The organism is Pediococcus inopinatus (assembly GCF_002982135.1).
GTDB lineage: Bacteria > Bacillota > Bacilli > Lactobacillales > Lactobacillaceae > Pediococcus > Pediococcus inopinatus.
Genome location: NZ_CP019981.1, coordinates 574703 through 632373 on the forward strand (window position 1 = coordinate 574703; position 57671 = coordinate 632373).

General features: G+C 39.6%; 43 protein-coding genes, 21 tRNA genes, 3 rRNA genes, 1 riboswitch and 1 other annotated feature (1 of these 69 cut by a window edge). Of the genes, 57 read left to right on the forward strand and 10 right to left on the reverse strand.

Features of this window, described 5'->3' with window-relative positions; genetic code table 11:
* The 3 genes from PI20285_RS02940 to PI20285_RS02950 all read left to right on the forward strand — a co-directional run.
* Window positions 1–906: the 3' portion of a nucleobase:cation symporter-2 family protein gene (locus PI20285_RS02940; protein ID WP_057774191.1), read on the forward strand. 417 nt of this gene lie to the left of the window's left edge; 906 of the gene's 1323 nt are visible here — the last part of the coding sequence; its start codon lies beyond the left edge, outside the window; the stop codon is at window positions 904–906.
* 173 nt (window positions 907–1079) lie between these two features.
* Window positions 1080–2204 (forward strand): non-hydrolyzing UDP-N-acetylglucosamine 2-epimerase, encoded by a 1125-nt coding sequence (gene wecB, locus PI20285_RS02945; protein ID WP_057774182.1) that lies wholly within the window; start codon window positions 1080–1082, stop codon window positions 2202–2204.
* Window positions 2205–2210: 6 nt separating this feature from the next.
* Window positions 2211–2630: a GtrA family protein gene (locus PI20285_RS02950; protein ID WP_057774180.1), complete on the forward strand. Its 420-nt coding sequence runs from the start codon at window positions 2211–2213 to the stop codon at window positions 2628–2630.
* A 29-nt stretch (window positions 2631–2659) separates the two neighbouring features.
* On the opposite strand, the gene PI20285_RS02955 is transcribed toward PI20285_RS02950, so the two are convergent.
* The gene (locus tag PI20285_RS02955) at window positions 2660–3121 is read right to left on the reverse strand and encodes a flavodoxin (protein WP_057774177.1); all 462 of its coding nucleotides are present in this window, start codon (window positions 3119–3121) and stop codon (window positions 2660–2662) included.
* A gap of 148 nt (window positions 3122–3269) precedes the next feature.
* Here PI20285_RS02955 and recX point away from each other — a divergent pair, with 148 nt between their 5' ends.
* From recX to PI20285_RS02990, 7 genes are all read left to right on the forward strand, one after another.
* Window positions 3270–4091 carry a recombination regulator RecX gene (gene recX, locus PI20285_RS02960; protein WP_057774175.1) on the forward strand — a complete coding sequence of 274 codons (822 nt, stop codon included), beginning with the start codon at window positions 3270–3272 and terminating at the stop codon, window positions 4089–4091.
* Window positions 4092–4111: 20 nt separating this feature from the next.
* On the forward strand, window positions 4112–5311 hold the full coding sequence (locus tag PI20285_RS02965; RefSeq protein ID WP_057774173.1) for a serine hydrolase domain-containing protein: 1200 nt from the start codon (window positions 4112–4114) through the stop codon (window positions 5309–5311).
* Between the two features lie 142 nt (window positions 5312–5453).
* On the forward strand, window positions 5454–6011 hold the full coding sequence (locus tag PI20285_RS02970) for a DUF402 domain-containing protein (protein ID WP_057774189.1): 558 nt from the start codon (window positions 5454–5456) through the stop codon (window positions 6009–6011).
* Window positions 6012–6252: 241 nt separating this feature from the next.
* Entirely contained in the window at window positions 6253–7359 is a 1107-nt protein-coding gene (locus PI20285_RS02975) for an AI-2E family transporter (protein ID WP_057774171.1), read from the forward strand.
* Between the two features lie 124 nt (window positions 7360–7483).
* Entirely contained in the window at window positions 7484–7894 is a 411-nt protein-coding gene (gene tagD, locus PI20285_RS02980) for a glycerol-3-phosphate cytidylyltransferase (RefSeq protein ID WP_057774169.1), read from the forward strand.
* Window positions 7895–8081: 187 nt separating this feature from the next.
* Window positions 8082–9659, forward strand: a complete 1578-nt coding sequence (locus PI20285_RS02985) for a peptide chain release factor 3 (RefSeq protein WP_057774167.1) — start codon at window positions 8082–8084, stop codon at window positions 9657–9659.
* 210 nt (window positions 9660–9869) lie between these two features.
* The gene (locus tag PI20285_RS02990) at window positions 9870–12029 is read left to right on the forward strand and encodes an LTA synthase family protein (protein WP_057774165.1); all 2160 of its coding nucleotides are present in this window, start codon (window positions 9870–9872) and stop codon (window positions 12027–12029) included.
* A 101-nt stretch (window positions 12030–12130) separates the two neighbouring features.
* Here the strand turns inward: PI20285_RS02990 and PI20285_RS02995 are convergent, their stop codons facing one another.
* Complete coding sequence (locus tag PI20285_RS02995) at window positions 12131–14368, reverse strand: ATP-dependent Clp protease ATP-binding subunit (RefSeq protein WP_057774163.1); 2238 nt, start codon at window positions 14366–14368, stop codon at window positions 12131–12133.
* A 249-nt stretch (window positions 14369–14617) separates the two neighbouring features.
* On the opposite strand from PI20285_RS02995, the gene PI20285_RS03000 reads away from it, so the two are divergent.
* The 28 genes from PI20285_RS03000 (at window position 14618) to PI20285_RS03135 (ending at window position 27550) form a co-directional block, all read left to right on the forward strand.
* A complete protein-coding gene (locus PI20285_RS03000; RefSeq protein ID WP_057774161.1) occupies window positions 14618–14815 on the forward strand; it encodes a hypothetical protein in 198 nt (65 codons plus the stop codon).
* Between the two features lie 163 nt (window positions 14816–14978).
* Window positions 14979–15245 (forward strand): phosphocarrier protein HPr, encoded by a 267-nt coding sequence (locus PI20285_RS03005; protein WP_057774159.1) that lies wholly within the window; start codon window positions 14979–14981, stop codon window positions 15243–15245.
* The gene (gene ptsP / locus PI20285_RS03010; protein WP_057774157.1) at window positions 15245–16966 is read left to right on the forward strand and encodes a phosphoenolpyruvate--protein phosphotransferase; all 1722 of its coding nucleotides are present in this window, start codon (window positions 15245–15247) and stop codon (window positions 16964–16966) included. The genes PI20285_RS03005 and ptsP overlap by 1 nt, the downstream gene beginning before the upstream one ends.
* A gap of 218 nt (window positions 16967–17184) precedes the next feature.
* Window positions 17185–18360, forward strand: coding sequence for a glycosyltransferase family 4 protein (locus tag PI20285_RS03015; protein WP_057774155.1), 1176 nt, complete (start codon window positions 17185–17187; stop codon window positions 18358–18360).
* Window positions 18361–18384: 24 nt separating this feature from the next.
* A complete protein-coding gene (locus tag PI20285_RS03020) occupies window positions 18385–19392 on the forward strand; it encodes a glycosyltransferase family 4 protein (protein WP_105782252.1) in 1008 nt (335 codons plus the stop codon).
* Window positions 19393–19395: 3 nt separating this feature from the next.
* Window positions 19396–20442: a lysylphosphatidylglycerol synthase transmembrane domain-containing protein gene (locus PI20285_RS03025; RefSeq protein WP_057774152.1), complete on the forward strand. Its 1047-nt coding sequence runs from the start codon at window positions 19396–19398 to the stop codon at window positions 20440–20442.
* Between the two features lie 428 nt (window positions 20443–20870).
* A 16S ribosomal RNA gene (locus PI20285_RS03030) occupies window positions 20871–22448 on the forward strand.
* Window positions 22449–22676: 228 nt separating this feature from the next.
* Window positions 22677–25599: ribosomal RNA gene (locus PI20285_RS03035) — 23S ribosomal RNA — on the forward strand.
* A gap of 92 nt (window positions 25600–25691) precedes the next feature.
* Window positions 25692–25808 (forward strand): 5S ribosomal RNA (gene rrf, locus PI20285_RS03040).
* Together the 16S, 23S and 5S rRNA genes with 19 tRNA genes alongside form the textbook arrangement of a ribosomal RNA operon.
* Window positions 25809–25817: 9 nt before the next feature.
* Window positions 25818–25890 (forward strand) — tRNA-Val (locus tag PI20285_RS03045).
* A 2-nt stretch (window positions 25891–25892) separates the two neighbouring features.
* Window positions 25893–25965 (forward strand) — tRNA-Lys (locus tag PI20285_RS03050).
* Window positions 25966–26012: 47 nt separating this feature from the next.
* A tRNA-Thr gene (locus tag PI20285_RS03055) sits at window positions 26013–26085 on the forward strand.
* A gap of 12 nt (window positions 26086–26097) precedes the next feature.
* Window positions 26098–26169: transfer RNA gene (locus PI20285_RS03060), tRNA-Gly, on the forward strand.
* A 29-nt stretch (window positions 26170–26198) separates the two neighbouring features.
* A tRNA-Leu gene (locus PI20285_RS03065) sits at window positions 26199–26284 on the forward strand.
* Window positions 26285–26294: 10 nt separating this feature from the next.
* Window positions 26295–26368: transfer RNA gene (locus PI20285_RS03070), tRNA-Arg, on the forward strand.
* A 4-nt stretch (window positions 26369–26372) separates the two neighbouring features.
* A tRNA-Pro gene (locus PI20285_RS03075) sits at window positions 26373–26446 on the forward strand.
* 33 nt (window positions 26447–26479) lie between these two features.
* Window positions 26480–26553 (forward strand) — tRNA-Met (locus tag PI20285_RS03080).
* Window positions 26554–26574: 21 nt separating this feature from the next.
* A tRNA-Ile gene (locus tag PI20285_RS03085) sits at window positions 26575–26648 on the forward strand.
* A gap of 50 nt (window positions 26649–26698) precedes the next feature.
* Window positions 26699–26788, forward strand: a tRNA-Ser gene (locus PI20285_RS03090).
* A 10-nt stretch (window positions 26789–26798) separates the two neighbouring features.
* Window positions 26799–26872, forward strand: a tRNA-Met gene (locus PI20285_RS03095).
* 4 nt (window positions 26873–26876) lie between these two features.
* Window positions 26877–26951: transfer RNA gene (locus PI20285_RS03100), tRNA-Asp, on the forward strand.
* Window positions 26952–26955: 4 nt separating this feature from the next.
* Window positions 26956–27028 (forward strand) — tRNA-Phe (locus PI20285_RS03105).
* Between the two features lie 16 nt (window positions 27029–27044).
* A tRNA-Gly gene (locus PI20285_RS03110) sits at window positions 27045–27115 on the forward strand.
* Between the two features lie 12 nt (window positions 27116–27127).
* Window positions 27128–27202, forward strand: a tRNA-Ile gene (locus tag PI20285_RS03115).
* Window positions 27203–27204: 2 nt separating this feature from the next.
* Window positions 27205–27292, forward strand: a tRNA-Ser gene (locus PI20285_RS03120).
* 8 nt (window positions 27293–27300) lie between these two features.
* Window positions 27301–27373 (forward strand) — tRNA-Glu (locus PI20285_RS03125).
* A 24-nt stretch (window positions 27374–27397) separates the two neighbouring features.
* Window positions 27398–27471, forward strand: a tRNA-Met gene (locus PI20285_RS03130).
* Window positions 27472–27475: 4 nt separating this feature from the next.
* Window positions 27476–27550: transfer RNA gene (locus PI20285_RS03135), tRNA-Asp, on the forward strand.
* Window positions 27551–27723: 173 nt separating this feature from the next.
* On the opposite strand, the gene PI20285_RS03140 is transcribed toward PI20285_RS03135, so the two are convergent.
* Window positions 27724–28449, reverse strand: a complete 726-nt coding sequence (locus tag PI20285_RS03140; protein ID WP_057774877.1) for a hypothetical protein — start codon at window positions 28447–28449, stop codon at window positions 27724–27726.
* 214 nt (window positions 28450–28663) lie between these two features.
* Window positions 28664–28747, forward strand: a riboswitch (SMK box riboswitch).
* Here PI20285_RS03140 and metK point away from each other — a divergent pair.
* Window positions 28745–29932, forward strand: coding sequence for a methionine adenosyltransferase (gene metK, locus PI20285_RS03145; protein WP_057774874.1), 1188 nt, complete (start codon window positions 28745–28747; stop codon window positions 29930–29932). (Overlaps the previous riboswitch by 3 nt.)
* A 62-nt stretch (window positions 29933–29994) precedes the next feature.
* On the forward strand, window positions 29995–31464 hold the full coding sequence (locus PI20285_RS03150; protein WP_057774871.1) for an MDR family MFS transporter: 1470 nt from the start codon (window positions 29995–29997) through the stop codon (window positions 31462–31464).
* A gap of 39 nt (window positions 31465–31503) precedes the next feature.
* Here PI20285_RS03150 and mnmM read toward each other — a convergent pair whose 3' ends face one another.
* Together mnmM and PI20285_RS03160 are read right to left on the reverse strand one after the other, a co-directional pair.
* Window positions 31504–32070: a tRNA 5-(aminomethyl)-2-thiouridylate-methyltransferase MnmM gene (gene mnmM / locus PI20285_RS03155; protein ID WP_057774869.1), complete on the reverse strand. Its 567-nt coding sequence runs from the start codon at window positions 32068–32070 to the stop codon at window positions 31504–31506.
* A complete protein-coding gene (locus PI20285_RS03160) occupies window positions 32067–32711 on the reverse strand; it encodes a phosphatase PAP2 family protein (protein WP_057774866.1) in 645 nt (214 codons plus the stop codon). Before PI20285_RS03160 ends, mnmM begins: the two co-directional genes overlap by 4 nt.
* Window positions 32712–32808: 97 nt before the next feature.
* Window positions 32809–33026: a binding site (T-box leader), on the forward strand.
* A 54-nt stretch (window positions 33027–33080) separates the two neighbouring features.
* Here PI20285_RS03160 and leuS point away from each other — a divergent pair.
* The 4 genes from leuS to PI20285_RS03180 all read left to right on the forward strand — a co-directional run bounded on the left by leuS (window position 33081) and on the right by PI20285_RS03180 (window position 38613).
* Window positions 33081–35495, forward strand: a complete 2415-nt coding sequence (leuS, locus tag PI20285_RS03165; protein ID WP_057774863.1) for a leucine--tRNA ligase — start codon at window positions 33081–33083, stop codon at window positions 35493–35495.
* Window positions 35496–35638: 143 nt separating this feature from the next.
* Window positions 35639–35965: a hypothetical protein gene (locus tag PI20285_RS03170; RefSeq protein WP_057774860.1), complete on the forward strand. Its 327-nt coding sequence runs from the start codon at window positions 35639–35641 to the stop codon at window positions 35963–35965.
* A 232-nt stretch (window positions 35966–36197) separates the two neighbouring features.
* A complete protein-coding gene (locus PI20285_RS03175) occupies window positions 36198–37877 on the forward strand; it encodes a putative polysaccharide biosynthesis protein (RefSeq protein ID WP_057774858.1) in 1680 nt (559 codons plus the stop codon).
* Window positions 37878–37887: 10 nt separating this feature from the next.
* Window positions 37888–38613, forward strand: a complete 726-nt coding sequence (locus tag PI20285_RS03180) for a pseudouridine synthase (protein WP_057774855.1) — start codon at window positions 37888–37890, stop codon at window positions 38611–38613.
* Window positions 38614–38673: 60 nt separating this feature from the next.
* Here PI20285_RS03180 and PI20285_RS03185 read toward each other — a convergent pair whose 3' ends face one another.
* Window positions 38674–39510, reverse strand: coding sequence for an NAD(P)H-hydrate dehydratase (locus PI20285_RS03185; RefSeq protein ID WP_057774852.1), 837 nt, complete (start codon window positions 39508–39510; stop codon window positions 38674–38676).
* A gap of 131 nt (window positions 39511–39641) precedes the next feature.
* On the opposite strand from PI20285_RS03185, the gene PI20285_RS03190 reads away from it, so the two are divergent.
* The 5 genes from PI20285_RS03190 to PI20285_RS03210 all read left to right on the forward strand — a co-directional run bounded on the left by PI20285_RS03190 (window position 39642) and on the right by PI20285_RS03210 (window position 42800).
* Window positions 39642–40100, forward strand: coding sequence for a universal stress protein (locus tag PI20285_RS03190; protein ID WP_057774849.1), 459 nt, complete (start codon window positions 39642–39644; stop codon window positions 40098–40100).
* A gap of 154 nt (window positions 40101–40254) precedes the next feature.
* Window positions 40255–41337, forward strand: coding sequence for a glycosyltransferase (locus tag PI20285_RS03195; RefSeq protein ID WP_057774846.1), 1083 nt, complete (start codon window positions 40255–40257; stop codon window positions 41335–41337).
* Between the two features lie 108 nt (window positions 41338–41445).
* Window positions 41446–42264 (forward strand): Cof-type HAD-IIB family hydrolase, encoded by an 819-nt coding sequence (locus PI20285_RS03200; protein WP_057774843.1) that lies wholly within the window; start codon window positions 41446–41448, stop codon window positions 42262–42264.
* Window positions 42265–42287: 23 nt separating this feature from the next.
* On the forward strand, window positions 42288–42503 hold the full coding sequence (locus tag PI20285_RS03205) for a hypothetical protein (protein ID WP_057774840.1): 216 nt from the start codon (window positions 42288–42290) through the stop codon (window positions 42501–42503).
* An 18-nt stretch (window positions 42504–42521) separates the two neighbouring features.
* Complete coding sequence (locus PI20285_RS03210; RefSeq protein ID WP_057774837.1) at window positions 42522–42800, forward strand: hypothetical protein; 279 nt, start codon at window positions 42522–42524, stop codon at window positions 42798–42800.
* A gap of 104 nt (window positions 42801–42904) precedes the next feature.
* Here the strand turns inward: PI20285_RS03210 and PI20285_RS03215 are convergent, their stop codons facing one another.
* Both PI20285_RS03215 and PI20285_RS03220 read right to left on the reverse strand, forming a co-directional pair.
* On the reverse strand, window positions 42905–44188 hold the full coding sequence (locus PI20285_RS03215) for an ISL3 family transposase (protein ID WP_010620868.1): 1284 nt from the start codon (window positions 44186–44188) through the stop codon (window positions 42905–42907).
* A gap of 173 nt (window positions 44189–44361) precedes the next feature.
* Window positions 44362–44445, reverse strand: a tRNA-Leu gene (locus PI20285_RS03220).
* Window positions 44446–44778: 333 nt separating this feature from the next.
* Between PI20285_RS03220 and PI20285_RS03225 the strand changes: the two genes are divergently transcribed.
* The gene (locus tag PI20285_RS03225; protein WP_057775055.1) at window positions 44779–45438 is read left to right on the forward strand and encodes a deoxynucleoside kinase; all 660 of its coding nucleotides are present in this window, start codon (window positions 44779–44781) and stop codon (window positions 45436–45438) included.
* A gap of 62 nt (window positions 45439–45500) precedes the next feature.
* Here PI20285_RS03225 and PI20285_RS03230 read toward each other — a convergent pair whose 3' ends face one another.
* On the reverse strand, window positions 45501–47327 hold the full coding sequence (locus tag PI20285_RS03230; protein WP_057775058.1) for a heavy metal translocating P-type ATPase: 1827 nt from the start codon (window positions 47325–47327) through the stop codon (window positions 45501–45503).
* A gap of 78 nt (window positions 47328–47405) precedes the next feature.
* Window positions 47406–48593 (reverse strand): MFS transporter, encoded by a 1188-nt coding sequence (locus tag PI20285_RS03235; protein ID WP_082623316.1) that lies wholly within the window; start codon window positions 48591–48593, stop codon window positions 47406–47408.
* 328 nt (window positions 48594–48921) lie between these two features.
* Here PI20285_RS03235 and asnB point away from each other — a divergent pair, with 328 nt between their 5' ends.
* The 7 genes from asnB to PI20285_RS03270 all read left to right on the forward strand — a co-directional run bounded on the left by asnB (window position 48922) and on the right by PI20285_RS03270 (window position 57602).
* Window positions 48922–50802 (forward strand): asparagine synthase (glutamine-hydrolyzing), encoded by a 1881-nt coding sequence (gene asnB, locus PI20285_RS03240; protein ID WP_057775060.1) that lies wholly within the window; start codon window positions 48922–48924, stop codon window positions 50800–50802.
* 18 nt (window positions 50803–50820) lie between these two features.
* Window positions 50821–52365 carry a UDP-N-acetylmuramoyl-L-alanyl-D-glutamate--2,6-diaminopimelate ligase gene (locus PI20285_RS03245; protein WP_057775062.1) on the forward strand — a complete coding sequence of 515 codons (1545 nt, stop codon included), beginning with the start codon at window positions 50821–50823 and terminating at the stop codon, window positions 52363–52365.
* Window positions 52365–53621: a carboxylate--amine ligase gene (locus tag PI20285_RS03250; protein WP_057775065.1), complete on the forward strand. Its 1257-nt coding sequence runs from the start codon at window positions 52365–52367 to the stop codon at window positions 53619–53621. The genes PI20285_RS03245 and PI20285_RS03250 overlap by 1 nt, the downstream gene beginning before the upstream one ends.
* A gap of 5 nt (window positions 53622–53626) precedes the next feature.
* Window positions 53627–54334: an aspartate/glutamate racemase family protein gene (locus PI20285_RS03255; RefSeq protein ID WP_057775068.1), complete on the forward strand. Its 708-nt coding sequence runs from the start codon at window positions 53627–53629 to the stop codon at window positions 54332–54334.
* 99 nt (window positions 54335–54433) lie between these two features.
* Window positions 54434–54504 (forward strand) — tRNA-Gly (locus tag PI20285_RS03260).
* Between the two features lie 291 nt (window positions 54505–54795).
* Window positions 54796–56484 (forward strand): arginine--tRNA ligase, encoded by a 1689-nt coding sequence (gene argS / locus PI20285_RS03265; protein WP_057775071.1) that lies wholly within the window; start codon window positions 54796–54798, stop codon window positions 56482–56484.
* A gap of 455 nt (window positions 56485–56939) precedes the next feature.
* Window positions 56940–57602 (forward strand): EAL domain-containing protein, encoded by a 663-nt coding sequence (locus PI20285_RS03270; protein WP_105782182.1) that lies wholly within the window; start codon window positions 56940–56942, stop codon window positions 57600–57602.
* Window positions 57603–57671: the final 69 nt, after the last annotated feature.

The window sequence follows — 57671 nt, forward strand, 5'->3', positions numbered from 1 at the left end:
TCGCTGATCATTGTCATCGGCTTTACTTTGATGCCCGTTGCGATCACCGATTTGGGTGGCGGTACGGTTGGTGCTCATGATTTTGGGTCGTTCAACAATTTATTAGTGGGTGGTTTCACACTGGCAGTCATTATTGCGATGAACGTGTGGGGCCGTGGTTTCATTAAGTCGATTGCCGTTTTGATTGGTTTGGTGGCCGGAACCGCACTAGCCGGTGCCCTGGGGATGATTCAAATGAGCAGCGTCTCGCAAAGTAGCTGGTTCCGGTTTCCACAACCCTTTATGTTCGGCGTGCCTCATTTTGAATGGTCCTCTTCACTTACTATGATCCTGATCGCATTAACGACCATGATCGAATCAACGGGAGTATTCTTCGCTTTAGGAGATATGACCAATCGACATTTGTCGGGGGATGATTTAAAACGTGGTTACCGTGCAGAAGGAATTGCGCAAATGTTAGGTGGAATCTTCAACACCTTCCCATATTCTACCTTCTCAGAAAACGTGGGAATTGTGCAGTTCTCAGGCGTTAAAACGCGTAAACCAATTTACTTTGCCGGTCTATTTCTCTTAATCTTAGGATTATTACCAAAGGTTGGGGCCTTGGCAACGGTTGTGCCAACCCCAGTTTTGGGCGGAGCCATGTTGGTTATGTTTGGAACAGTCGGATTACAAGGTGTGCGTATTTTAAAAAATGTCAACTTTGATGACAGTCGTAATTTGATTGTTGCGGCGGTTTCCATTGGGGCCGGGCTGGGAGTTTCCAGTGTGCCTAGCATTTTTCAAGCGATGCCTTCTGAATTGAACTTAATTCTAGGTAATGGGGTCGTAGTCACAAGTATTGTGGCAGTTGTATTAAATCTATTATTTAAATTACAACCAAAAGGAAAAGTAGAAGCTAAATAAAAAAGTTCGCAAATTTTGAATTCTGAAAAAGAGAATTTAAAGATTTGCGAATTTTTGTTTAGAGGGTGATTAATTCTATGCTAAAAATAAGTTTAGGGCTTAAATATTAAGAGTGGGCGCGTTATACTGATTTATAAAGAACAAAAATAGATGGTTAAATACGGAGGCTTACCTTGAAAAAATTACGCGTCATGTCCATTTTTGGCACCCGGCCAGAAGCGATCAAAATGGCTCCAATTATTTTGGAAATGAATAAGAGAAGTAGCGAGTTTGATCCCATTACAGTGGTGACCGCGCAACATCGAGAAATGTTGGATCAAGTTCTCGATATTTTTAAGATTAAGCCGGATTATGATTTAAACATCATGAAGCCTAACCAAACGCTAAGTGAGATTACCGGGCGCGTTTTGAATAAATTAGATACGATTATTCAAGAAGTTAAACCAAATGTTATTTTGGTTCATGGCGATACAACGACCACGTTTGCCGCCAGTATCAGTGCCTTTTATAATCAGGTGCCCCTGGGACATGTCGAAGCCGGCTTGCGAACTTGGGACAAGTATTCACCATTTCCAGAAGAAATGAATCGCCAGTTAACTGACGTTTTGGCAGATTTTTATTTTGCGCCCACAACGTTAAGTGAGCAGAATCTGTTGAAAGAAAATCATGCTGTCGATCACATTGTGGTAACTGGTAATACGGCAATTGATGCCTTAAAAGAGACTGTTCAAGATGATTATCATCATGCGGTGCTTGATTTGGTTGCCCCCGGACATCGGTTAATTTTGTTGACGATGCATCGTCGGGAGAACCAGGGCGAACCCATGAAACGCGTTTTTAAAGCCATCAAGCAAGTCGTTGATACGCATGCTGATGTAGAAGTTATTTATCCCGTTCATTTGAGCCCGGCCGTGCAAAAGGTTGCCAATGAGATTTTGGGCAATGACAGTCGCATTCACTTGATTGACCCGTTAGATGTAGTGGACTTTCACAATTTATCTGCGCATAGTTACTTTATTATGACGGATTCTGGGGGCGTACAAGAAGAGGCCCCGTCGCTCGGCAAACCAGTTTTGGTGTTACGGGACGAAACAGAGCGCCCAGAAGGAGTAACAGCGGGTACCTTAAAGTTAGTCGGGACCGATCCTGTAACTGTAAAAGAAGCTATGGAAACCTTGTTGGATGATTCGCAAGCCTATCAAAAAATGGCGACTGCCAAGAATCCTTATGGTGACGGTCACGCTGCAAAACACATTTTGGATTTTTTGGCCAAAAAATTAAATGATAATCGGAGTTAATGACTAGTGAAAGCATTTATAACAAAAAATAAAGCCATCATTTTGTACTTGGTATTTGGCGCCTTAACAACGGTCGTCAATATTGGGGTATTCACATTATTTGATCTGTATACAAATTGGAACTATCAGGTTGGGACGGCCATTGCGTGGATTGCGTCTGTGTTGGTCGCGTTTTTCACCAACAAAGTTTGGGTATTTAGTTCAAACTACTCTACGTGGGGCGCTTTTTGGCGAGAGCTTGGATCCTTTTTCTTCTTTCGCTTATTAACTTATTTTATGGAAGTTGTGATTATGTGGATCGGGGTTTCCCTGTTGCGTGAGAATGCGATTCTAATGAAGTTAGTTGATAATGTCGTGGTTGTGATCGTAAATTATGTCTTTAGTAAATGGATTATTTTTCGCAAACAGGACACAAAAAAAGATTGAAACAGGGGTAAACAAGTTTCAATCTTTTTCTACTTTTGACTTGCTGTGTAGCTATCGACTAGATTTTTGGCGAAAGCATCTAGTTGATCTAAATCTTCTTCAGATTCGGGAGCTAAATTGATTTTTACTGGTTCGGCACCTTGAGTGGCTTTGGCCTTTTTGAAAGCTTCAGCAAACTGATCAATGGCAACACAATAAAATTCTTCATAGAATACGTCGCCAGATCCAGCCACGCCGAAGATTTTACCAGTTAGGTCTAATTCGGGAAGTTCTTCATAGAAGTCCATCCCTTCTTCTGGTAAGGCTCCTTCATCATAGGTATAGGGCACGACAACACAAATATCAAAGTTCTTAAATTCGTCAGCATCCGTTTGAGAGATTTCTGATTCGTCCACTTCGACGCCCAAATCCTCTAAGGCTTCGGTAATAATGTCGGCACAATCTTCATTGTTACCGGTGATGGTTGCAAAAACAACTTTTGCAGTTGGCATGTGGTGGTTCCTCACTTTCTTTAAAACATGGTGGTAGTCATCATACGAAAATTCTGAATTAGGTTTAAGATTCACCCTAATAAGTCCTAAAGAATTATAGCAGAGAAACACAATTTAGTGAATGTTTTGCTGAGACAAGGAGGCTGAAATGGCAGAAAAAGAGTCACTTCCTAAAATTACTAAAATTACCACGCAAAAACGAAAAGGGCGCTATAACGTTTTTATCGACGAACATTATGCGTTTCCCATCAGTGAAGATGTAATGATTAAATTCCGGATTTTTAAAGGGATGGAAATCGACAAAAAGCTCCGTGCTGAGATTTTAGCCGCTGATGATGTGTCAAAAGCGTACTCCAAAGCTCTTGCTTTTTTATCCGGTCATTTACGAACGGAACATGAAATTGAACAAAAATTAAAAGAAAAAGAAATTCCGGAACCCACCATTCAAGCGACGTTAGTTAGATTACGGGACTTGAACTTAGTGGATGATGAGCAATATGCAGAAAGCTATGTCCGCACCATGGCACGAACTTCTGACAAGGGGCCAATTGTGATTCGAAGAAATCTCCGTCAAAAAGGGGTTTTGGAAAATGACATTGATCAAGGACTAGCCGAATATCCGGATGAAGATCAGGTTCAAAATGGGATAGAAATTGCGAAAAAGCTTGCGCACCATTACCAGCGAGAACCGTTAACGAAAATGAAACAAAAAGTTCGCCAAGGTTTGATGACAAAAGGTTTCTCGGGGGATGTGATCTCCCAGATTTTGGAACAGACTCATTTTGAAGCTGATCCTGAGTTAGAAAATGAAAAGCTCAATGCGGAGTTTGCCAAGGTTTGGCGACGTAATCGGCGCTATGTCTTTTCACAACGCAAAATGCGGACCAAGCGAACCTTATATGGGAAAGGATTCAGCATTGATGCGATTAACGTTTTATTAGAGCAGCAAACAGATTCAGAAGAGATTTAAGCAGGGGGGAGTTACACAATATGAAAAAGAATTTATGGCGGTTTATTTTGCTTGTGGTTTTATTAGGCTTGGGATTTTGGGGTTTGAAAATTGGGTATCAGAGTTATCGGATGCAGCAGGCTGGATACCCTGTAAACTTCTTTCGGGCTAAGAATAAAGTGCCGGTCCATAAGCCACGAGGGAAAACTTTTCGACCACAAAAAATTGTGGTGCAACCACCCCGACTAACCCAACAAACCCGTCAATTTAAACGGTTATTGAGTCCGATTGTGGGCAAAAATCGGTTTGTAGGCACGCTGTTAATCGTTAAAAATGGCAAGCCAGTTTATAACCAAGGATATGGATATGCAAATTATCAGCAAAAAGCTTTAAATACTGCTAACTCAGAGTATCAAATTCTGTCGATGCAAAAATCAATGACGGCAATGTTGATTATGCAACAAGTTCAGGCCGGAAATTTGCGTTTGACCGATCACCTCGCTGAATTTTATCCAGCAATTACCGGGGCTTCACAAATTACAATTCGATCTATGCTGAATATGCAGACGGGGTTACGAATTAAGCAATTATCCAAGCAAGTTCTTTCTAGTCAAGGAGTCGCAGATTATGCGGCGCGCCATGTGCAGTTTGTCGCGGCCAAAAATAATCAATGGTCCTATCAGCCGATTAATTATACATTGCTGGCGGGCATTTTGCAGAAAATAACGGGTCAAACTTATTATCACATCTTTACCCACCACATTATTACCCCATTAAAATTGCACAACACAGGGTTTGTGATGCAGGCAGACCGAGCACTTCGGCTATCCACGCCATATCTTAATCAGCCAATTACGGATAATTCAATTAATTATTTGCATGCCTATCACGAGTTAGCTGCTAGTCAGCACAACGAGTTAGCAACCGGAAATGTGTACATGAGTACCGGGGATTTTTACAAGGTAACCCAAGCAATCCTGCAGGCCCGTTTTTTAACCGCCCAAAATACTGCTATTTTGCATGAGGCGAGTGGTATTCGCCAGTATGGCGGGGGCCTTTATTCCAAAAGTCCGACCAGTTATTGGAGTCACGGCGTTGGTTACGGAGAAGAAAGTGGTGTGATGATCAGTCGAGATGGTCAAAATGCGGTCGTGATGTTGAGTAATTATCATTTGAAAAAATCGGCTTTAAAAAAGCAGTGTGCTCAGATTTATCAAAATTTAATGCAAGGAATGTATTAAATTAGACTAATTATAGCGATCTAGATAAAACCGGATGCCCCGTGAACAAGTCTCGTTCTTTTGTTGAGGTGGCTTTTTTGATATAATGACAAGTGGAATTCTAAGTTTTAAAAACCTTCGGAATTGGAAAGCTGTGTTATCAATGAATCGCAAGTCTAAGAAACCCAGAGCGGGGGACTATATTGCGATCAAAAGCTATAAACATGATGGGAGTTTACATCGTACATGGCGAGATACAATGGTATTAAAAAATAGTGATGACGAGTTTATTGGCTGTAATGATCATACATTAGTCATTGAGGATGATGGCCGACGCTGGGTAACGCGTGAACCAGCCATCGTTTATTTTCGAAAAGATTATTGGTTTAATGTGGTCACCATGATTCGTAGAGGCGGCGTCTCAAATTATTGTAATTTAGCTTCTCCGTATGTGTTAGATGAGGAAGCCTTGAAGTATATTGATTATGATTTGGATATAAAAGTTTATCCGAATGGAGAGCGAAAGTTATTAGATGTTGACGAATACGAGCGCTTTAGTCAGCAATGGCACTATCCAGAAGATACTAAGCAGATCATTCAATCAAGTGTGTTGACACTGACAGATTGGATTGATAAAGGGGCAGGGCCGTTTTCTGATGAATTTATTAATATTTGGTATAGCCGTTATCTGGAACTTGTTCATCGTAATAACCGGCGTTAATTTTGGTCGTAATAATGAATTGGATCGGTTAGCCGATTTTTAATTCTGCATAAAACTAACTGGCAATGTTTGAGATTCTCGAATGTTGCCAGTTTCTGTATAAAGATTTTTGGGAAAATAAGCAGTCAAATGAACCTGAGTAGCTTATAATAGGACTATCATAAATAACGAAAATGGGGCGTTTCTACGTAAGCTGAAAGATTCTGTAGAATGCTAATTACATTTAGAAGGAAGTCATGCTATGTTTGATAAAATCAGAAAATCCCCGCTTTTATTCTGGTCATTAGAGTTATTAATTGTGGCCAGCTTGATTTACGTATGTACAAAAATTAATTTTTTGTTTGCACCGATCGGAACCTTCATTTCTACCGTGTTTGTGCCCATTATTTTATCGGGATTTTTGTTTTATTTATTAAATCCCCTAGTTAAACTAATTCAAAAAATTAAGTATAAAAAATTTCATATCAACCACACTTGGGCTGTTGTGATCGTCTTCGTATTGTTGTTTGGTGTGATCGGATATGCCCTGGGTTGGATGATTCCCAAACTAGTTAACCAGATTGCCCAACTGATTGAAAGCTTGCCAACCATTGCCAGCAACCTTCAAAAGACGTCCCAACATTTTGTTGAACATTCGGATTGGATTAAAAATGTTGATCTGGATCCGTATATAAAAAAGATGAATAGTTCAATTGGAACCTATGCGGAATCAATTCTGGGCACGATGACAAGCAGCATTGGAACCCTGATTTCAACAGTTACCTCTGTGACCATCGTCGTTATTACGGTACCGGTTATGCTGTTTTATATGTTGAAAGATGGCTGGAAACTCATGCCAACTGTCAAACGGCTATTGCCTGCCAAAAATGCGGATACCATCCAAGATTTATTTGAAAAAATGAGCGCAACGTTATCATCTTATATTTCTGGTCAAGTTTTGGAATGTATTTTTGTTGGAACATTTACGGCAATCGGCTACATGATTATTGGGCAGCCGTATGCGCTATTGCTCGGAGTAGTGGCCGGAATTGCCAACATTGTGCCGTATGTGGGCCCATACATTGGAATCTTTCCAGCTTTACTGGTGGCTCTTACCCAGTCGACCATGCAAGTCGTATGGGTCGTGGTCGTTGTCTTGATTGTCCAGCAAGTAGATGGAAACTTGATCTATCCCAATATTATTGGACGTAGTTTACAGGTGCACCCACTTACGATTATTATCTTATTGCTAGCAGCTGGTAAAATTGCCGGAATTCCAGGGATGATTTTAGCAATCCCTGCGTATGCGGTGGTAAAAGTCCTAGTTGAGTTTATTTACCACATTTGGATTTTGAATAGCGACGAGTGAGGCTGGACTAAACAAGCAAAAGCAACGAGGATCCCTGTTAATTAATTCCTATTTTACTGGAATCGGGCGCTATACATGTGGTAGTATTATGAAGTATTTAATATTATTCTTAGGAGAATGAACATTGAAAAAGGTAATTACTTATGGCACTTTTGATCTAATTCATAAGGGACATATTCGTTTGCTAAAGCGAGCTAAAGCACTGGGTGACCATTTGACAGTGTGTGTATCAACGGATGAGTTTAACGCCTTAAAGGGCAAAAAAGCTTACACAAGCTATGAAGATCGTAAGTATATTTTGGAAGCTATCCGTTATGTGGATGAAGTTATTCCTGAAAAAGGTTGGGATCAAAAAATCAAGGATGTTGAAGAACGTCATATTGACACCTTTGTCATGGGGGATGACTGGAAGGGTAAGTTTGATTTCTTAAAAGACTACTGTGAAGTTGTCTATCTTCCCCGAACAGAAGGCATTTCTACTACCAAGATCAAACGTGATTTGGGTCTTGGCGGTAAAGACGAACCACAAAAATAAATATAAAACGGAGCTGGGGCAAATCCTCAGTTTTTTTATTAGTTATAAACTAGTAAGAAAATAGCCAAATTGAAGTCGAATCAGCGCACTTTTTGTAAAAAATACGTTATTCTTAATTTGGGATGTATTATCCGGATAAAAGTAGTAAATTATATTGTGAATGCAATTAGGAAGTAGGAAATTAGTTATGAGCGAAACAAAAATAGATCAGGCAGTTGCCAAACGGCGAACATTTGCCATTATTTCTCACCCGGATGCTGGTAAAACAACGATCACGGAACAGTTATTATTGTTTGGTGGCGTTGTGCGCGAGGCTGGAACGGTAAAGGCTCGTAAATCAGGTAGTTTTGCCAAGTCTGATTGGATGGAAATCGAAAAGAAGCGGGGCATTTCGGTTACAAGTTCGGTTATGCAATTTGATTACGGTGACAAACGAATTAACATTTTGGATACCCCTGGACATGAGGATTTCTCTGAAGATACGTATCGAACACTGATGGCGGTGGATTCTGCCGTGATGGTTATTGATTCTGCAAAAGGAATTGAGCCCCAAACTAAGAAATTATTCCAAATTTGTAAAATGCGGGGAATCCCCATTTTTACTTTTATGAATAAATTGGATCGTGATGGTCGCGAACCTTTAGATTTGGTCAATGAACTTGAAGAAGTTTTGGGAATCAATGCTTACCCAATGAACTGGCCAATCGGGATGGGTAAGGGTCTCCAAGGATTATACGATCGTTACAATGAGAGAATCGTTTTATATCGCAAAGATGCAGATGGTAATCAATATTTGCCTTTGGATAAAGACGGTAAATTATCAAGTGATCATCCTTTAACAGAAGATAGTACTTATCAAGACGCGCTAGGTGACATGGAATTATTGAGTGAAGCCGGAAATGAATTTGATGAAGACCAGATTGCCTCGGGAGATTTAACCCCCGTTTTCTTCGGTTCGGCTTTAGCTAATTTTGGCGTTAAAACTTTCCTTGATATTTATTTGAAATACGCACCAGCACCTGCTGCACACGAAGATCGCGCTGGTGAAGTTATTAAACCAAATGATTCAGAGTTTTCTGGATTTATCTTTAAGATTCAGGCTAATATGAATCCTAACCACCGGGATCGCATTGCCTTTGTACGAATTTGTTCGGGTGAGTTTGACCGCGGAATGGATGTGACGTTGCAGCGAACGGGAAAAGTTCTTCGTTTGTCAAACTCCACCCAATTTATGGCGGACTCCCGGCATACGGTTGAAAAGGCGGTGGCCGGTGATATCGTTGGCTTATATGATACGGGAAATTTCCAGATTGGTGATACCATTTATGCCGGGAAGCATGATGTTCAGTTTGAAAAGCTTCCTCAATTTACGCCAGAACTATTTGTGCACGTTGCTGCTAAAAATGTGATGCAACAAAAATCATTCCATAAAGGAATTCAACAACTGGTGCAAGAAGGAGCAGTTCAGCTGTACACAAATTACAATACGGGTGATTATATTTTAGGTGCGGTTGGCCAACTTCAATTCGAAGTCTTCCAATTCCGGATGTTAAATGAATATCATTCTGAAGTCGTGATGGAGCCAATGGGTAAAAAGATTGCGCGCTGGATTGAGTCTGATCAATTAGATGAAAAGATGTCATCTTCACGAAACTTATTGGTGAAGGATCGTGCTGACAAGCCACTGTTCTTATTTGAAAATGAATTCGCAGAACGCTGGTTTAAAGGCAAATATCCGGAAGTTAAATTAACAGCCAAGCTATAAAATTACGTAAACAGGGGGGGGACAAACTCAATTTTTTAGTTGAGATTGTCCTTTTTTATTTAACTAACAATGGTTAAAGTTCCTTAAAATCTCTAAGGATACCCGGGATAAGACTATTAAAAAAACGGATTTTCAGTTATACTTATTTAGTTTATGAATGCTATTTAGCGTTTAAATTTAAAATTGTGAATGTGCAATGGAGGGTCAACTATGAGTCAAGCGTGGCATAAAATTCGCCGTGGATTAAATACACGGTTTGGATTTTTCTTGTTCGCCGTTATTCTATTTTGCATTAAATCCTACATGGCTTACCAAACTAAATTCAGTTTGGGTGTCAAAGGCAATATGCAAGAATTAATTTTAGCGATTTCACCAATTGCGACGGCGCTGTTGCTGTTCGGGATTGGGTTATATTTTCGAGGTCGATGGGCTTATTGGTGGATGATTTTAGTTGACGCAATTTTGTCGACTTGGTTATTTTCTAACATTTTGTACTATCGGGAATTTTCAGATTTCATTACTTTTAATCTGATTAAGGGATCTGGTGCCACTTCAGATAACCTCGGGAAAAGTTTAATGGGAATCATGCGTGGCACTGATTTTTTGGTGTTCATAGATGTTGCCTTTTTGATTCTATTGTTACTGATTCGATTCATTAAAATTGATACCACACCATTTAAATTTCGATACGCAGTAGCCACCACCATCTTATCTGTTGGGGTGTTTGGCGTAAACTTGGGGATGGCATATAGCAATCGTTCCGGGCTTTTAACGCGAACTTTTGATAATAATTACATCGTTAAGTATTTAGGCCTCCAAACCTACACAGCGTATGATGCGATTAAGACGTATCAAAATAGTGAACAGAAATCGAAAGCTTCTAACAATCAATTGAAGCCGGTTCAAAAATTCTTAAAAGATAATCACATTTCGTCTAACATCCAGTACAAAGGCGTCGCAAAGGGGAAAAATGTCTTTGTCATTCATTTGGAAAGTTTGCAACAATTTGTGATTGATAAAAAGTGGGATGGCCAAGAAATTACGCCGAACTTAAATAAGTTATATCACGAAGACGATACGCTTAGTTTTGATAATTTCTTTAATCAAGTCGGCCAGGGGAAAACGGCCGATGCTGAAATGATGCTGGAAAACTCACTATTTGGTTTAGCAGAAGGATCAGCAATGGTTATGGATGGGACAAGCAATACGTTCCAGAGTATGCCAGCCATTTTAGATCAAAATGGCTACTCGACGGCTTCATTCCATGGGGATGTTCCAAGTTTCTGGAATCGTGATAATGCCTATAAGTCTTTTGGTTACCAATATTTCTTTAGTAAGGAATATTACAAGATCAAACCTGGATATGTCAGTGGTTACGGGATGAAGGATAAACTCTTCTTGAAAGATACTGTTAAGTATATTCAGCAGTTACCTCAACCGTTTTATGCCAAGCTCATCACTGTTTCAAACCATTATCCTTACTTGATTGCCAAGAAAGATGCTTCTATAAAGGCTTGGGATACCGGCGATCCAACGGTTGATCCTTATGTGCAAACCGCACATTATTTGGACCAATCAATTGGTGAACTCTTAAGTTATCTGAAGAAATCCGGATTGGACAAGAAGAGCATGCTAGTTCTCTATGGTGATCATTACGGAATTTCAAATAACCATAAAGCAGCTATTGCGAAAATTTTAGGCCTAAAACAAATTGATAATTACAATTTAGCTATGTTCCAGAAAGTGCCTTTCATGATTCACATGGATGGACTAAAGGGTGGCATCAATCATACCTATGGTGGTGAGATTGATGTTATGCCAACGTTAGAAAACCTGATGGGAATTAATGTTTCTGGGGCCATTCAGTTTGGTCAAGATCTCCTTTCAAAGGATCGTAATCAAATTGTTTCCTTTAGGGATGGAGACTTTGTTTCGCCGAAGTACACTAAGTATGGGGGCGATCTGTATCTGACTAAGACGGGACAACAGATTACAGATGAAACGGATACTGAGAAAAAAGAAGTCGCTAAAATTCAAAAGTATGTCAATCAGGAATTATCGTTATCCGATTCCGTTATTAACGGTGATTTACTCCGATTCTCAAAACAAAGCTGGTTTAAAAAGGTCGACAAATCAGATTTTAATTATAAAAAATCGGCGGCATTGAAAGAATTGAGCGAAGCACAGACGAAGACACCAACCAGTCTATTAAAAGAAAATGACGGAAAGTCAACGGAGGATCTCTACAAAACTGATGCACCCGAATTAAAGAGTGAAAGTTCAAGTAGCAGTAGTGATGATAGCAGCAGCAGTTCCAGTTCAGGCTCTAGCTCGAGTTCATCAGCTTCATCGTCATCTTCATCAAAGTAAATTAAAGGAGCCTATATCATTGGTTATAAAACCAGATATGGGCTCCTTTTTAGATACAAAAAAACCAAGTCACCAGGGACTTGGTTTTTAAAACTTAACTATTAAGATTTAGAAGATGATGCTTTTTTTGCGGGAGCGAGATCTTCAGTGGATAAGGTAATCTCACCATCGGCAATTTTTGCCACAAGATTTTTTGCATCCGCATGATCAAGATAGTAATCCGCAATGCGATCTTCAATTTGCTCTTGAATGACACGTCGCAAAGGACGAGCACCCATTTTTGGATTGTAACCTAATTCGACTAGCTTCTCTTCAACTGGTTCTGTCACATGCACGTGTAAGCCTTGAACGGCCAACATTTTATTGACATCACCAATCATTAAGTCAACAATTTTCATTAAGTTTTCCTTAGTGAGTGAATTGAATTCGACAATGTCATCAAACCGGTTTAAAAATTCGGGTTTGAAGTAATTACCTAACTTGTTCAAAACGGAATGCGTTTCACCCTTGGCTGCAGCACCGAATCCGACATCAGCTTCAACATCACCAGTTCCGGCGTTGGAAGTCATGATAATAATCGTGTCTTTAAAACTGACGGTGCGACCTTGTGAATCGGTCAAACGACCATCATCAAGGATTTGAAGGAACATATGCATGACATCTGGATGAGCTTTTTCAACTTCATCAAGTAAGATCAAGCTGTATGGGTGACGACGAACCTGTTCGGTCAACTGACCAGCCTCTTCGTAGCCAACATAGCCAGGAGGGGAACCAATCAATTTAGAAATTGAATGTGGTTCCATGTACTCACTCATGTCAAAGCGGATCATTGAATCCTCAGAGCCAAAGAGCTCATTAGCTAATTGTTTAGCTAATTCAGTTTTACCAACTCCGGTAGGACCAACGAATAAGAAAGACCCAATTGGTCGGCCAGTGCCATTTAGCCCAATTCGATTTCGCCGAATTGCTCGAGCAATTTTGTTCACGGCTTCGCTTTGACCAATAACTTTGGAGTTCAAATCTTTACCAAGGTTTTGAAGCTGCTCTTGTTCCCGTTTTTGGAGTTCACCAACCGGGATACTAGTTTTTTCTTCAATAATTTGTTCCATATCTTTATCGGTTACAGTAGGAATTTCGTTTTGGTTAGCTGCACCAGACTTGGTTTTTTCTAATTTATTGATTTGGTCACGATAATAAGCGGCTTTTTCATAATCTTCAGCTTTAGTTGCATCTTGCTTGTATTTTTCGGCATTATCAATTTTTTGCTGAATAGTATTTGGATCAACCGTATTAATTGTCAAATTTTTCTTAGAACCTGTTTCATCAAGCAGGTCGATTGCCTTATCAGGTAAGAAACGATCCTGAATGTAGCGTTTTGACAATTTGGCTGCCGCCTCAATTGCTTTATCTGTGTAGTGAACATGGTGATAATCTTCGTATTTCTTTTGAATACCCTTTAAAATCTTGATGGATGCTTCCACACTAGGTTCGTCGACTTGAACAGGTTGCAAACGACGGGCAAGAGCAGCATCTTTTTCAATATCACGGTATTCATTTAAAGTTGTTGCACCAACAAGTTGGAAATCGCCACGGGCAAGAGCGGGTTTCAAAACGTTACCTGCGTCCATGCCACCTTCAGCGTTACCAGCACCAACAATTTCATGAATTTCATCAATAAAGACGATGGCGTCCTTATTTTTTTGAACTTCTTTCATAAGTTGTTGCATTCGTTGTTCAAACTGTCCTCTAATTCCAGTTCCTTGAACAAGTGAAACAACGTCTAAACGAATAATTTGTTTGTTAATTAATTTTTGAGGAACATCACCAGCCACAATCTTTTCAGCTAGGCCTTCAACAACTGCTGTTTTACCAACACCGGCTTCACCAATTAAAACTGGATTGTTTTTGGTACGACGGTTCAGTATTTCAATAACCCTTGAAATTTCTGTATCGCGTCCAATAACAGGATCAATTTTCCCTTGTTTTGCTAGATCAGTCAGATTTAAGCCGTACTGAGCTAACAGACCACCTTGGCCATTTTGGCGACCACCATTATTATCAGTGGGGCCACTAGGTTGAGTAGGGGGAACCTGTTGACTAAAGTTTTGCGCATTTTCAACATTACCATTTTGCATAGCACGGAAAATGTCGTCTAGATTTCCAAATCCAAATGGGTCTTGTGCCATATTCGTAGCACCTCCATTTCCAAAATTATTGCCTTCTTGTTGTTTTAGAAGTTGATAGCAATTTTGACAAAGATCAATCTGACGCTGTTGTCCGTTCACATTAACGTGCAGATGAATCGTTGCTTCATTTTTATGACAATTTTGACAAAGCATCTTGCCGTCTCCTTTCGAAAAATCAAAGCTTAAAAAGTTTGACCAACTTTGACCATGAACACATTATACCTCGCATACTAATTTGTGCAAGCAATTTGTTTTCTAAAATTTAGCCTGCTAGAATCGGATAATCAGCCAATGCAATGGTCACAAAGTTATATTAGCACTTTCGTAATTAGAGTGCCAATGTTTGAACTTTTTTATGAAATCAACTAAACTAAAATTATCCAAAAAAGGGTAGGTGATTAAATGGCACGCGACTTTTCAAATTTATTAGAGCAGCTGCGTCAGGGAAGCATCAAGGAATTAATAGTTGAATCGGATGAGTTTCCCGATTTTCAACCTATTTATATGAAGTATGAGCAACGAAAAAGAATTATTGGTCAAGCTCAGAGAAACGGAAAAGTGGTTTACCATTTTGAAAGTGATGAAAACGGTAAATCTTAATTTTCTTTTAATTTCGTGAAAGGGCTTGTAATAATTTAGAGAAATTGCTAAAATCAATGGGAAAGGCTGATTATTTGTTAGTAGAATAAATGGTTATTTATTTTTTACTATTAAAAGAAAGCCCTTACCAAATTATATATATATTAAAGGAGATCGATTTATAATGGAAACACGCGACTTTCATATTATTGCAGAAACAGGTATTCATGCTCGTCCAGCTACTTTATTAGTACAGGCAGCTAGCAAATTTAACGCAGACGTTAAGTTAACTTACAAAGACAAATCAGTTAATTTGAAGTCTATTATGGGTGTAATGTCATTAGGTGTTGGTCAGAATGCTGATGTAACAGTTTCTGCCGATGGCGACGACGAAAAAGAAGCAATTGAAGCACTCGCAGATACAATGAAAAAGGAAGGACTTTCTGACTAATGACAAAAGAATTGAAGGGAATTGCTGCCAGTGATGGTGTTGCAATTGCGAAAGCATACATGCTTGTCGACCCTGATCTGTCATTTGATAAGAAAACAATTGATGATCCAGATGCTGAAATCAAACGACTTAGTGCCGCTTTGGACGCATCTAAATCAGAATTAGAGTTAATTAAAAGTAAGGCTTCCGAGAATCTTGGAGAGGATGAAGCCGAGGTTTTTGAAGCACATATTACGATTCTCTCCGATCCTGAATTAATTGGGAATATTGAAGATAAGATCAAGAACGATTCTGTAAATGCAGAACAAGCATTAAAAGATGTAACAGATGGTTTTATTGAAACATTTGAAGCTATGACTGATAACCAATACATGCAAGAACGTGCCGGAGATATCCGTGACGTCACAAAACGTGTAATGAGTCATTTATTAGGTGTTGAATTGCCAAATCCAGCCCTGATTAACTCTGAAGTGGTTATTGTAGCGCACGATTTGACTCCAAGTGATACTGCACAATTGGATCGCAAGTATGTCAAAGGCTTTATTACTGATATTGGTGGAAGAACTTCACATTCAGCAATTATGTCTCGAACACTTGAGATTCCTGCAGTTGTTGGTAGTGAAAAAGCTACAACAGAAATTAAATCCGGAGAAAATGTCGTTATTGACGGAATTCACGGTATCGCAATTGTTGAACCTGATGCTGACCAAGTTTCTAAGTATGAACTTATGCAAAAAGGATTCTTGGCACAAAAAGCTGAATGGGACAAACTTCGTGACGAAAAGACTTTGTCAAAAGATGGCGTTCACTTTGATTTAGCAGCTAATATTGGTACTCCAGATGATATTAAGGGAGTTGTCGATAATGGTGCTGAAGCAGTCGGCTTGTTCCGTTCTGAATTCTTATACATGGATGCCAGTGAGCTTCCAAGTGAAGATGATCAGTTTAAGGCATACAAAGCCGTTGTTGAAGGCATGAAGGGCAAACAAGTTGTTGTTCGGACAATGGATATTGGTGGAGACAAGCAGTTACCATACTTGCCACTTCCAGAAGAAATGAACCCATTCTTGGGCTACCGAGCAATTCGGATCAGTCTTGATCGTACGGACTTGTTCCGTACCCAGTTACGCGCATTATTGCGGGCTTCTGCATACGGAAAGCTTGCTATCATGTTCCCAATGATCGCAACCGTTGCTGAATTTAAGAAAGCTAAAGCTATCTTTGAAGATGAAAAACAAAAGATGGTTAAAGCTGGTACTAAGATCGGTGATGAAATCCAAGTTGGTATGATGATGGAAATCCCAGCTGCTGCAATTATTGCAGATAAGTTAGCTAAGTATGTTGACTTCTTCAGTATTGGTACCAACGATTTGATTCAGTATTCATTTGCTGCTGATCGTGGTAACGAAAAAGTTTCATACCTATATCAACCATATAATCCATCATTGTTACGTTTAATCAAACGTACAATTGATGCTTCTCATGCAGAAGGTAAATGGACTGGTATGTGTGGTGAAATGGCTGGAGATCAAACAGCTGTTCCAATTTTAATGGGTCTTGGTTTGGATGAATTCTCAATGAGTGCAACTTCAGTTTTGAAGACTCGTTCATTGATGAAACGCTTAGACACCAAAGAAATGAAGAAGTTAGCCGATAAAGCAGTTACTGAAGCAGAAACTAACGACGATGTTATCAAACTCGTTAATGATGCAGTTAAATAACTGAAATTAATTTTACTTAAAATCTCTTAGGATGATACATATCCTGAGAGATTTTTTGCTATACTAAAGCCGTTTAGTAAAGTGACTCAGAGATACCTTAACAAGATGAAGAATGGTTTTAAATTATTAGCGGAACCAAAAGCTAGTGTTATTTGCATAACACGCATGAAACCAATATAATTGAACTTAATTAAGTTTACGTTTTGAGGAGGATACTTGTGAATATCGGAATTTTTACGGACACGTATTACCCGCAGGTAAGCGGAGTTGCAACGTCGATTAAGACTTTGCGTGAGCAACTCGAAAAGCAAGGCCATCAAGTGTATATTTTTACTACTACGGATCCTAAAGTTGATAAGAATGTATATGAAAGAAATATTTTCCGTTTTACAAGTGTTCCCTTTGTTTCTTTCACTGACCGCAGAATTGCTGTAAGTGGGTTATTTAAAGCCTATCAGGTAGCAAAAGAATTGAATTTAGATATTGTGCATACGCAAACCGAGTTCTCTTTAGGCTGGATTGGTAAATTTGTTGCGAAGAATTTGAATATTCCTTGTGTGCATACGTATCATACGATGTACGAGGATTATTTGCATTACGTGGCGAATGGTCATTTGTTGCGGCCATATCACGTTAAACAAGCAATGCGGGCCTTCTGTTATCATCTGATGGGGGTGGTTGCGCCAAGTGAGCGAGTGATTAGAACACTTAATGGTTATGGCGTAAAATCACCGATTCGGATTATTCCAACAGGCGTGAACGTTAACCATTACGCTCAGCATGAGGATGTTGATTGGCGGGCAAAATATGGTTTCACTAAAAACACCAAAATTCTGCTTTCTTTAAGTCGTTTAGCATATGAAAAAAATATTCAAGAAGTTATTAAAACTTATCCGAAGATATTAGAGGTTGTGCCAGATAGCTTGTTATTAATCGTTGGAGATGGCCCCGCTCGTGAAACGCTTGAACAACAAGCACAGGACGCGGGAGTTGCAGATCATGTTAAATTCATGGGCGAGATTGATAACGATATTGTCTATCGTTTCTATCAAATGGCAGATTTATTTGTTTCGGCATCTGAGTCTGAATCACAAGGATTGACTTATATAGAGGCAATGGCGGCCGGACTTAAAATAGTTGTAAAAACTGGTCCATATACTGATAGTTTGCTGGATGATCCCTCACTGGGGGTTACGTTTGAAACAGAAGAGCAATTTGTTCATTTTGCTGAAAATTATTTGAACCATCCTGCAAGTTTTGAAGATCCAGAACCTCGGGAAAGAAAGCTGTATGAAATTTCTGCGGACCATTTTGGTAAGCAGGTTGTTGAGTTTTACAAAGATTCGTTAGTTTTGTATGCGGATCGGGAGGAAAGTTCGGATTTTTCAGATTAAGGGGGGATAGATTTGCGAATTAATATGTTTTCTTCGGCAACTAAAGTAAAAGGCCAAGGGGTTGGTAGTGCCTATGAAGAACTGATTTCTCTACTAAAGACGCATTTTCCAGAAGATTTTCAAGTGCAGATTAATAAGTTTAGTCGGTCTGAAATAAGTCACTATCATACGATTGATCCACAGTTTTATTTATCAACTTTTATGCCAGGAAGAGGTCGAAAAATTGGTTACGTCCATTTTTTGCCTGAAACTATTGATGGCAGTCTAAAAATTCCTCAACCATTTCGAGGGATCTTTTATAAATATATTATTGCGTTTTATAAACGGATGGATCATATTGTTGTGGTCAATCCGACTTTTATTCCTAAATTAACAGCTTATGGAATTCCTGAAGAAAAAATTAGTTATATTCCAAATTTTGTCCATAAAAGTGAATTCTATGAGATGGACCAAGATAAAAAACTGGCATTGCGTAAACAAATGAACCTTGATAAGGATAAATTTGTAATTTTAGGGATTGGTCAAGTTCAAGAGCGTAAAGGCGTCAAAGACTTTATTAAGCTTGCCGGGCAAAATCCACAAATCCAATTTATTTGGGCAGGGGGCTTTTCGTTTGGAAGAATGACTGATGGATATGCAGAACTCAAGAAGGTTGTGGACAATCCACCGGCTAATCTTAAATTTACAGGGATTATTGACCGCAGTGAATTGGTTAATTACTATAACGTGGCAAATCTATTTTTGCTCCCTTCCTATAATGAACTATTTCCAATGTCTGTATTGGAAGCTTTTAGTTGTGGCACGCCAGTACTATTGCGGGACCTTGATCTATATCAGGCCATTATCAAAGACTACTATGCTTCTGCAAAGGATGTAGGGGAAATGCAAACCCAAATTAGTTATCTGACGACGCATCCAGAAGCACTACAAAACTTACACGAAAAAGCTAACCAAGCTTCTGAACAATATTCAGAAGATCATTTAGCAAACATTTGGCATGGCTTTTATTTGCAGCAGGCAAGAGAGGGCTAATTTATGTCAAGAAGAAATAAGGTTGTTCTAGGTATAATGCTTGCGCTCGGAATTGCCATTTTTGGATTTTCGCTGCGTAATGTGAATCTACATAATCTAGGCCATGATATTTTACACATTCATTGGCAATGGCTAATTGTTGCTGTGATATGTATGTTACTGTATTTTGGGATTGAGGCCATCATTACTAGGATGTTTGTGACTAGCAATGGAGACCATTTCTCGTTTAGGGATGCAATCAGGATTCCATTGATTGAACAACTTTTTAACGGAATAACGCCATTTTCTTCAGGTGGACAGCCGGCACAATTGATAGCTTTAATGCAAAGTGGTGTTGAGGCAGGCAGAGCAAGTTCCGTACTATTAATGAAATTTGTTGTTTTCCAAGCGATGATTGTGATTAATTTCATGTTTAGTTTGTTGATCGGTTTTCAATATCTGACCGAAAAAATGAGCTATCTTTCTTTGTTTGTTGTTTTTGGATTTGTCATTCATTTTACAGTTATTATTGGCTTGCTACTGATCATGTATTGGCACGGCTTTACGAAAAAGTTGATTAGTTGGATTTTAATTCCAATTGGTTGGTTTGTTAAAGCAGAGCGCTATGATCGATGGAAACAAGCGTTGGATGAGAAAGTAGATACCTTTTACAAAGAGAGTGTGCGAATAAAAACACAATGGAAACTTTTGATTAAAGTTTTTGTCATGACTTTCTTTCAGTTATTATTTTATTACCTTGTGCCATACTATATTATGCTGTCCTTGGGATATACTGGTATAAACATTATTATGGTAACCTCATTACATGTTTTAATCGTTATGGTCATTTCGATTTTTCCAATTCCGGGAGGATCAGGTGGTGCAGAGTATAGTTTTGATGTGTTATTCTCCAGTTTTATTCACAGTAACAGCAAATTAGTATTGGCCATGTTACTTTGGCGATTGTTAACATATTATTTCGGAATATTTGCCGGAATGTTCGCTTTAGTTACAAAACCTGATAGAATAGATCGGAAAATTAAAAGAAATAAAGAGCGATTTTTAAAGTGATGACTATTAAAAGTTGTCGCTTTTTTGTTTGTTTCAAAAAAAGTTTCTTTAAATATTTTCAGGATTGACGGTGCTTTGAAGATACCACTTGGATGAAACTAGAAGTTTGCTCTTGACCAAGAACGGAATTCTTGATATGCTATTTAAGGTCGTTTTTGAGAGAATTATCTTTCGAACCACCGTTTCAAATGTTTTTTAAAAAGTTGAATTTGGTTGTTGACTTTTGTAAAAACTGATGATAAAGTTAAATAGTTGCGTTGAGGCGTTTAGCGCTTCCAACAGTGACTTAGTAGACCTTTGAAAACTGAACAAAGTTTCGACAAAGTAAAATGTGTAGGGTCTTCAAATGAAAATTTTGAAGCAAACATTTGCGAAGTCAATTCGTTTTAAACAATGAAACAACAAATGAGCTTGTAAAAACTCAAGTATAATATGAGAGTTTGATCTTGGCTCAGGATGAACGCTGGCGGCGTGCCTAATACATGCAAGTCGGACGCACTTTCGTTGAATGATTTAGAGATGCTTGCATCGAAGATGATTTTAACTATAAAGTGAGTGGCGAACGGGTGAGTAACACGTGGGTAACCTGCCCAGAAGTGGGGGATAACACCTGGAAACAGATGCTAATACCGCATAATAAAGTAAACCGCATGGTTTTCTTTTAAAAGATGGCTTCGGCTATCACTTCTGGATGGACCCGCGGCGTATTAGCTAGTTGGTGAGATAAAGGCCCACCAAGGCTGTGATACGTAGCCGACCTGAGAGGGTAATCGGCCACATTGGGACTGAGACACGGCCCAGACTCCTACGGGAGGCAGCAGTAGGGAATCTTCCACAATGGACGAAAGTCTGATGGAGCAACGCCGCGTGAGTGATGAAGGCTTTAGGGTCGTAAAACTCTGTTGTTGGAGAAGAACGTGTGTGAGAGTAACTGCTCATGCAGTGACGGTATCCAACCAGAAAGCCACGGCTAACTACGTGCCAGCAGCCGCGGTAATACGTAGGTGGCAAGCGTTATCCGGATTTATTGGGCGTAAAGCGAGCGCAGGCGGTTTCTTAAGTCTAATGTGAAAGCCTTCGGCTTAACCGAAGAAGTGCATTGGAAACTGGGAAACTTGAGTGCAGAAGAGGACAGTGGAACTCCATGTGTAGCGGTGAAATGCGTAGATATATGGAAGAACACCAGTGGCGAAGGCGGCTGTCTGGTCTGTAACTGACGCTGAGGCTCGAAAGCATGGGTAGCGAACAGGATTAGATACCCTGGTAGTCCATGCCGTAAACGATGAATGCTAAGTGTTGGAGGGTTTCCGCCCTTCAGTGCTGCAGCTAACGCATTAAGCATTCCGCCTGGGGAGTACGACCGCAAGGTTGAAACTCAAAAGAATTGACGGGGGCCCGCACAAGCGGTGGAGCATGTGGTTTAATTCGAAGCTACGCGAAGAACCTTACCAGGTCTTGACATCTTCTGCTAACCTAAGAGATTAGGCGTTCCCTTCGGGGACAGAATGACAGGTGGTGCATGGTTGTCGTCAGCTCGTGTCGTGAGATGTTGGGTTAAGTCCCGCAACGAGCGCAACCCCTATTATTAGTTGCCAGCATTAAGTTGGGCACTCTAGTGAGACTGCCGGTGATAAACCGGAGGAAGGTGGGGACGACGTCAAATCATCATGCCCCTTATGACCTGGGCTACACACGTGCTACAATGGACGGTACAACGAGTTGCGAGACCGCGAGGTTAAGCTAATCTCTTAAAACCGTTCTCAGTTCGGACTGCAGGCTGCAACTCGCCTGCACGAAGTTGGAATCGCTAGTAATCGCGGATCAGCATGCCGCGGTGAATACGTTCCCGGGCCTTGTACACACCGCCCGTCACACCATGAGAGTTTGTAACACCCAAAGCCGGTGGAGTAACCTTCGGGAGCTAGCCGTCTAAGGTGGGACAGATGATTGGGGTGAAGTCGTAACAAGGTAGCCGTAGGAGAACCTGCGGCTGGATCACCTCCTTTCTAAGGATATTTAGAAACGGAAACCTACACATATGTCGAAACTTTGTTTAGTTTTGAGAGGTTTACTCTCAAAATTTGTTCTTTGAAAACTAAATAATATCGAAAAATTTTCTAATTTTAATTATCAGATAATTAAACCGAGAACATTGCGTTTTATAGAGTTTTACAACAAGATTAGTTCTTAAAATAATCGCTAAACTCAAAACCACTTTATCTTCGATAAAGTTAGGTTAAGTTATAAAGGGCGCATGGTGAATGCCTTGGCACTAGGAGCCGATGAAGGACGGGACTAACACCGATATGCTTCGGGGAGCTGTAAGTAAGCTTTGATCCGGAGATTTCCGAATGGGGAAACCCAACAACATTAATCCGTTGTTACCACTACGTGAATTCATAGCGTGGCTGGAGGTAGACGTGGGGAACTGAAACATCTCAGTACCCACAGGAAGAGAAAGAAAAATCGATTCCCTGAGTAGCGGCGAGCGAAAGGGGAACAGCCCAAACCAGGAAGCTTGCTTCCTGGGGTTGTAGGACTGAACATTTGAGTTACCAAAGATTTTCATAGCCGAACAGTCTGGGAAGACTGGCCAGAGCGGGTGATAGCCCCGTAGGCAAAATGAAGATCTCTCAGTTCAGGATCCTGAGTACGGCGGAACACGTGTAACTCCGTCGGAATCCGGGAGGACCATCTCCCAAGGCTAAATACTCCCTAGTGACCGATAGTGAACCAGTACCGTGAGGGAAAGGTGAAAAGCACCCCGGAAGGGGAGTGAAACAGTTCTTGAAACCATGTGCCTACAAGAAGTCAGAGCCCGTTAATGGGTGATGGCGTGCCTTTTGTAGAATGAACCGGCGAGTTACGTTTGCATGCCAGGTTAAGTTGAAGAAACGGAGCCGTAGCGAAAGCGAGTCTGAATAGGGCGACTGAGTATGCAGATGTAGACCCGAAACCAAGTGACCTACCCATGTCCAGGTTGAAGGTGCGGTAAAACGCACTGGAGGACCGAACTCGTGTACGTTGAAAAGTGCTGAGATGAGGTGTGGGTAGCGGTGAAATTCCAAACGAACTTGGAGATAGCTGGTTCTCTCCGAAATAGCTTTAGGGCTAGCCTCGGACTTAGGATCATGGAGGTAGAGCCACTGTTTGGACTAGGGGCCCATCTAGGGTTACTGAATTCAGATAAACTCCGAATGCCATTGATTTATGTCCGGGAGTCAGACGGTGAGTGATAAGATCCATCGTCGAAAGGGGAACAGCCCAGACCACCAGTTAAGGTCCCTAAATATATGTTAAGTGGAAAAGGATGTGGAGTTGCATAGACAACTAGGATGTTGGCTCAGAAGCAGCCATCATTTAAAGAGTGCGTAATAGCTCACTAGTCGAGTGATTCTGCGCCGAAAATGTACCGGGGCTTAAACATATTACCGAGACTGTGGATGCCACCGTAAGGTGGCGTGATAGGAGAGCGTTCTAAGTGCGATGAAGGCAGACCGTGAGGACTGTTGGAGCGCTTAGAAGTGAGAATGCCGGTATGAGTAGCGAAAGACAGGTGAGAATCCTGTCCACCGAATGACTAAGGTTTCCTGGGGAAGGCTCGTCCTCCCAGGGTTAGTCGGGACCTAAGTCGAGGCCGAGAGGCGTAGACGATGGATAACAGGTTGAGATTCCTGTACTAGTTAAACTTGTTTGAACAATGGAGGGACGCAGTAGGCTAAGGAAAGCACACAGTTGGATAAGTGTGCCCAAGCAACAAGTCTTAGATAGAGTCAAATGCTTTATCTTTTAAGGACAAGTTGTGATGGGGAGCGAAATTTAAGTAGCGAAGTTCCTGATGTCACACTGCCGAGAAAAGCTTCTAGTTAGAGTTTAACTACCCGTACCGCAAACCGACACAGGTAGTCGAGGAGAGTATCCTAAGGTGTGCGAGAGAACTCTCGTTAAGGAACTCGGCAAAATGACCCCGTAACTTCGGAAGAAGGGGTGCTGATCGCAAGATCAGCCGCAGTGAATAGGCCCAGGCGACTGTTTATCAAAAACACAGGTTTCTGCAAAATCGTAAGATGACGTATAGGGGCTGACACCTGCCCGGTGCTGGAAGGTTAAGTGAATGAGTTAGCTTCGGCGAAGCTTTGAAATGAAGCCCCAGTAAACGGCGGCCGTAACTATAACGGTCCTAAGGTAGCGAAATTCCTTGTCGGGTAAGTTCCGACCCGCACGAAAGGTGTAACGATCTGGGCACTGTCTCAACGAGAGACTCGGTGAAATTATAATACCCGTGAAGATGCGGGTTACCCGCGACAGGACGGAAAGACCCCATGGAGCTTTACTGTAGCTTGATATTGAGTGTTTGTACAACTTGTACAGGATAGGTAGGAGCCGTAGATACCGGAACGCTAGTTTCGGTGGAGGCGTTGGTGGGATACTACCCTCGTTGTGTGAACCCTCTAACCCGCGCCACTAAGCGTGGCGGGAGACAGTGTCAGGTGGGCAGTTTGACTGGGGCGGTCGCCTCCTAAAGAGTAACGGAGGCGCCCAAAGGTTCCCTCAGAATGGTTGGAAATCATTCGCAGAGTGTAAAGGCACAAGGGAGCTTGACTGCGAGACAGACAGGTCGAGCAGGGACGAAAGTCGGGCTTAGTGATCCGGTGGTACCGTATGGAAGGGCCATCGCTCAACGGATAAAAGCTACCCTGGGGATAACAGGCTTATCTCCCCCAAGAGTTCACATCGACGGGGAGGTTTGGCACCTCGATGTCGGCTCATCGCATCCTGGGGCTGTAGTCGGTCCCAAGGGTTGGGCTGTTCGCCCATTAAAGCGGTACGCGAGCTGGGTTCAGAACGTCGTGAGACAGTTCGGTCCCTATCCGTCGCGGGCGTAGGAAATTTGAGAGGATCTGTCCTTAGTACGAGAGGACCGGGATGGACATACCGCTGGTGTACCAGTTGTTCCGCCAGGAGCATCGCTGGGTAGCTACGTATGGATGAGATAAACGCTGAAAGCATCTAAGTGTGAAACTCGCCTCGAGATGAGATTTCCCATTCCATTTATGGAAGTAAGACCCCTGAGAGATGATCAGGTAGATAGGTTGGGAGTGGAAGTGTAGTGATACATGGAGCGGACCAATACTAATCGGTCGAGGACTTAACCACAAAGTGGTGTTCTCAAAGAGAAGATTTCGATATTATTTAGTTTTGAGAGAATAAATTTCTTTCACACGAGCCGCGGAAGTGGATCGGAGAAGTGTGGTGACGATAGTGAGAAGGATACACCTGTTCCCATGTCGAACACAGAAGTTAAGCTTCTTAACGCCGAGAGTAGTTGGGGGATCGCTCCCTGCGAGGGTAGGACGTTGCCATGCGTTTATTATGGAGGATTAGCTCAGTTGGGAGAGCGTCTGCCTTACAAGCAGAGGGTCACAGGTTCGAGCCCTGTATCCTCCATTGAGCCGTTAGCTCAGTTGGTAGAGCATCTGACTTTTAATCAGAGGGTCGGCAGTTCGAGACTGCCACGGCTCATTGGCACTATGTGCCTTTGTTTTTTAAATAATTAATTATAGAATGATGCCGACTTAGCTCAGTTGGCAGAGCATCTGTCTTGTAAACAGGGGGTCGGAGGTTCGAATCCTCTAGTCGGCATTTTATAATTATGCGGAAGTAGTTCAGTGGTAGAACATCACCTTGCCATGGTGGGGGTCGCGAGTTCGAATCTCGTCTTCCGCTTTGTAGTTTCAGCTACAAGCACAAGCATTGCCGGGGTGGCGGAATTGGCAGACGCACAGGACTTAAAATCCTGCGGTCAGTGATGACCGTACCGGTTCGATCCCGGTCCTCGGCATTTTTAATAAGCACCCATAGCGCAATTGGATAGAGTGTCTGACTACGAATCAGAAGGTTGTAGGTTCGACTCCTACTGGGTGCATTTTCGGGAAGTAGCTCAGCTTGGTAGAGCACCTGGTTTGGGACCAGGGGGTCGCAGGTTCGAATCCTGTCTTCCCGATTAAATGGTTTTATATACATTTATATTTAAGATCGCGGTGTAGCTCAGCTGGCTAGAGCGTCCGGTTCATACCCGGGAGGTCGAGGGTTCGATCCCCCCTGCCGCGATAGGTTTTAATATACGAACTTGGACCTTTAGCTCAGTTGGTTAGAGCAGACGGCTCATAACCGTTCGGTCGTAGGTTCGAGTCCTACAAGGTCCATCTAATGTGTTTTTGATATGTTAGTGGGCATGAAAACCGTATATTGTAATGGAGGATTACCCAAGTCTGGCTGAAGGGAACGGTCTTGAAAACCGTCAGGTGGGTCAAACCACGCGAGAGTTCGAATCTCTCATCCTCCTTTTTTATTATCGCGGGATGGAGCAGTCTGGTAGCTCGTCGGGCTCATAACCCGAAGGTCGCAGGTTCAAACCCTGCTCCCGCAATTATGGTTCCATGGTCTAGTTGGTTTAGGACGCCTGCCTGTCACGCAGGAGATCACGAGTTCGAGTCTCGTTGGAACCGTTATGGCTCGGTAGCTCAGTTGGTAGAGCAACGGATTGAAGCTCCGTGTGTCGGCAGTTCGATTCTGTCCCGCGCCATCTAATGTTCATTTATGCGGGTGTAGTTTAGTGGTAAAATCACAGCCTTCCAAGCTGTTGTCGCGAGTCCGATTCTCGTCACCCGCTTTTTCATATGATGGGCCTATAGCTCAGCTGGTTTAGAGCGCACGCCTGATAAGCGTGAGGTCGATGGTTCAAGTCCATTTAGGCCCATTGGAGAAGTACTCAAGTGGCTGAAGAGGCGCCCCTGCTAAGGGTGTAGGTCGCGTAAGCGGCGCAAGGGTTCAAATCCCTTCTTCTCCGTTTTTTTTGACCCGTTGGTCAAGTGGTTTAAGACACTGCCCTTTCACGGCAGTAACATGGGTTCGAATCCCGTACGGGTCATTTTCACAGTTTTATTAATATTATCGCGGGATGGAGCAGTCTGGTAGCTCGTCGGGCTCATAACCCGAAGGTCGCAGGTTCAAACCCTGCTCCCGCAATTATGGTTCCATGGTCTAGTTGGTTTAGGACGCCTGCCTGTCACGCAGGAGATCACGAGTTCGAGTCTCGTTGGAACCGTCTCGGAAAAATAAATAAAGAATGCTAAAGAGGCTAACACAATAGGTGTTAGCCTCTTTTTGCAATTCAAATATTAACCTAACCTCGTTTAGAAGTTCAATCAATATTAGGCTCGATTTAGAGAAAAATCCCAATAGCCAAAAGCTATCAGGATTAAGTAGAAATGTTGGAGATTATTTCATGAGAATTAGAACGTTAAAAAATAAACATAAGATCACATTTACAGTTAGTAACAGTTTAGGCTGTTTCGCAAATTGTTGATAACCCCAAGAAATTAAAACTAACAGGCCGGCAATTAAAGTATAAGTGTTTAAATTACCAAGAACTGTTAGACCGACACAAAGGATACCAAGGATTAAATTAAAAATACCTGAATGAGAAATTTCTTTTATAAAAAATGGATAAAAGAAAAACAAGGCACTGAGTAGGGGAATAATTAAAATTTTTAAGAAATTTGTTGATAAAAACCCACATTGAACATAGAAGAATGTTTCTGGAAGAATGAACATGGAACTAATTGCGAACAAAAGCCAGCCAGCCCAGTTGTTTTTCGCTGAAAAAAGAAACGGCAGTAATGAGAGGAGACAAGTGAAAAGCAGTAGCCCAATTGTGGGTGCAATGCTCGAAAAAGAGAATGCCACAACTAAAATTGAAATTCCCGTCATGCCAAGGAAAATGGGGATTGGCATTTTGTTTGTGAAGCGGTCAAAAATCAGGAAATTGAACATAAAAACAAATAAAATTAAAATCACTTGATTCGTAAAAGTATGCTGAATCGTTGTGCTAACTTGGTGGCCATACATTGAAGGAATTAGCCAAGTCGCAAATGTTTGGATGACTGTCAATGTTACGGGAATAATTGTTTTTTTATTTACAGTCGTTAAATGTATCTTTTGCATATTTATTTTCTCCTATGTGAAATACTTCAATCGTAAACAAAGTTTGCCAGAACGTCAACCAAAATCTGTCTTTTAAAGGTTTTCTATTTGTGATAGACTTGTTAAGATGGTTTTTAATTCTAAACTTAATTGAGAAAAGCTGTAGCAATCAACTCTTTAAACTTAATTTGGCGAAGAATACAAAGACGTCATTGCACAGGTTATGATATTGAACAAACATTATTTTGTTCCCGAAAGGATTTGCGTAAAAGCAAAGATACCTTGTAACCGTTTATAATAAGGGGGAAATTTTCAAATGCAAGAGAGACATTTATTTACATCGGAATCAGTTTCAGAGGGTCATCCAGATAAAATTGCTGATCAAATCAGTGACGCTATTTTGGATGCCATGTTGGAACAAGATCCAGAAGCTCGAGTAGCCTGTGAAACGACCGTGACAACAGGATTAGTTGTTGTCGTTGGTGAAATTAGTACAACGGCTTATGTTGATATTCAAAAGACAGTTCGAAATACCATTAAAGAAATTGGTTATAAAGATGGTCAATACGGATTTGATGGAGACAACTGTGCCGTGATGATTGCTATCGATGAACAATCACCTGATATTGCTCAGGGGGTTGACGATTCTTTAGAAACTCGTGAAGGTGACGAGGATCCATTAGACAAGATTGGTGCTGGTGATCAGGGATTAATGTTTGGCTTTGCCATTGATGAAACACCTGAATTAATGCCATTACCAATTATGCTTAGTCATCATTTGATGCAAAAGACGGCTCAGGTTCGTAAATCTGGTGAATTACGTTACTTGCGTCCAGATGCTAAGGCTGAAGTGACTGTGGAGTATGATGACAACGAAAAACCAGTTCGGGTTGATACCGTTGTTTTGAGTACTCAGCATGATCCAAACGTATTGCTTGAAACAATTCGTGAAGATGTCATTGAACATATTATCAAACCAGTGATTCCTGCTGAGTTACTTGATGATAATACTAAGTATTTCATTAATCCAACTGGCCGCTTTGTTATTGGTGGACCACAAGGAGATGCCGGATTAACTGGTCGTAAGATTATTGTTGATACTTACGGTGGTTTTGCTCGTCATGGTGGCGGTGCTTTCTCCGGAAAAGACGCAACTAAAGTTGACCGTTCAGCTAGTTATGCGGCTCGTTACATTGCGAAAAACATTGTAGCTGCCGGACTGGCACACAAAGTTGAAGTTCAGATAGCTTATGCCATTGGTGTGGCTCAACCAGTATCAATTTCTGTAGATACTTTTGGAACAGGAACTGTTTCAGAGGAAAAGCTTGCTGCCGCAATTCGAAAAGTTTTCGATTTACGACCAGCAGGAATTATTAAAATGTTAGACTTGCAGCGACCAATTTACAAAAAGACCGCTGCTTATGGACATTTTGGTCGAACAGACGTTGATTTACCTTGGGAGCATACCGATAAGGTCGATGCTTTAAAAGAATTATTGAAGTAAGAATTTAAATGATCTCTTCCGCAATTCGCGTGGGAGAGGTTTTTTAGTTGGAGAGGGACTACATGACAACAAAAAAAACAAATGTTACTTTAGTCACCATTGCAATTTTTGTGGCCACATTTTTAACTGCCGTTGAAGGTACAATTGTATCAACGGCGATGCCTACAATTGTTGGCGATTTACATGGCGTTAACTTAATGAACTGGATTGTATCCATTTATTTATTAACGAATGCGGTAGCAACGCCCATTTATGGGAAGTTGGCTGATCTTTTTGGGCGAAAACGAATTTTTATTATTGGAATTATGATTTTTATTATTGGATCGGTTTTAAGCGGAACTGCTAATTCGATGCCTACTTTGATTGGGTGGCGAGCCTTACAAGGGATTGGAGCCGGCTGTATTATGCCTGTTTCAAATACGATTATCGCTGACATTTATCCCTTCGAGAAACGAGCACGTGTGATGGGATTCAATGGGGCTGCTTGGGGAATTGCGGCAATTATCGCGCCATTATTGGGTGGTTTTATTGTTGATAAACTGACTTGGCACTGGGTATTTTTCATTAATGTGCCAATCGGACTTTTGACAGTGTTATTGATCGCTTTGTATTTACACGAGAAACCACATACGGCTGTCGGCAAAATTGATTATTTAGGAAGTCTTTGGCTGACATTGACGTTATTGAGTCTAATGTATGGTTTTCAGATCCTTGGTGAAGCCAACTTTGCTTGGACGTCCGTGATAGTTTGCTTTGTCATTACCTTGGTAGCACTCTACTTATTTATCAATCGTGAAAAACGGGCATCAGATCCGATTATTTCGTTAAAATTATTTAAGAACCGTACTTTTGTCACCCAAAATTTGGCAACGATGCTTGTTTCTGGCTTTCTGATCGGTTTTGAAGTTTATTTGCCGACTTGGACGCAAGGAATTCTTGGCTTACCAGCTTCTTTGGCAGGGTTCGCGGTAACACCAAGTTCGGTAATGTGGATTTTTGGTTCGTTTTTAGCAGGGAAGTTTATTCTTAAACTAACACCAAAACAGACCTTGATGATTAGTTTGGTTTTCTTACTGATTGGTAGTGCCTGGCTGGCGTTACTTCCACAAACAACCCCATTTTGGTTGTTCTTTGTGATTGCCACCGTATTAGGAACAGGGTTTGGAATTACCATTACATCGACTACGGTGACTTCACAACGGTTGGTTGCCGCAAAAGATATGGGAGTGGCAACTTCATTTAATACTTTGGCAAGAACGCTTGGTCAAACGCTGATGATGTCCATTTTTGGAATTATTATGAATGGGACTATGAATAAAGGGGTTGCCCATAATTCAGATCTTAATATTGGCATGATGAATAAGTTAATTAATCCGCAGACGGCTTCATCATTACCAGCCAAACTGATTCCAGAATTACGGACGATTTTGTATCAAGCCTTGCACAATATTTATTTAGCAGGTGTGATCTTAATTGTACTGGCCATTTTAATTAATAGTTTGGATTATCGGCATTCAAAAACAACTAACTAAAAAATCGATTTCTGCCTTTAAAAGCAGGAATCGATTTTTTTAGCGTTTTTGAATGGCAAATAAAATTGGCGGATCATTTTGTTGATTAATGAACTGATAGGTTAACACTTGAAAGTCTTTTTGAGGTAAATTTTTTAGGAAATCTTGTAGGGATTCAAGTTCTTCACGCCCACCTGGATGACCATAGTAACTGACGACAACGACTAAACCACCGACACTTAGCATTGATAAACATTGATTGATAGCCGCAATGGTCGTTTTGCCATGGGTTACCACTGATTTATCGCTTCCTGGGAGATAGCCGAGGTTAAAAATAGCTGCTGAAATTTCCGTATCTTCTGGGGTATGGTTGTTAATGTGTTCATGGCCATCCTTGATCAAAGTCGTTTGGGGTAACAATCCAGTTAATAAGAGTTGGGTTTTCGTTTTCTCTAATCCGCTTGATTGAACATCAAATCCATAGACATGGCCAGATTTTCCTACACTGGCGGCTAAATAAACAGTATCGTTTCCATTTCCGACGGTGGCATCAATCACAGTATCTCCTGGGACAACCACTTGATCTAACAAAGTGTGACTATAACGTAATGCTGATTCTAAATTCATTTTTGAACAAGCTCCTTTTTACTTGGCAAAACTAAATAGGCAGTCAATAAGACAATGGTGGTCCCCAAAAGAAAGCCACCAAGTACGTCACTAGGGTAGTGGACGTTTAAGTAAATACGTGAAATTCCAATTAGGATAATAAAAATAAAGGCAATTAGATAAATGAGCCAGCGCTGCCAACTTTTTTTAACCAGCACAGCTGCAATGATAATGATAGTTCCTAAAAGAACTGTAATACCAGTAGAATGGCCACTTGGAAAACTATAACCCCCAATGGAAATCAGTTTATGAAGGGGACGAGGTCTTTTAATAATTAGTTTGATGGCTTGATTTCCAGAAGTTGCGAGTAAAAGAGCAAGTGCGGTAAAGCTCAGTAATCTAGAATGTTTTTTGTAAAGTAGCCAAGCAACCAAGACTAAAATAAAACCAATGTGCGGTAATGGATTACCTAGAGTTGTTAAGAATAGAAAAAAACTAGTTTTGTTTGCTGTGCGATTTGTTTGAATAAAGCTGGCGATAATTTGATCAAATTGTTTAACCAAATTAGTTTGTAAGTAAACTGAGGTCATCAGACCAATAAAAAGAATAGCAGTGATTAAACCAAAAATGAGCCATAAATGATGTTGTTTAGTGGATGACATAAAATTCTCCTTCTTAACTTTCCTAATGCGCTTCTAGTATATCAGATTTCTATCAGCATCTTGCTTTTTTGTGGTTAGTTTGATAGGATTAATCCATTAATATTAGTTGAAAAGAAATAGTAAGCACAGAACCCTTTTTCAGAAACTATACGGTTAATGTGAGTATGGATTGGAACTGTGCTGAACTCATCTTTTTGGTGATTAATGGTGAAGACAAAGTAGCTGTTAACGTGAATTCGCGTTAAGAATTTGAGAGTTCGACTGACTTATTCAATCGTAAATATAGGTGGTACCGCGGAAACTTCCGTCCTATAAGATATTTTTTGATATCTTATAGGACTTTTTTTATTTTAGAAAGGGTGGAACAAATTGGCATATAATCACGATATAATTGAGCGCAAATGGCAGCATTACTGGCGCGAAAACAAAACATTCAAAACAGTTGAGGATTCAAGCAAGCCTAAATACTATGTTTTGGATATGTTCCCTTATCCTTCTGGTCAGGGTTTACATGTTGGGCATCCTGAAGGCTACACAGCAACTGATATCATGGCTCGTTTCAAACGGATGCAAGGCTACAAAGTTCTTCATCCAATGGGTTGGGATGCATTCGGATTACCAGCTGAACAATACGCATTGAAAACTGGCCATAATCCCCGTGAATTTACTAATCAAAATATTAAAAATTTTAAACGTCAAATTCGCTCACTTGGTTTTTCATATGATTGGGATCGTGAAATTAACACAACCGACCCTAAGTACTACAAGTGGACTCAGTGGATTTTTGAACAATTATATAAAAAGGGATTAGCTTACGAAAAAGAAACCCTAGTTAACTGGGCTCCTGATATGATGGGAGGCACAGTTGTTGCCAATGAAGAAGTTATTAATGGCAAAACAGAACGTGGTGGATATCCGGTTTATCGGGTTCCAATGAAGCAGTGGATGCTTAAGATTACGGCATATGCAGATCGGCTGTTGGATGACTTAGATTTAATTGATTGGCCTGAAAGCATTAAAGAAATGCAACGTAACTGGATCGGTCGTTCAACAGGTGCTAGCGTCAACTTTAAAGTTGAAGGTACAGATGATGAAATTGAAGTCTATACAACCCGTCCTGACACGCTGTTTGGCGCAAGTTACATGGTTATCGCACCAGAACACTCATTGGTCAAAAAGATCACGACAGACGCTCAAAAAGCAGCTGTGGAAGCCTATGAGAAGAAGATTGAAACTAAATCTGATTTGGAGCGGACCGATTTAAACAAAGACAAGACCGGTGTATTCACTGGAGCTTACGGAATTAATCCAGTTAATGGCGAAAAATTACCAATTTGGATTGCCGATTATGTGTTGGCTTCATACGGAACTGGTGCAATTATGGCTGTTCCGGCGCATGATCAACGTGATTGGGAGTTTGCCAAGAAGTTTGATTTGCCAATAAAACCAGTTATTGAAGGCGGCGATGTAGAGGATGCTCCTTACACTGGGGATGGTGTGCACATTAACTCTGAGTTCTTAAATGGCTTGGATAAGGCGACGGCGATTGATAAAATGTTGGCCTGGCTTGAAGATAAGGGTGCTGGGCATAAGAAAGTTAATTACCGTTTACGGGACTGGATTTTCTCACGCCAACGTTACTGGGGTGAACCAATTCCCGTCATTCACTGGGAAGATGGGGAAACAACTTTAGTCCCAGAAGACGAATTGCCACTAAAATTACCAGCAACAAAAGATCTTCAAACTTCTGGATCATACGAAAGTCCGCTTGCTAACCTGACAGATTGGGTTAATGTTGTAGATAAAAATGGTCGTAAGGGCCGGCGTGAAACAAACACAATGCCACAATGGGCGGGGAGTTCATGGTATTTCTTGAGATATATTGATCCACATAATGAAGATCGAATTGCTGATATGGATCTTTTGAAGGAATGGTTACCCGTTGATCTATATATCGGTGGTGCAGAGCATGCGGTCTTACATTTACTTTATGCCCGATTCTGGCACAAAGTTTTGTATGATATCGGAGTTGTTCCAACTAAGGAACCTTTCCAGAGGTTGGTTAACCAAGGCATGATCTTGGGTGATAATCACGAAAAAATGTCTAAGTCTAAAGGCAACGTTATTAATCCAGATGATATTGTGGATCAGTACGGCGCAGATACCTTGCGGCTTTACGAAATGTTCATGGGACCTTTGACTGAATCGGTGGCATGGAGTGAAGATGGCATTCATGGTAGTGAAAAATGGATTGAACGTGTTTGGCGTTTGATGATTGATGAAAATAATCATCCTCGTGATCGCGTGACAACATTTAATGATGGCAAACTTGATAAAGTTTATAATCAGACTGTGAAGAAAGTCACGGAAGATTTTGAACATTTACATTACAACACGGCCATTTCCCAAATGATGGTATTTGTGAACGAAGCGTATAAGGTAGATGCCTTACCTTTAGCCTACATGGAAGGCTTTGTAAAAATGATTTCACCAATTATGCCGCATGTTGCAGAAGAATTATGGCAATTATTAGGTCATAATGAAACCATTACGTATGCTGCTTGGCCAACTTTTGATCCGAAAAAATTGGAAGAATCAACAGTTCAAATCGTTCTTCAAGTGAACGGTAAAGTTCGTTCTCACATGAAGGTTGCTAAAGACACAAGCAAAGATGAACTCGAGAAATTGGCTTTGGCCGATGCAGGTATGCAAGAATGGTTAGATGGCAAAACGATCCGAAAGGTGATTGCCATTCCAAATAAGATTGTGAATATCGTTGTTTAATTCAACTAAATAAACAGATCCAAAAGGCGCCCAGAGCTTATTTCTGGACGCCTTTTTGTTAGACTTGAAAGTAATTCTAGATATGATACGCTAGAACTTAGTATTTTGAAATTATTCAATTGAAAATAGAGGCTTTAAAAAATATGACTATTGATAGTATAGTGGGCAACATCGTTTCAGAAATTAATATGCGGTTGCATCCTCGCACAGATGGAATTAAGTACCAGTTTGAGAGATGCACATTTCCTGTTACATTTACGCGGGATGGCTATAAAGAGGCTGACGGTTGTGCCATTTTTTTAGTAGAAACAGATGGCAGCTATACAGTGACTAAGTTTGAGTCGCGGTACATGGATGTTGAAGATCCCTTGCGGAAAGTCTATCACGGAGCCTATTTTGAATGCGATGAGGAACCGACAGCCATGGACGAGCTCATTGAAGACGTGGCAGCCGGGGTTTCAAAAAATTAATTATGGATACAAAAAAGAACGCCAGACCACTATAAATGGTCTGGCGTTCAGCACTATCTCAACTCCAACTAGTATACCGCAAAGTTTTGAATTTAGCAAAGGCCGTTTTCGTTTTTTTAACGATCCTCGCTCATTTCTTTATATTTTCTTACGAAATAAATTAAAATTTGAATTGCCTTCAAGGCATGATAAAATAGTTAAGATTGAGTAATTGAAAGCAGGTCAACAAATTATGTCTGAAGAACCTCAAAATAACCAACAAACAACTAGCGCGGGATTTCAACCGTTGCGAAACACTAATAAAGAATCTAGTTCAAAAGATAAAATGATCGAGGGATCAGCCTGGATGACGGCGGGAAGTATTTTTTCTCGGATTCTGGGGGCAATCTACATAATTCCCTGGGTGATTTGGTTTGGTAGTATGAGTGATAACGCGAATGCGTTGTTTGCTAAGGGATATAATATTTATAGTTTTTTCCTAATTGCTGCGATTGCGGGGATTCCCTCTGCAATCGCCAAACAAGTTGCGCATTATAATACAATCAATGAGTTTGCGGTAGGACAACGACTGTATAAACGCGGGTTGTTACTATCCGGAGCCACTGGGATCATTTGCGCGTTAATTCTGTACTTTGGTGCACCGGTGCTTTCGAGTGGGGATGTGAATGTGATTCCTATTCTGCATTCGTTAGCCTGGGCAGTTTTGGTTATTCCCACAATGAGTTTAACCCGGGGCTTTTTCCAGGGGTATCAGGAAATGGCACCGTCTGCGATTTCGCAGTTTGTCGAACAGCTAGCCCGGGTAGTGTATATGTTAGTTACTGCGTTTCTAATTATGAAAGTGCAGCATGGTAATTGGGTCAGCGCAGTTTCGCAGTCTACGTTTGCAGCGTTTATTGGTGCCATTGGGGGAATGTTAGTGCTTGTTTTCTATTATTTGCGCCATCGCAGTCGTTTGCGAGAGTTAGCCCAAAATAGTAAACAAGAGTTAGCGATTCCAACAAAACAACTCTATAAAGAAATTATTGCACAAGCAACACCATTTATTATTATTGGCTCGGCAATCACCATTTTTCAACTGATTGATCAGTATTCATTCTTTAGTATTATGAACCACGTCTTCAACTATTCGACCTCACTTGTGAATACCCTTTACGCTGATTTTGCGTTTAACTCGAATAAATTAGTGATGATTGTTGTTTCTTTGGGCTCGGCAATGGCCATTACAGCTGTTCCAATGCTTTCAGAGGCAAAAACGCGTGGGGATAAACGGGAAATTAATAGCCAGATTACGGATGCTTTGTTACTATTTGCATTCTTTATGATTCCCGCAGCTTTAGGGATGGCAGCTGTAGCCCAACCGCTAAACACATTATTTTATCACTATGATGTAGTTGGGACTTCCATTTTGGAGGTCTCTGCCTACGTTTCCGTCATTCTAGGGCTCTTTACCGTCATCTCGGCAATTATGCAGGGGGTTTCCGAAAACGTGCGGGCAGTCGCTTATTTTGCGATTGGCGTGGTTGTGAAGCTTGTCCTTCAGTATCCGCTGGTCGCTTACTTAGGAGCGATGGGGCCAATCCTTTCGACAGGAATCGGATTTTGTGTGGTTAGTTGGCTGATCTTACGCCATTTAAATCAAGAATACGGAATTGGTTTTAAACGAATGAGTAAACCAATTTCTGGGATCCTCGGGTTTAGTTTATTGACATTTATTGTTGCTTTTGCAGTCGTTCGGCTGGCTTATTTGTTCTTGGATCCTTACAGCAAGATGATAGCAGTAGTCGTTTGTGTTTTAGCAGCTTGCCTAGGCGGTTTTGTCTATTTATACGCGACATTAAAGACAAGGTTGGCAGATGTCATGCTGGGATCCAGAGTGGAACGAATTCGACGATTATTGAGAATTCATTAAGGGGTGAATTATGCGAGTTGATAAGTTTTTACATCAAATGAACGTGGGCACACGAAATCAGATTACCCAACTGATCAAAAAAGGGAAGGTGACCTTAAATGCCCAGCGTGTCCGTAATGGGAAAACTCAATTAGATCCTGCCCAAGACTTAGTTAAACTGGGTGAACAAGAAATTAAGTATCAGGTTCACTATTATTATTTACTAAATAAGCCACTAGGTGTGATTTCGGCTTCGACTGATACTCACCAAAAAACAGTCATGGATATATTCAATAAATCAGATTATCGGCCGGATTTGTTTCCAGTCGGGCGCCTAGATAAAGATACAGAAGGATTATTGCTGATTACCAATGATGGCGACCTTGCACATAAATTATTGTCACCAGCTCATCATATTAAAAAAACCTATGAAGCAACGGTAACCGGAAAATTAGATGATGCAGTAATCGAGAAGTTTGCTAAGGGAATTGAACTAAAAGACGGGACCCAACTTTATCCGGCTCGGCTTGAAATTTTGGATTATAACAAGATGGAGGATACAACGACTATTCATGTTGAAATTCAAGAGGGCAAGTATCATCAGGTACGCAGAATGTTTGGTGCAGTAGGGCAAAAGGTTGTCAATCTACAGCGAATTCAGATGGGGCCCCTTTCTATTGACGAAGGGTTACTACCCGGAAATTATCGTGAACTAACTCAAACAGAAGTTGACGATTTACTAAAATTAACCGAATGAAATTAAATTAAAAGACTCCTTAGTGAATTTGAGAATTCGCTAGGAAGCCTTTTTTGCTGATTAGTCATTTTGGTTAGAAAATTGCGCCATCGTTTGAGGAATCTGTTTGATAAGTTGATGGGGTAAAACAACATACTGAGTTTTACCAAGTTGATCGGCAATGAAGCTGTGAAGATAAACAGCACTTAAAATACTCTTAGTTTCATTGTCAGAAAACTGAGTTACAAAAGCGCCAACCATGCCGGCCAGAGTGTCACCCATTCCACCAGTTGCCATTTCTGGGCCGCCGATTAAGAGCTGATAGGTTTCATGATTTGTATAAACTTCTGTGTGATGCTTTTTTAGGATTACCGTGGCATTTAGCTTTTGTTGAGCCGCATGATTATTTGCTTCTGATTGTTCCTTAATGGGAATACCAGATAGTCGTTGCCATTCCATTTCATGCGGGGTAAAGATAATGTGAGCCTGAGGTAGCACTAAATGATGGGTAGCAATTAAATCAATGGCCGAGCCATCAATTATCAGTTTTTGATTGGCTTGAATGTTTTGAAAAACAAATTGTAAAATTTCTAAAGAAGATGGCGTTTCACCGAGACCCGAACCAATCACGACACCATCCACTTTTTTTAGTATGGTCTGAATCGTTTGCTTATCAGTGAAATCAATCACCATGGTTTCAGGTAGTCGGGCGTGAAGGCTCGTAAAATTATGGGGGTCAGTTGCAGTCGTAACCAAACCACAACCTGAGTAAACGGCGGCACTACTCCCTAAAATAACTGCTCCCCCAAATTGGGCATTACCGCCAATGATTAATAATTTTCCAAACGAACCTTTATGGGTCTGTGTTGCCCGTTTTTTAATCGTTTCTTTTACTAACGTTTGTGTGATCGTCTGCATGGCATTATGCCTCCTTAGGGTTAGTATAACGAAAATAAGGCGATAATAAAAACAAGAAGAGCCTTTTACTATAAGATTTCGTAAACGCTTGCTATAATAAAGTTAAATAATCAGGAAGCGAGATGAGTCACATGCAAGATCAACAATATAAAAATATTTTGGTTGGGATTGACGGTTCAGAAACTTCAATGAGGGCTTTAGATAAGGCAATCGATGCAGCTAAACGAAATCAAGCAAAACTGTATATTGCTCAAGTTTTAAAACCACGGCAATCTTCAATAGGGCAGTCGTCATTAGGTTTTGGCGTTGTTGAAACTGATGTTGACGAAAATAATCGATTGAAAGAGCAACAGGAAACCATTGACGGAATTGTCGCGCGCGTTCAAGGCGAAGGTGTTGAACAAGTGACTGGCATTGTAAAAATTGGTAGTCCACACGAAGAATTGGCCAAAACGATTCAAAGGGAGAACCAAATTGATTTAATTTACATTGGGGCAACTGGCGCAAATCGGGTTGCACAAATGTTTTTGGGATCAAATTCGGCCTATATTTTGGAACACTCTTTGGCAGACGTCATGGTAGTTAGATAAAAATTTACAAATAAATTCAGAAAATTAATGGTGGAGCGATCATTTAAATAAGAAAACGACTGGTCCACTATTAGTTTACGCAAAAAAGAAAGCTGGTCTTATTAAACTAACCAAAAGAGAGGGGGAAAGCCGAGATTATCTCGGTTATTCAAATATGAAATTACTAATTGTACTGGAAAATGTAAAAATGGATGGTGTGAAACGGGCCGCAACGGTTGTAGGTAACGCACTCACCGAATATGTGGATGTGACTTACTACTCGTTAGAAGATGTGGCACCTTATTATGAACTGGATGCTGAATTAGTAATTGCAAAACGCCCAGCACCGGGACATATTCTAAATTATTTTGGTGAGAAGCCTTATGAAAGATACCAACCCCAAATTGAGGACTTATGTAATTATATTCAGGTTGAAAAATTTCAAACCGTTATTTTACCGGCAGGATTAACAACAAGTTTTGCTCCGTTAATTAAGACCCAAATTCCTGAAATTCATGTCATTGCGTGGATGCATAATAATTATAAAACTTATCTAACGCAGTATTATCAGTTAATGAAATCTGAATTTGTTCAGGGATTAAAAGCAGCGGATGTTGTGGTAGTGCTAACTGAATCTGATTATTTGAATTATCGCCAATTTAATAAAAATACGGTCAAAATTTATAACCCTCTCACAATCGTGGCTGAAGAACGAGCTGACTTAAAGGCTCACACCATTGCGTTTACGGCTCGTATTTCCATTCAACACAAAGGAATTGATTTTTTACTGGAGGCCGCCCAATATTTACCAGATGATTGGAAAATTGCCATGGCAGGAGAGGGTCCCGAATCGGAAATGAAGATCTTCAAACAATTGATCGCTCAATTTGATGTGGCAGATAAAATCATTTACCGTGGAGCGCTTAAAGACGAAGCCTTACAGGCCCATTATGAGACTGCCTCTATTTTTGTATCTACTTCGCGATGGGAAGGGATGCCCTTAGTCATTGGTGAAGCTATGGGATTTGGGTTGCCAATTGTTGCGATGGAAAACACAGGTTCAAAAGAATTCTTAGGAAAAAATGAATACGGAGTTTTAACTAAAGCAAAGGATGTTCCAGATTTTGTTGAATCCTTAAATAAGCTGATAATAAGCGAACCACTCAGACAGCTTTATGCTAAGAAGTCATGTGAACGGATTCGAAGCTCTTTTATGGTGGATACTATTATAAAACAATGGTTAACGATTCTTTCTTAAAAAAAGAAGTAAAAAATGAAAAATAGCATTGAAAACATTGCAAAACTTCGATATGGTATGAGTATAGCGTTTACAATTATAGTGAACTAGGAAAGTCGATGGTTTGAAATGTATAAATTAATAGTTAGTGATTTAGATGAAACTTTACTTAGCAGGGATGGAAGTATTTCTAATGAAAATATTGCTGCAATTAAGGCCGCTTCCGAAAAAGGTGTAAAATTTGTTCCTAATACAGGGAGAGGATTTGCCTCAGTTCAACCCTTATTGAAAAAGTTGTCCTTATTTCAAAAGCCTGATGAATTTGTGATTTCATACAATGGGGGTGCGATCATTGAAAATCAGGACAACCGTGTGTTACAGACAAATGAAATGACGTACGAAGAAGCCAAAGGTGTTTTTGATATTACATCGCAATATCCACACAATGATACACATGTTTATACATTAAATAAGTTGTATATTTATAATCCTCGTGAGGAAGATTTGGCTTATTTGAAGCCTCGTCATGTTGAGTATAAAATTATGACTGATAAGGATTTTTCAATTTTTAAAAACGAAAAAATTATGAAAGTCATCACGATGAATCCAGATGAAAAAGCTCTCCATCCAGTGCATGATAAGGTAATGACAGCTTTTGATAATCAATTAAACGCTAGTTATTCTTCTGGAATGTACGCCGAATTTAATCATTTGAGTACTGATAAAGGAACGGCCTCATTAGAGTTAGCCGAATCTTTGGGAATCAAAAAAGATGAAGTTTTGGCCTTAGGAGATAATAGCAATGATTTACCAATGCTGCGGAAAGTAGGGATGCCAGTTGTTGTGTCTAATGGGACAGATGAGGCGAAAAGTATCGCTAAATATGTGACTAAAAATAATTACAAAACTGGTGTGGCAGAAGCAATCCATAAGTTTGTTTTGGACTAAAATTTCAGGAACGGAGGTTTCTTATGCAAAAAGCAGCGATAATTGTTATTCCAGCTTTGCTTGCGATTGGGCTAATTTTGATAACTGAATTTGTTAAGTTGCCTTTTTGGCTTTTAGTTATCTTATGGATTCTCGGTTTTTTATTCGCGATGCTTTCAGTTGTCTTGATCGAATTAAAAATCAGAATGGCCGCTCTAAAACGGCACCAAGCGGAACAAGACGAAGAAGATCGACCTTAAAGTAAAAGAGGGATTATTATGTTTATGTCTACTGAAGAAGTGAATGCTGGGCACACAATCATCGACATTGTGTCAGCAACAAGTCGCATTATGTTATCGGCAGATGAAATTGATCAATATCAAATGTTTGATCAACTCATCGAAGAAACAAAGCAAAAATTAACCAAGCGCGCAGAATTGAAAGATGGCGATGGCTTGGTCGGGGTCCATTTTAATACGGAAATTGTTAATGTCAGTGTGGCACCAAAATTTCTGGTAGTTGTGGGTTACGGAACGGTTGTAAAGTTGGATGAGTAGTCTAAATTAAGAAAATATAAAAACGGCTAGGTCTTCTTGTATTAAAAGAAAATCGGCTCTTTGTCAAATCCTGTTGATAGATGAATTTGGGACACTGTTAGAAGTTATGCAACTTCTAACAGTGTCTTTTTGTTTGGTTTGGTTCTCATTTGTTGTAATTTAACTCTTGAAACTAAGTGGTGATAATTTCGGAAACCGAAGGCAGTTCTTTGAATTTGCTTAATCATTCTATTGATCCCTTCAATTGGACCATTAGAATACTTTGATTCACTGGCATTGAGGACTATTTCAAGATTCTTTTTAAATGTGGTTAAAACATCTTTCATTTGCGAGCTAAGCTTATCGTTGTTATATAAATATTGAACAAGACCATCTTTGTCGTGATTTTTAAGACATATCATAATGCCTTGCATGGCGTTATAAGTATTTAACAGTCTTTCATCAACATCTAGACCTAACTGAACTCTTTCGAGTTGAGTTACTTGTTTCCTAAGGTGTCGATCGAAAAATGTTTTTTTAATCTCAAGCTCATCGAAGTGTTTTAAATAAAGTTTCCAGGAGAATTTAAGCATCCGATATTCCTTGGATTGTTTCTTGTATTCTTTCATAATTTGAACGCGACTTTGGTTAAAAGATCTAGTCATCATCGCAACAATATGAAAACGATCGACAATTATTTTGGCATTTGGAAATACCAATCTGGCGATATCTTGATAGTAACTATTAAGGTCCAGAGAAACTGTCTTTACTTGCTTTCTAGCGGTGCTGTCAAACTTATTAAAGTAATCAATAATAGTTTGTTTAAAGCGATCCGGTAGGATCTGTTGAATTTCATGATCACCATCACCGTTAATACAAAGAAAGTGGAAATCGCCGCCAACACCACGAAATTCATCCATAGATAAGTGCTCAGGTAAAGAATGATAATTTCTCCGAAATAGATCATCATAGTTGTCTAAATAGCGACAAACGGTACTGGGAGAAACACTATTGTCTAAAGCAATACTAGTCTGAGTACGATCATCCTGAAGATGCATGAATATTTTTTGTCTGGTAGCTTTGGAAATATTACAATACTTATTGACGAGGTCTGTTGTTGCCATTACCGAGTTTCCACAATTTTTACAGATTAATCGTTCTTTATGAAGTTCAAGATAGACGGGCTCACTAGCGTTGGCCGACGGATATGAAACGCGTGACACATAGTGTCCGTTATGACTAAAGTTTTCAAAACCACATTGAGGACACCTTGTATAAGTGGCTTTTACATTGGCAACATAGACTTTAGCAGGTTTTGATTTTATGAATTGATGCTTATAACTGAAAAAAATAACATTTGGGTCTTTAATACTGAGTGAAAATTTTATATTATTATCTATAGGGTTCATGGTTTCTCACATCCTTTGATGATGCTGTAGTGGGTGGATTTTTTTGTGTGTGGGGACCTGTGGGCCTCTTTTTTTTTCAAAAAAATCCTGTTAATAGATTACCACATTGGTAGTTCATCAACAGGAAAAAGTATAGAGCCAGAAAATCTAGCCGTTTTTATGATGTTTTTATATGCCCCAGGCAGGATTCGAACCTGTACATGGTTGCCCATACAGCGACCTGAACGCTGCGCGTCTGCCAGTTCCGCCACTGGGGCAAACAACACTAATCATTTTACACTATATTCTGAAAAATGGAAAGCCTCTCCAAACAACTAAGCGCCTCAAAATTTCCTTCAAATCAGCATGTTTTGTTTGTCTTGAATTTGTTAACATAATAATATATTTTTCTCTAAATTTAGCGTGGAAATATGGTATGATTATTCCTGCATGTTTGTAGCTATTGGGTTAGGTGTAATTAAAAGAATGGTTGTAATCAATGATTTTAGCCATTTAGTACAAAAAACATAATTTTAGTTAAAACACAAGATGTTGTATGCAAATGATTTATGCTATACTGAATATTGATTAAAGATAAAGAGGGGCCTTGTATGGTGATAATTACAGCAGGAATGATAGGTGTTGGAAAGACAACATTAACTGGAAAGATTGCAGAACACTACGGATCAAAAGCATTTTATGAACCAGTGGGGGACAATCCCGTTTTACCACTTTATTATTCTGACCAAAAAAGTTACGGGTTTTTACTACAAATTTATTTCTTGAACAAGCGATTTGCGATGATCAAAAAGGCACTTTCCGATGATAATAATGTCTTGGATCGTTCAATTTATGAAGATGCTTTATTTACACGAGAAAATAATAAAGAGGGAAACATTACAGATACTGAATTTGGTGTCTATACAAGTCTCATTGATAATATGATGAATGAGCTAAATGACCTTCCAAAAAAAGCACCAGATTTGATGGTGTATGCCGAAACTGATTTCGAGACGATCTTATATCGTATAAAAAAACGAGGCCGCGATTATGAACAGTTTGATAATAATCCAGATCTCGAAGATTATTATCGCAAAATGTGGTTGGCTTATAAGGACTGGTATGAAGAGTATGATGCAAGCCCAAAAATTAAAATTGATTTACAAAAGTATGATCTAGAAAATCCCAAGAACGTTGATGCTGTCTTAGGGCAGATTGATGCAGCTTTAGAAAAAATTCGCGCGCCTAAGAGTGTTGAAGAAGCAATTTAGCGTAATTAAAAAGTTATTCATAATCGATTTTTATAAAAATCGGTTATGGATAACTTTTTTGTTTAATTATTTTTTTGTTCAGCAATGATTTGTTTTAATTGAGTACTATTTCGGTGAGCTAACAGGGCCCAGAGAATGGTTACCGTATCAACAACTTCTTGGAAAAGAGCACCCAAGAGCGCTGGGATAATTCCGGTCGCCGCAATCAACATTAACCCGATACAAATGAAAATACCAATCAACACGGATTGTTTAGCAATTCTCATTGTATATTTTGAAATGCTAAGGGCCCGCGCGACCCGACCCAAATCGTCTTTCAAAATGACAATGTCTGCTGATTCACTTGCAGCTGTTGAACCACGAGCACCCATGGCAATCCCGACATCAGCTACCGTTAGAGAGGGCGCATCATTCACACCATCACCAACCATTGTGACAGGCCGCAAATGGTCTTCTTGGTCCTTTAAAATGGTAATTTTATCTTCAGGCAGACATTCGGCATAGACTTTTGAAATTCCAATTTGTTTACCAACAGCATCAGCGGTAGCTTTTTGATCACCACTGATCATTAATGTGTTTTGAATTCCTAATTTGTTTAGCTGTGAAATTGTGACGGCAGCTTCAGGTCTGATTTGGTCGGAGAATGTAATATACCCAGCAAATTGATCGTCAATTGCGACAAAAATCGCAGTCTGGCTTGGTGAATCAAAATTCTGATCAGTGACAAACTTTTTCCGACCAATTTTTATCTGGTGATCATCCACTTGAGCCGTGACCCCCATTCCAGTGACCTCTTTAATATGTGAGACTGGCATTAAACTGTGTGGATCACTGGCCTTTACGATTGAACGAGCTAGAATATGGCTTGATTGTTGTTCAGCACTAGCGGTTAAGCTTAGAAATTCTGTTTCTGAAAATGGGGGAAGATTCTTAATCTTGTCAATTGCTAAAATACCCTTTGTTAAAGTACCTGTTTTATCAAACGCAATGGTCTTAGTTGTGGCTAGTTTTTCAATAGCTGTACCATTTTTTATAATAATCCCGTTTCGGTTAGCACTACTCATACCAGAAACAAGGGCAATCGGTGCGGCTAAAATGAGGGGACAAGGTGAGGCCACAACCAAAACCTCAGCAAAACGAACAGGATCTTTTGAAACAAACCAAGCAACACCCGCGATGAGATAAGAAACAAGGGTGAATGGAATTGCATAACGATCAGCTAAACGAACAAAATGAGCTGGTTGTGCTTCTGAATTTTTGACAAGTTTGACAATTGTTTGATATTGGCTATCTGCTGCGAGTTTTGTGACTTTCATTGTCACTGCCCCATCGCCATTTACAGATCCCGACATTAAGTCGTCCCCAAGACTTTTATTGGCCGGTTTAGATTCACCGGTAAGCGAAGATTCATCAAAAATGGAAGTTCCTGATAAAATCACACCATCAACTGGGACGACTTCACCAGGTTTAACAACGACTTGATCATTCACTAATACTTCATCTACCGGTTTGACGGTTAAATGTTCGTTCATTAAAACGTTCGCTGTTTGTGGAGAATTATCTAGAAGGGTTTGTAATTCCTTACCTGCCTTGTGAGCGGCATAGTCTTCCAGAGAATCTCCGCCAGTTAGCATAACCAGGACCACGATACTTGCCCAATATTCACCAACCGCTAAAGTAGCAATAATCGCTGTAATGGCCAATAAATCTACACCATATTTACCTGCACGAAGAGTTTTGATCATTTCTAACAACATTGAAAAAGAAATGACAATTCCGACGGCTGTAATGATAATTTGTGCCGCTAAGGGGAAATGAAAAATGAATTCTAAAATTAATGCTAAAATACCTAGCCCTAAAACTAATGCGAATTTGGTGGAATGTTTCATAAATAAGCAGCTCCTCTGTATTTAGAATGATTCTAAATACATTATAAGCGTAGTTGTTCAAAAATACCAGCCAGATAATTATTTATTTTGTTTGTTGAGCTTTAGAGAAAATACTGGGATAACCGGTAAAATATGAATGATAAACATGGCTAAAAATGTCCAGTTATAGCCAAATCCGGTAATAAAGTAGCCACCCAAAAGTGGTCCTAAGGCACGACCCATAGAACCAGCAAAACTACCTAGTGATTGGATGGTGCCACGATTATGATCTTCTGCATAACGGTTTAAAACGGCTGGGATGGCGATTAATGCCAGCATTTCACCCAACGTGACCATGGTGATGCCTGCCACAAAGCGCCAATAACTTTCAGCGTTGACGATGAATAAGTAAGAACAGGCAAAAGCTAAGAGGCCTAGAATTATCCGCTTTTTTTCAGATTTAAAACTTGGCTTAAAGAAACGATTCATAAAGGGCTGTATTAAAATAACTTCAATTGTGCTGATTGTGAAGAGCATGCTGTATTTAGGAATGGAAATGTGTTTTGCCACCATTAAGACTGAAACATTACTGTTCCATTGTTCGTAACAAATCCAGATAATAATCATAACTAGACAAATGAGGATCACATTTAGAAAAGAATGATCAGTTTTGGGTTTAATATCTGTTACTGATTCAGTTTTCTCATGTTTTTTTATAGGATGAAAGGTAAGTCGGATGATTAGTGTAGTTAGTAGAAAAAGAATGGCAGAGCTGAAAAAAACGACGCGGATATTAATTCCAAAAAGAATACCAGATAAGAAAGTTGCAAATCCCATCCCTAAACTAGCGAACCAGTAACCGTTATTAAAAATATTTGGATCAAAAACTTGTAAAAAGGCAATATAACCATTAATTGACGAATTTAGGCCACCTAAAAAGAGCCCATATAACGTGATCAAAACAGGATAGATAGGCCATTGCGGAAAAATACCAACCAATAGGAGAGCCAAAACAATTCCTGAGCCACAGATATACATGAGTGGTAATTGTTTCCAACTATCAAATAGTTTTCCACCGATTAAATTACCGACCATCATGGCACCAGAAAAACAAAACAAGACGTAACCCGCCGTAACTAAACTTTTATTTAAGGTACCATGGATATAAAGCGTTGTGATTGGCATGATAAGGCCAATGCCCATGTTGACAAGCATATTTGTAAGAAGAACGAATTTATTTTTCAAATTTTTCAACACACTTTCTAATTTTTTACTTATTTCGCTCATAAAGTATTAATAATACTATTGCATATCAACTTTTTTAATTCAAATCTTTTTAAGAGCCAAAGCAAATCCAGGCTGAAGGGGTGTGTGTGGAAATAATCAATTTTAAATGTTAAAAGTTGATTAGAAGCCCACAAGATTTTACTTGTGCCAGCAATGAAAAAAGAAAGCCATTAAAAGTTTGCAAAGACACTAAGAGTTTTTGGCTGTGGTAGTATTATAGCCGTAAATTTGGTAAAATATTTCTGTTACGGTAATTTAAAAAATATCGGATAAAAATCGAAAAATAACTTTATTTAAAAATTAATTAATTGAGGGGTCTATATAAATTATGTGTGGATTTGTGGGGTACTTAAATCAAACTGACGTCGACACTGACGTGATCAAATCAATGGCAGATCGGATCAAGCATCGTGGACCTGATGACGAAGCCTATTTTCAAAATGAAGATGCATCATTAGGGTTCAGACGTTTGTCAATTATTGATTTAGCACATGGAAAACAACCAATGCTAAATGCAACTAAGACGAAAGTTTTGACTTTTAATGGTGAAATCTATAATTATCAAGAAATTCGTGAAGAATTAAAAGCACTTGGCTACAAATTCCAGACCGATGTGGATTCTGAAGTGTTGATTCATGGATATGATGCTTGGGGACCTGAATTATTGCAGAAGCTACGAGGAATGTATGCTTTTGTTATTTATGACATGGAGAAAAAAGAAGTCTTTGGGGCACGTGACCATTTCGGAATCAAGCCACTTTATTATTATGATGACGGGACTTCTTTCCTTTGGGGATCAGAAATTAAAGCCTTTTTGGATCATCCAAAGTTTGTAAAAGAGTTTAACGAACGTCTGTTACCAATTCATCTGAGTTTTGAATTTATTCCTTCAAAAGAAACGATGTTTAAAAACGTGTTTAAGCTTTTACCAGGAACATACTTTTTGCATAAAAATGGTAAAACAGAAACTCATACTTACTACAAGTTTAATTATGACCACATTGATAATTCACAAACCGTCGAAGGGGACGCTAAACAAATTCGCGGAATTGTGAAAGATTCAGTAAAAGCTCATATGATTGCCGATGTTGAAGTGGGAAGCTTTTTATCAAGCGGGATCGATTCCAGCTATGTGTTAGCAGAGGCTGCAAAGCTTAAGCCAATTCAATCTTTCTCGTTAGGATTTAACGATTCTAAATATAGTGAACTAAGTTATTCAACTGAGTTTGCTAAAGAGATTCATCAACAAAACACGCCCTTAACTATGGATGGCGATGATTATTTTGATATTTTGCCAACTATCATGTATTACATGGACGAACCACTTTCTAATCCTTCTGCTATGCAGTTGTATTACCTTTCAAAAGGAACTAGGGAGCATGTGAAGGTGGCGTTATCTGGCGAAGGGGCTGATGAATTTTTCGGGGGCTATAATACCTATTTAGAGGCCTTTCCATTTGAGAGATATCAAAAATGGGTTCCTCAGTTTGTTCGCACGGGGTTAGCAAAATTAGTTCAAAATCTTCCTCGTTTTCACGGTAAACGGTTCTTAGTGCGTGGTGCCGAGCCGTTAAGTGAACGCTATTACCGAGTTAATTATGTGTTTGATAAGCATGAACGCGATGAAATTTTGCGTGATCCAAGCATTAACGTGGATTCTGGAGAGTATACGAAACATATTTTTGATGAAGTTAAAGGCAAAGATGAAATGACCCAAATGCAATACTTCGATATTAATACTTGGTTGCCGTTTGATATCTTGCATAAAGCCGATCGTATGAGTATGGCGAACTCTTTAGAAGTCCGGACTCCATTAGTAGACAAAGAAGTGGCGAAGTTTGCGGCTACGATGCCAGTTAATACCCGAATTCATAAGGATGAAACTAAAATTTCATTGAGAACGGCAGCTGAAAGTGAATTGCCTGAACGAGTCGCTAAAAAAGAAAAGATGGGCTTTCCATCTCCAATTGCCAGTTGGATTAAAGAAGATAAATATCGTAAACGGATCGAAACAGCTTTTAATTCTGATGTAGCCAAGAAATTCTTTAAGCCGGAAGCATTGATGCATATTTTGCATGAACATATTAATGGCAAATCCAGTATGCAAAAGATTTTCACGATTTATACGTTTATTTTGTGGTATGAAGTCTTTTTCCCAGAAAATACAACTGCTACAACAAGTAAGCTAGTTCATCGCACCCAGGTTTAAAAGTTGGAGATGAAAAAAATGGCACTTGAGATTGCCGAAATCACCACAATTTTAAAAGAACATCATTTACTGAAACAGATAGTAAATAATGTGGAAGGCGATCATCAAAAAATAACGGGAGTTAAGTATGATTCTCGTCGCGCCGGCGCCAATGATTTGTTCTTCTGTAAAGGTAATTTTAAACCTGCTTATTTGGAATATGCTCAGTCTCAAGGGGCAACCGTCTATATTGCGGAACAACTCTATGATAATGTACCCGCAATGTGTGGAATTATTGTCAGTAATGTTTCCAAGGCAATGGCTCTAATTGGGGCCGCTTATTACGGGTACCCGCAAAACGATTTATTTATTATTGCTTTTACAGGAACAAAAGGGAAAACAACTTCGGCCTATTATGCGCATAATATTCTTAAAGAAACGACTGAAGACAAAACGGCCTTATTTTCAACAATTGATCGGATTGTTGGTCCAAAACCGGAACAACAATTCAAGTCTGATTTAACGACTCCTGAATCACTAAATCTGTTTCATGATATGCGCGAAGCTGTTGACAGCGGCATGCACACCCTTGTGATGGAGGTCTCATCGCAAGCTTATTTGCGAAACCGCGTTTATGGTCTTCACTATGATGTTGGGGTCTTTTTGAACATTTCCCCAGATCATATTGGACGTAATGAACATCCGACTTTTGAAAATTATTTGCATTGCAAACTACAATTGCTTGTAAATTCAGAGGTATGCGTAATTAATGCTGAAACTGATCATTTTGAAGAAATCTATCAAGCAGCACGGGCAACCACGGATCCAGAAAAAATCTATTTATACAAAAAATCAGCTGCTAAACTTGCGGAAGAAGTTCCGATTGATTTTACTTTTCATAATGACCGCGATGATTTACAAGTAGATGAAATCGAATTGAAGTCACATACCAAGAAAGCAAAGACACTACAAATTGATGGACGTTATGTGCTAAGCATGCCTGGCGGCTACAATCAAAGTAACGCCACTGCTGCATTGATTACCGTTGGTGTCGCAGGTGTGACTTATGAACAAGCTCATGATCTCTTATCACAGGTTAAGGTCCCGGGACGGATGGAATCAATTCAGTCCAAGAAGCACGGGGTGATCTATGTAGACTATGCGCATAATTACGCAAGTATGAACGCTTTGCTCAGCTTTTTACGAAGCCAATATCCGAAGGGACGATTGATTGTTGTGGTTGGTAGCCCTGGTGATAAGGGGATTTCAAGGCGCAAAGGGTTTGGTAAGGCATTGACTGACCACGCAGACATCGCAATATTAACGGCTGATGATCCTGGTTTTGAAGATCCTGCCGACATTATTGAAGAAATTGATAGTTATGTGGATCATCAAAAAGTGCAAGTTGAAAAAGTAGTGGATCGCTATGAGGCCATTAAACGAGCAATTTTACTTAGTCATCCAGAAGATGTTGTTATTTTGGCGGCCAAGGGAGAAGATCCTTATCAAAAAGTTAAGGGTGTTGATACCCCTTGGCCAACGGACACAGTGGTAGCAAAAGAAGTTTTGAAAGGACTGGCATAATGGAGACGTCGAAAACTGATTTTATTCCCATTTTATTGGGAAGTGACTTTAATGCTTATGGGATGGCTCGTTCTTTTTATAAAATGACGGGTAAAAAGGTTAAAGCATTTGCGGAGATGCAATTAGCACCAACGCGTTTTACAAAAATTGTTGATTTAGAATTAATTCCGGGGTTCTCGGAAGATCCTGATTTTTTTGAAGCCATGAAGAAAATTGCCAAGCGTTATGAAAATCGACCCGAAAAAGTTATTTTACTTGGAATGGGCGATGGCTATGCAGAGCTTATTTCTAAACATAAAGAAGAACTTTCCAAAACTTTTATTTGTCCTTATGTCGACTATGACCTATTACGTAAGTTAAATAATAAAGAACGTTTTTATAAAATCTGTGATGAATTTGATTTGCCTTATCCCAAAACAAAGATTATTACAAAAGCGGAGTATGAAAGTCCAGAACCAATTGAAGAGCCTTTTGATTTTCCAGTCGCTTTAAAGCCTGCAAACAGTGTGGAGTGGTTAGATATCCATTTTGAAGGTCGCAAGAAGGCTTTTCGAATTCAGTCCAGAGCTGAGTTTGATGAAATTGTCGGTAAAATTTACGACAATGGCTATACATCTGATCTGATTTTGCAGGATTTTGTTCCAGGTGATGATAGTAATATGCGAGTATTGAATGCATATGTTGATCAAAATCATAAAGTAAAAATGATGTGTCTAGGACATCCGTTGCTTGAAGATGCAGCTCCTTCTGCCATTGGAAATTATGTGGCCATTTTACCTGAATATAACGCAACAATTTATAAAACGATCCAAGACTTTTTGGAAAAAATCGAATTTACCGGATATGCTAATTTTGATTTGAAATATGATTCACGTGATCAGACCTTTAAGCTGTTTGAGATTAATTTACGGCAAGGACGTAGCAGTTTCTTTGTGACATTAAATGGTTACAATTTGGCTAAATGGGTTGTAGATGATTATGTGACTGAGGATTTGACCAATAAACCAACAGTTTATGCTAATCGGGATGAAAAAATGCACCAGTTGTGGTTGGGTGTTCCCATTAGAGTATTTAAAAAATACACGCGTGATAATCAGGATAAGCAGACTGCATTACGCTTGATTAAACAAAAGCGTTATGGGATGACGGCCTTTTATGCAAAGGACATGAATCTAAAACGATGGACACTTTTAACGTGGATGAATCATAATTATGCGAAAAACTTCGATCGTTATTTTGAAGAAAATAAGGGATGAATTAAATGAAAGACTTTTTTACGATTATTGGTGGAATGGGGACTCCAGCAACCGAGAGTTATTTACGTTTATTAAATAAACGGACTCCAGCTCATCGAGATCAAGATTATTTTAATTATATTTTAGTAAATCACGCAACAGTTCCAGATCGATCAACTTATCTGATGGATCATTCACAACCAAGCCCGTTGCCTGATTTACTGGAAGATATTCAACAGCAAACTTTGTTGAAACCAAGCTTTTTTGTAATTGCTTGTAACACGGCTCATTATTTTTATGATGATTTACAAGCAGCTACGAAAGTGCCGATTGTGCATATGCCCCGAGAAACAGTTAATGATATCAAAAAGAACTATCCCAATGCTAAACGGATAGGGGTCATCGGAACTAAGGGAACAACCACAGATGGCATTTATGATCGTGAATTGGAACGACAAAATTTAAAAGTTGTTAAGCCAACTGAAGAAATTCAACGATTAACAACTCAATTAATCTTTGACGACATAAAAAATCAAAACAAGGTTGATGGGGAGCTTTTCCATACGATCATTAAAAAGATGGTTGAAGAACAAGATGCCGAAGTTGTTATTTTGGGGTGTACAGAACTGTCTTATGCGCAAGAGTTGGCACCTGAAACAACTTTTCCAATTGCTGATTCGCAATCTATTTTGGTTGATAAATCAATTGAAATGGCCGATAAATTACGAAAATAGATTTAAAAAGAAAATAGGTAATAGTGTGTCCTTTAGGCTTAATAGAGCAAATCAGCCATGACAAAAGGGACCCAATATGCTATACTTATTTTTGTATTTGCGGGCATAGTTTAGTGGTAAAATTCAAGCTTCCCAAGCTTGCGTCGCGGGTCCGATTCCCGTTGCCCGCTTTCCATAAAAGAGTAGTACTTGATCAGTTTCTTTAAAGCAAGTTCGGAATGATGTGAGCCGAATAAGAGATCTCAGGGAACGTACTTTTATGTTACAACTAAAGAAATTGAGTGGATTTTTAAAATCAATTAGAGTGGTACCGCGGGTGAACTCGTCTCTTACAATGTTTATTTGTAAGAGACTTTTTTATGGAGAATTTTGAAAAAGTGTTTAGCTTTATACTATTTCACATAGAAGTGTAAGAATGGTTCTGGAATAGCTGATTAGTAGACAAAATAGGAGGAAACACCATGGATTATAAAAAACAGATTGCACAAAGCATTGTTACTGCTCTTGAGGGGCAAGTTGAAGAACAAGTAGTTTATGAAAAAGTCGAAGTTCCTAAGACAAGTAAAATGGGTGATTTTGCTTTTCCAACGTTTATGTTAGCAAAAACTATGCATAAAGCCCCACAAATGATTGCGACGGATTTAGTTGATAAAATTAATCAAAATGATTACGAAAAAGTTGAAGCTGCAGGCCCTTATGTGAACTTTTTCATGGATAAAAGTGCCTTCAGTTCTGAAATTTTACAAACTGTTTTGACTGAAGAGGATCATTTTGGGGATGCTACAGTTGGTGATAATGGCAAGGTCCCAATTGATATGTCATCACCAAACATTGCTAAACCAATTTCAATGGGGCATTTACGCTCAACGGTTATCGGAAATGCGTTGGCAAACTTGTTGGCTAAAACTGGCTATCAACCAGTTAAAATCAATCATTTAGGCGATTGGGGAACGCAATTTGGTAAGCTAATTGAAGGCTACAAGCTTTGGGGTAGTGAAGAAGAGGTTAAGGCGGATCCAATTAATAAATTATTGGAATACTACGTGCGTTTCCATAAAGAAGACCAGGAACATCCTGAACTTGATGACGAGGCTCGTAAGTGGTTTAAGAAGCTTGAAGAGGGTGATGAGGAAGCCACAAAACTTTGGGAGTGGTTCCGTTCTGTATCTCTGGACTCCTTTAAACAAATTTATGATAAATTAGGAATTACATTTGATTCGTTCAAGGGTGAAGCTTTCTATAATGATAAGATGGACGAGGTTGTTCAAATTTTGGAAGATAAAAACCTTCTAAAAGAAAGCCAAGGTGCTGAAATTGTTGATTTAGACAAGTACAATTTAAATCCAGCATTGATCAAGAAAACTGATGGGGCAACGCTTTATATCACACGTGATTTGGCAGCTGCCATTTATCGTAAACGAACTTATGATTTTTCACAGTCTTTATATGTGGTTGGAGCGGAGCAGATTAACCATTTCAAACAATTAAAGGCCGTCCTGAAGGAAATGGGTTTTGACTGGTCGGATGATATTCATCATGTCCCATTTGGTTTAATTACCTTAAACGGAAAGAAACTATCAACTCGTTCAGGTCGGGTGGTTCTTTTGGATAAGGTTTTGGATGACGCAATTGATTTGGCCAAAAAACAGATTCAAGATAAAAATCCTGATTTGGCTAATGCAGATAAAGTTGCTCACGAAGTTGGTGTGGGAGCCGTAATTTTCCACGATCTTAAAAATGAACGAATGAATTCTTTTGATTTTGACTTGAATGAGGTTGTACGTTTTGAAGGTGAAACAGGACCTTACGTTCAGTACACAAGGGCGCGTGCAGAAAGTATCTTACGGAAAGCAGAACATCAAGTAACTACGGATGGTTTGAAGCTGGCAGATCCGAATGCCTGGGAAACTTTGAAACAGTTACAGAACTATCCTGATACAATTTTGCGTGCGGTTAAAGAGTATGAACCATCAATCATCGCAAAATATGCACTTCATTTATCAAAATCATTTAATCAATACTATGCAAATTCAAAAGTATTGGTAAAAGATGAGCAACTAAATGCACGTTTGGCACTTGTTAAGAGTGTCAGTGTTGTTTTAGAAAATGCCCTCAGCTTGTTAGGTGTACAGTCCCCAGAAGAAATGTAAGCAAAAAACACTAACGAAATTCGTTAGTGTTTTTTTGATTTAAGCATTTAAGAAAGGTACGATCTCTTTGTTGGATTTCAAGCAATTTTAAGCCAACTTTAATTATTAACTTTAGTGATTAGCGAAGCCATTAAAACTTGTGTCTTTCATTCGGTGTTAATTGTGGTAAACTATATGAGTTATATTAACATTAAAATCAGTATAGGATACTATTACCTTATCATGGCAGTTTGCTTTGATTTGTAATAATAATTGGGAGTCGAAAATTTCTAAGTAGTTCATGCAATAATTGACGTATTTGTTATTAAGTAGGGGTCGATAAAAAAGTTCTTAAAGATTATAATAGCGTTATCAATTAATTGTTTTTTCTGTTTGAAAAGTTAAGAACAATGAGGTTTCACAAAATATGACGCAGTTTTGATCTTTTAGTAAAAGATAAATAGGGGATAGGAAAAATGAAAATTGAGGATTATTGTTTTTTCCGGCAAACATGTTATGACATTCGTTACGACATGGTAGAAGGATATGAATTATTAATGCGCGAGCGGGTGGACGGGCAATGGCAAGTACCAAAAAGTTTTCGTTTGATGACGCCAGAATTCTTTGCCACAATTGTCACCGACGCCATGCTACATTTACCTTCTAAATCGCAAATAATGGTTAATTTAGACCATGATCAGTTTGTCGATCAGGGAATGTTGGATGCCTTAATTGATGTTCATAGAAAACTGCCAGATTACAGTTTGACGTTAGAATTAACAGAGCGTGATAACACCAAAACCATTATGGATGTAGAATTACTAAAGTCTGCGATGTATGCGACAAGCAAAGGATTACTGCTTAGTTTTGATGATGTTGGATCTGGTGTTAATCAGTTTGAGATTTTGAAGCCGTTATTTCCTTATGTGGCAGAACTAAAGTTTGCGCTTCAAAACTTTGAGCCAGAAATAAATGTAGCTTATAACAAACTTGCCTTTTGGAGCCAAACAGCAAATTATTTAGATAAAAAGTTTGTGTTAGAAGGAATGGAAACTAGGGAAGATGTGATTATTGCGCAACAGTTGGACATCAAATATGGTCAAGGGTTTTATTATGATCGCCCACAAAAGTTTTATTAATTAATTAGAAAGAGCCATTTGAGGGCTCTTTTTTTGTTGGGGGAGAACTTCATTCTTTTAAAATATATA

Excerpts from the sequence above, each read along its gene's own strand:
- PI20285_RS03190 (WP_057774849.1), top strand. The coding sequence starts at position 39,642 with ATGCAAGATCAACAATATAAAAATATTTTGGTTGGGATTGACGGTTCA.
- PI20285_RS03205 (WP_057774840.1), top strand. The coding sequence starts at position 42,288 with ATGCAAAAAGCAGCGATAATTGTTATTCCAGCTTTGCTTGCGATTGGG.
- PI20285_RS03185 (WP_057774852.1), bottom strand. The coding sequence starts at position 39,510 with ATGCAGACGATCACACAAACGTTAGTAAAAGAAACGATTAAAAAACGG.
- PI20285_RS03215 (WP_010620868.1), bottom strand. The coding sequence starts at position 44,188 with ATGAACCCTATAGATAATAATATAAAATTTTCACTCAGTATTAAAGAC.
- PI20285_RS03000 (WP_057774161.1), top strand. The coding sequence starts at position 14,618 with ATGGCACGCGACTTTTCAAATTTATTAGAGCAGCTGCGTCAGGGAAGC.
- PI20285_RS03250 (WP_057775065.1), top strand. The coding sequence starts at position 52,365 with ATGGAGACGTCGAAAACTGATTTTATTCCCATTTTATTGGGAAGTGAC.
- argS (WP_057775071.1), top strand. The coding sequence starts at position 54,796 with ATGGATTATAAAAAACAGATTGCACAAAGCATTGTTACTGCTCTTGAG.
- PI20285_RS03160 (WP_057774866.1), bottom strand. The coding sequence starts at position 32,711 with ATGTCATCCACTAAACAACATCATTTATGGCTCATTTTTGGTTTAATC.
- ptsP (WP_057774157.1), top strand. The coding sequence starts at position 15,245 with ATGACAAAAGAATTGAAGGGAATTGCTGCCAGTGATGGTGTTGCAATT.
- PI20285_RS03230 (WP_057775058.1), bottom strand. The coding sequence starts at position 47,327 with ATGAAACATTCCACCAAATTCGCATTAGTTTTAGGGCTAGGTATTTTA.
- PI20285_RS03150 (WP_057774871.1), top strand. The coding sequence starts at position 29,995 with ATGACAACAAAAAAAACAAATGTTACTTTAGTCACCATTGCAATTTTT.
- mnmM (WP_057774869.1), bottom strand. The coding sequence starts at position 32,070 with ATGAATTTAGAATCAGCATTACGTTATAGTCACACTTTGTTAGATCAA.
- PI20285_RS02995 (WP_057774163.1), bottom strand. The coding sequence starts at position 14,368 with ATGCTTTGTCAAAATTGTCATAAAAATGAAGCAACGATTCATCTGCAC.
- PI20285_RS02970 (WP_057774189.1), top strand. The coding sequence starts at position 5,454 with ATGAATCGCAAGTCTAAGAAACCCAGAGCGGGGGACTATATTGCGATC.
- PI20285_RS03235 (WP_082623316.1), bottom strand. The coding sequence starts at position 48,593 with ATGAGCGAAATAAGTAAAAAATTAGAAAGTGTGTTGAAAAATTTGAAA.
- PI20285_RS03180 (WP_057774855.1), top strand. The coding sequence starts at position 37,888 with ATGCGAGTTGATAAGTTTTTACATCAAATGAACGTGGGCACACGAAAT.
- PI20285_RS03255 (WP_057775068.1), top strand. The coding sequence starts at position 53,627 with ATGAAAGACTTTTTTACGATTATTGGTGGAATGGGGACTCCAGCAACC.
- PI20285_RS02965 (WP_057774173.1), top strand. The coding sequence starts at position 4,112 with ATGAAAAAGAATTTATGGCGGTTTATTTTGCTTGTGGTTTTATTAGGC.
- PI20285_RS03175 (WP_057774858.1), top strand. The coding sequence starts at position 36,198 with ATGTCTGAAGAACCTCAAAATAACCAACAAACAACTAGCGCGGGATTT.
- PI20285_RS03200 (WP_057774843.1), top strand. The coding sequence starts at position 41,446 with ATGTATAAATTAATAGTTAGTGATTTAGATGAAACTTTACTTAGCAGG.
- PI20285_RS03225 (WP_057775055.1), top strand. The coding sequence starts at position 44,779 with ATGGTGATAATTACAGCAGGAATGATAGGTGTTGGAAAGACAACATTA.
- PI20285_RS03140 (WP_057774877.1), bottom strand. The coding sequence starts at position 28,449 with ATGCAAAAGATACATTTAACGACTGTAAATAAAAAAACAATTATTCCC.
- recX (WP_057774175.1), top strand. The coding sequence starts at position 3,270 with ATGGCAGAAAAAGAGTCACTTCCTAAAATTACTAAAATTACCACGCAA.
- PI20285_RS03270 (WP_105782182.1), top strand. The coding sequence starts at position 56,940 with ATGAAAATTGAGGATTATTGTTTTTTCCGGCAAACATGTTATGACATT.
- PI20285_RS02985 (WP_057774167.1), top strand. The coding sequence starts at position 8,082 with ATGAGCGAAACAAAAATAGATCAGGCAGTTGCCAAACGGCGAACATTT.
- PI20285_RS02990 (WP_057774165.1), top strand. The coding sequence starts at position 9,870 with ATGAGTCAAGCGTGGCATAAAATTCGCCGTGGATTAAATACACGGTTT.
- PI20285_RS03195 (WP_057774846.1), top strand. The coding sequence starts at position 40,255 with ATGAAATTACTAATTGTACTGGAAAATGTAAAAATGGATGGTGTGAAA.
- asnB (WP_057775060.1), top strand. The coding sequence starts at position 48,922 with ATGTGTGGATTTGTGGGGTACTTAAATCAAACTGACGTCGACACTGAC.
- PI20285_RS03020 (WP_105782252.1), top strand. The coding sequence starts at position 18,385 with ATGTTTTCTTCGGCAACTAAAGTAAAAGGCCAAGGGGTTGGTAGTGCC.
- PI20285_RS03005 (WP_057774159.1), top strand. The coding sequence starts at position 14,979 with ATGGAAACACGCGACTTTCATATTATTGCAGAAACAGGTATTCATGCT.
- PI20285_RS03025 (WP_057774152.1), top strand. The coding sequence starts at position 19,396 with ATGTCAAGAAGAAATAAGGTTGTTCTAGGTATAATGCTTGCGCTCGGA.
- PI20285_RS02955 (WP_057774177.1), bottom strand. The coding sequence starts at position 3,121 with ATGCCAACTGCAAAAGTTGTTTTTGCAACCATCACCGGTAACAATGAA.
- metK (WP_057774874.1), top strand. The coding sequence starts at position 28,745 with ATGCAAGAGAGACATTTATTTACATCGGAATCAGTTTCAGAGGGTCAT.
- PI20285_RS02975 (WP_057774171.1), top strand. The coding sequence starts at position 6,253 with ATGTTTGATAAAATCAGAAAATCCCCGCTTTTATTCTGGTCATTAGAG.
- PI20285_RS03170 (WP_057774860.1), top strand. The coding sequence starts at position 35,639 with ATGACTATTGATAGTATAGTGGGCAACATCGTTTCAGAAATTAATATG.
- PI20285_RS03245 (WP_057775062.1), top strand. The coding sequence starts at position 50,821 with ATGGCACTTGAGATTGCCGAAATCACCACAATTTTAAAAGAACATCAT.
- PI20285_RS03210 (WP_057774837.1), top strand. The coding sequence starts at position 42,522 with ATGTTTATGTCTACTGAAGAAGTGAATGCTGGGCACACAATCATCGAC.